This is a genomic window from Halarchaeum rubridurum (assembly GCF_014647115.1).
Lineage (GTDB): Archaea > Halobacteriota > Halobacteria > Halobacteriales > Halobacteriaceae > Halarchaeum > Halarchaeum rubridurum.
On record NZ_BMOO01000001.1, the window covers coordinates 219,333 to 272,500 of the forward strand.

The 53,168-nt window shown below is 69.1% G+C and carries 63 protein-coding genes and 4 tRNA genes (2 of these 67 cut by a window edge); 19 read left to right on the forward strand and 48 right to left on the reverse strand.

From position 1 onward, the window contains the following. A protein-coding gene (locus IEX84_RS01145; RefSeq protein ID WP_188869144.1) for a glycosyltransferase crosses the window boundary here: on the reverse strand, positions 1-308 show its beginning. 631 nt of this gene lie to the left of the window's left edge; the window shows 308 of its 939 coding nt (coding positions 1-308); it begins with the start codon at positions 306-308; its stop codon lies beyond the left edge, outside the window. 105 nt (positions 309-413) lie between these two features. Here IEX84_RS01145 and ilvD point away from each other — a divergent pair, with 105 nt between their 5' ends. Continuing rightward, on the forward strand, positions 414-2,201 hold the full coding sequence (ilvD, locus tag IEX84_RS01150; RefSeq protein ID WP_229732281.1) for a dihydroxy-acid dehydratase: 1,788 nt from the start codon (positions 414-416) through the stop codon (positions 2,199-2,201). Between the two features lie 511 nt (positions 2,202-2,712). On the opposite strand, the gene IEX84_RS01155 is transcribed toward ilvD, so the two are convergent. From IEX84_RS01155 to IEX84_RS01305, 31 genes are all read right to left on the reverse strand, one after another. Then, on the reverse strand, positions 2,713-4,035 hold the full coding sequence (locus tag IEX84_RS01155) for an ABC transporter substrate-binding protein (protein ID WP_188869145.1): 1,323 nt from the start codon (positions 4,033-4,035) through the stop codon (positions 2,713-2,715). Between the two features lie 395 nt (positions 4,036-4,430). Continuing rightward, positions 4,431-4,503 (reverse strand) — tRNA-Pro (locus IEX84_RS01160). 95 nt (positions 4,504-4,598) lie between these two features. Further along, positions 4,599-5,474 (reverse strand): RNA-guided pseudouridylation complex pseudouridine synthase subunit Cbf5, encoded by an 876-nt coding sequence (locus IEX84_RS01165; RefSeq protein WP_188869146.1) that lies wholly within the window; start codon positions 5,472-5,474, stop codon positions 4,599-4,601. Continuing rightward, positions 5,475-6,053 (reverse strand): (d)CMP kinase, encoded by a 579-nt coding sequence (gene cmk, locus IEX84_RS01170; protein ID WP_188869147.1) that lies wholly within the window; start codon positions 6,051-6,053, stop codon positions 5,475-5,477. A 72-nt stretch (positions 6,054-6,125) separates the two neighbouring features. Next, positions 6,126-7,016, reverse strand: coding sequence for a DUF106 domain-containing protein (locus IEX84_RS01175; RefSeq protein ID WP_188869148.1), 891 nt, complete (start codon positions 7,014-7,016; stop codon positions 6,126-6,128). Between the two features lie 35 nt (positions 7,017-7,051). Further along, a complete protein-coding gene (locus IEX84_RS01180) occupies positions 7,052-7,687 on the reverse strand; it encodes an adenylate kinase (protein WP_188869149.1) in 636 nt (211 codons plus the stop codon). 134 nt (positions 7,688-7,821) lie between these two features. Continuing rightward, a complete protein-coding gene (gene secY, locus IEX84_RS01185) occupies positions 7,822-9,300 on the reverse strand; it encodes a preprotein translocase subunit SecY (protein WP_188869150.1) in 1,479 nt (492 codons plus the stop codon). Positions 9,301-9,303: 3 nt separating this feature from the next. After that, on the reverse strand, positions 9,304-9,789 hold the full coding sequence (locus tag IEX84_RS01190) for an uL15m family ribosomal protein (protein WP_188869151.1): 486 nt from the start codon (positions 9,787-9,789) through the stop codon (positions 9,304-9,306). A gap of 2 nt (positions 9,790-9,791) precedes the next feature. Continuing rightward, complete coding sequence (gene rpmD / locus IEX84_RS01195; RefSeq protein WP_188869152.1) at positions 9,792-10,256, reverse strand: 50S ribosomal protein L30; 465 nt, start codon at positions 10,254-10,256, stop codon at positions 9,792-9,794. After that, on the reverse strand, positions 10,256-10,894 hold the full coding sequence (locus IEX84_RS01200) for a 30S ribosomal protein S5 (protein ID WP_188869153.1): 639 nt from the start codon (positions 10,892-10,894) through the stop codon (positions 10,256-10,258). Before IEX84_RS01200 ends, rpmD begins: the two co-directional genes overlap by 1 nt. A 3-nt stretch (positions 10,895-10,897) precedes the next feature. After that, on the reverse strand, positions 10,898-11,449 hold the full coding sequence (locus IEX84_RS01205) for a 50S ribosomal protein L18 (RefSeq protein ID WP_188869154.1): 552 nt from the start codon (positions 11,447-11,449) through the stop codon (positions 10,898-10,900). After that, the gene (locus IEX84_RS01210; RefSeq protein ID WP_188869155.1) at positions 11,449-11,898 is read right to left on the reverse strand and encodes a 50S ribosomal protein L19e; all 450 of its coding nucleotides are present in this window, start codon (positions 11,896-11,898) and stop codon (positions 11,449-11,451) included. Before IEX84_RS01210 ends, IEX84_RS01205 begins: the two co-directional genes overlap by 1 nt. Further along, positions 11,891-12,601, reverse strand: coding sequence for a 50S ribosomal protein L32e (locus IEX84_RS01215; protein ID WP_188869156.1), 711 nt, complete (start codon positions 12,599-12,601; stop codon positions 11,891-11,893). The genes IEX84_RS01210 and IEX84_RS01215 overlap by 8 nt, the downstream gene beginning before the upstream one ends. Positions 12,602-12,604: 3 nt before the next feature. Next, positions 12,605-13,141 carry a 50S ribosomal protein L6 gene (locus IEX84_RS01220; RefSeq protein ID WP_188869157.1) on the reverse strand — a complete coding sequence of 179 codons (537 nt, stop codon included), beginning with the start codon at positions 13,139-13,141 and terminating at the stop codon, positions 12,605-12,607. 2 nt (positions 13,142-13,143) lie between these two features. Beyond that, entirely contained in the window at positions 13,144-13,536 is a 393-nt protein-coding gene (locus tag IEX84_RS01225) for a 30S ribosomal protein S8 (RefSeq protein ID WP_188869158.1), read from the reverse strand. Between the two features lie 2 nt (positions 13,537-13,538). Further along, positions 13,539-13,697, reverse strand: a complete 159-nt coding sequence (locus tag IEX84_RS01230; protein WP_020220819.1) for a 30S ribosomal protein S14 — start codon at positions 13,695-13,697, stop codon at positions 13,539-13,541. Further along, positions 13,694-14,212: a 50S ribosomal protein L5 gene (locus IEX84_RS01235; protein WP_188869159.1), complete on the reverse strand. Its 519-nt coding sequence runs from the start codon at positions 14,210-14,212 to the stop codon at positions 13,694-13,696. Before IEX84_RS01235 ends, IEX84_RS01230 begins: the two co-directional genes overlap by 4 nt. Further along, entirely contained in the window at positions 14,209-14,937 is a 729-nt protein-coding gene (locus tag IEX84_RS01240; protein ID WP_188869160.1) for a 30S ribosomal protein S4e, read from the reverse strand. The genes IEX84_RS01235 and IEX84_RS01240 overlap by 4 nt, the downstream gene beginning before the upstream one ends. After that, entirely contained in the window at positions 14,934-15,290 is a 357-nt protein-coding gene (rplX, locus tag IEX84_RS01245; protein WP_188869161.1) for a 50S ribosomal protein L24, read from the reverse strand. The genes IEX84_RS01240 and rplX overlap by 4 nt, the downstream gene beginning before the upstream one ends. Position 15,291: 1 nt before the next feature. Continuing rightward, on the reverse strand, positions 15,292-15,690 hold the full coding sequence (locus tag IEX84_RS01250; protein WP_188869162.1) for a 50S ribosomal protein L14: 399 nt from the start codon (positions 15,688-15,690) through the stop codon (positions 15,292-15,294). Further along, complete coding sequence (locus IEX84_RS01255; RefSeq protein ID WP_188869163.1) at positions 15,690-16,016, reverse strand: 30S ribosomal protein S17; 327 nt, start codon at positions 16,014-16,016, stop codon at positions 15,690-15,692. The genes IEX84_RS01250 and IEX84_RS01255 overlap by 1 nt, the downstream gene beginning before the upstream one ends. Then, a complete protein-coding gene (locus tag IEX84_RS01260) occupies positions 16,007-16,414 on the reverse strand; it encodes a ribonuclease P protein component 1 (protein WP_245188517.1) in 408 nt (135 codons plus the stop codon). The genes IEX84_RS01255 and IEX84_RS01260 overlap by 10 nt, the downstream gene beginning before the upstream one ends. After that, positions 16,414-16,623 carry a 50S ribosomal protein L29 gene (gene rpmC, locus IEX84_RS01265; protein WP_188869164.1) on the reverse strand — a complete coding sequence of 70 codons (210 nt, stop codon included), beginning with the start codon at positions 16,621-16,623 and terminating at the stop codon, positions 16,414-16,416. The genes IEX84_RS01260 and rpmC overlap by 1 nt, the downstream gene beginning before the upstream one ends. Continuing rightward, entirely contained in the window at positions 16,623-17,600 is a 978-nt protein-coding gene (locus IEX84_RS01270; RefSeq protein WP_188869165.1) for a 30S ribosomal protein S3, read from the reverse strand. The genes rpmC and IEX84_RS01270 overlap by 1 nt, the downstream gene beginning before the upstream one ends. 1 nt (position 17,601) lies before the next feature. After that, positions 17,602-18,060: a 50S ribosomal protein L22 gene (locus IEX84_RS01275; RefSeq protein ID WP_188869166.1), complete on the reverse strand. Its 459-nt coding sequence runs from the start codon at positions 18,058-18,060 to the stop codon at positions 17,602-17,604. Positions 18,061-18,063: 3 nt separating this feature from the next. Continuing rightward, positions 18,064-18,486: a 30S ribosomal protein S19 gene (locus IEX84_RS01280; protein ID WP_188869167.1), complete on the reverse strand. Its 423-nt coding sequence runs from the start codon at positions 18,484-18,486 to the stop codon at positions 18,064-18,066. Positions 18,487-18,489: 3 nt separating this feature from the next. Continuing rightward, a complete protein-coding gene (locus IEX84_RS01285; protein ID WP_188869168.1) occupies positions 18,490-19,206 on the reverse strand; it encodes a 50S ribosomal protein L2 in 717 nt (238 codons plus the stop codon). A gap of 2 nt (positions 19,207-19,208) precedes the next feature. After that, positions 19,209-19,463 (reverse strand): 50S ribosomal protein L23, encoded by a 255-nt coding sequence (locus IEX84_RS01290; protein WP_188869169.1) that lies wholly within the window; start codon positions 19,461-19,463, stop codon positions 19,209-19,211. Next, positions 19,460-20,212 carry a 50S ribosomal protein L4 gene (gene rpl4p, locus IEX84_RS01295; protein ID WP_188869170.1) on the reverse strand — a complete coding sequence of 251 codons (753 nt, stop codon included), beginning with the start codon at positions 20,210-20,212 and terminating at the stop codon, positions 19,460-19,462. The genes IEX84_RS01290 and rpl4p overlap by 4 nt, the downstream gene beginning before the upstream one ends. Positions 20,213-20,215: 3 nt before the next feature. Beyond that, positions 20,216-21,235 (reverse strand): 50S ribosomal protein L3, encoded by a 1,020-nt coding sequence (locus IEX84_RS01300; protein WP_188869171.1) that lies wholly within the window; start codon positions 21,233-21,235, stop codon positions 20,216-20,218. Between the two features lie 4 nt (positions 21,236-21,239). Further along, complete coding sequence (locus IEX84_RS01305) at positions 21,240-22,091, reverse strand: putative RNA uridine N3 methyltransferase (protein WP_188869172.1); 852 nt, start codon at positions 22,089-22,091, stop codon at positions 21,240-21,242. Between the two features lie 211 nt (positions 22,092-22,302). On the opposite strand from IEX84_RS01305, the gene IEX84_RS01310 reads away from it, so the two are divergent. The 3 genes from IEX84_RS01310 (at position 22,303) to mch (ending at position 24,020) form a co-directional block, all read left to right on the forward strand. Beyond that, positions 22,303-22,373: transfer RNA gene (locus IEX84_RS01310), tRNA-Gly, on the forward strand. Between the two features lie 181 nt (positions 22,374-22,554). Then, on the forward strand, positions 22,555-22,890 hold the full coding sequence (locus IEX84_RS01315; RefSeq protein ID WP_188869173.1) for a thiamine-binding protein: 336 nt from the start codon (positions 22,555-22,557) through the stop codon (positions 22,888-22,890). A 194-nt stretch (positions 22,891-23,084) separates the two neighbouring features. After that, positions 23,085-24,020, forward strand: coding sequence for a methenyltetrahydromethanopterin cyclohydrolase (mch, locus tag IEX84_RS01320; RefSeq protein ID WP_188869174.1), 936 nt, complete (start codon positions 23,085-23,087; stop codon positions 24,018-24,020). A gap of 12 nt (positions 24,021-24,032) precedes the next feature. Here mch and IEX84_RS01325 read toward each other — a convergent pair whose 3' ends face one another. Beyond that, positions 24,033-25,631 (reverse strand): GTPBP1 family GTP-binding protein, encoded by a 1,599-nt coding sequence (locus IEX84_RS01325; protein ID WP_188869175.1) that lies wholly within the window; start codon positions 25,629-25,631, stop codon positions 24,033-24,035. 165 nt (positions 25,632-25,796) lie between these two features. Here IEX84_RS01325 and IEX84_RS01330 point away from each other — a divergent pair, with 165 nt between their 5' ends. Then, complete coding sequence (locus tag IEX84_RS01330) at positions 25,797-25,979, forward strand: hypothetical protein (RefSeq protein WP_188869176.1); 183 nt, start codon at positions 25,797-25,799, stop codon at positions 25,977-25,979. Between the two features lie 80 nt (positions 25,980-26,059). On the opposite strand, the gene pyrF is transcribed toward IEX84_RS01330, so the two are convergent. The 3 genes from pyrF to IEX84_RS01345 are packed head-to-tail and all read right to left on the reverse strand — an operon-like array spanning position 26,060 to position 27,725. Continuing rightward, positions 26,060-26,860, reverse strand: a complete 801-nt coding sequence (gene pyrF / locus IEX84_RS01335; RefSeq protein WP_188869177.1) for an orotidine-5'-phosphate decarboxylase — start codon at positions 26,858-26,860, stop codon at positions 26,060-26,062. 37 nt (positions 26,861-26,897) lie between these two features. Further along, positions 26,898-27,284, reverse strand: coding sequence for a hypothetical protein (locus IEX84_RS01340; protein WP_188869178.1), 387 nt, complete (start codon positions 27,282-27,284; stop codon positions 26,898-26,900). Continuing rightward, positions 27,285-27,725 carry a DUF2240 family protein gene (locus IEX84_RS01345; protein ID WP_188869179.1) on the reverse strand — a complete coding sequence of 147 codons (441 nt, stop codon included), beginning with the start codon at positions 27,723-27,725 and terminating at the stop codon, positions 27,285-27,287. Positions 27,726-27,813: 88 nt separating this feature from the next. Between IEX84_RS01345 and IEX84_RS01350 the strand changes: the two genes are divergently transcribed. After that, entirely contained in the window at positions 27,814-28,188 is a 375-nt protein-coding gene (locus IEX84_RS01350; RefSeq protein WP_188869180.1) for a 30S ribosomal protein S8e, read from the forward strand. Positions 28,189-28,451: 263 nt separating this feature from the next. On the opposite strand, the gene IEX84_RS01355 is transcribed toward IEX84_RS01350, so the two are convergent. Further along, positions 28,452-30,677: a CDC48 family AAA ATPase gene (locus IEX84_RS01355; protein ID WP_188869181.1), complete on the reverse strand. Its 2,226-nt coding sequence runs from the start codon at positions 30,675-30,677 to the stop codon at positions 28,452-28,454. A 175-nt stretch (positions 30,678-30,852) separates the two neighbouring features. Between IEX84_RS01355 and larC the strand changes: the two genes are divergently transcribed. Beyond that, the gene (larC, locus tag IEX84_RS01360; RefSeq protein WP_188869182.1) at positions 30,853-32,208 is read left to right on the forward strand and encodes a nickel pincer cofactor biosynthesis protein LarC; all 1,356 of its coding nucleotides are present in this window, start codon (positions 30,853-30,855) and stop codon (positions 32,206-32,208) included. 17 nt (positions 32,209-32,225) lie between these two features. On the opposite strand, the gene IEX84_RS01365 is transcribed toward larC, so the two are convergent. Then, a complete protein-coding gene (locus IEX84_RS01365) occupies positions 32,226-32,948 on the reverse strand; it encodes a hypothetical protein (protein ID WP_188869183.1) in 723 nt (240 codons plus the stop codon). A 115-nt stretch (positions 32,949-33,063) separates the two neighbouring features. Here IEX84_RS01365 and radB point away from each other — a divergent pair, with 115 nt between their 5' ends. Next, a complete protein-coding gene (gene radB / locus IEX84_RS01370) occupies positions 33,064-33,762 on the forward strand; it encodes a DNA repair and recombination protein RadB (RefSeq protein WP_188869184.1) in 699 nt (232 codons plus the stop codon). On the opposite strand, the gene IEX84_RS01375 is transcribed toward radB, so the two are convergent. The 3 genes from IEX84_RS01375 to IEX84_RS01380 form a co-directional block, all read right to left on the reverse strand. Further along, positions 33,759-34,916, reverse strand: coding sequence for a CBS domain-containing protein (locus IEX84_RS01375; protein WP_188869185.1), 1,158 nt, complete (start codon positions 34,914-34,916; stop codon positions 33,759-33,761). The genes radB and IEX84_RS01375 overlap by 4 nt on opposite strands. 257 nt (positions 34,917-35,173) lie before the next feature. Further along, a complete protein-coding gene (locus tag IEX84_RS14670; RefSeq protein ID WP_268237615.1) occupies positions 35,174-35,299 on the reverse strand; it encodes a hypothetical protein in 126 nt (41 codons plus the stop codon). A 373-nt stretch (positions 35,300-35,672) separates the two neighbouring features. Further along, a tRNA-Val gene (locus tag IEX84_RS01380) sits at positions 35,673-35,747 on the reverse strand. A gap of 170 nt (positions 35,748-35,917) precedes the next feature. On the opposite strand from IEX84_RS01380, the gene trpD reads away from it, so the two are divergent. Genes trpD through trpG form a run of 4 tightly spaced genes read left to right on the forward strand, consistent with a single transcriptional unit; the run spans position 35,918 to position 39,787 of the window. Next, a complete protein-coding gene (gene trpD, locus IEX84_RS01385) occupies positions 35,918-36,949 on the forward strand; it encodes an anthranilate phosphoribosyltransferase (protein WP_188869186.1) in 1,032 nt (343 codons plus the stop codon). 2 nt (positions 36,950-36,951) lie between these two features. Continuing rightward, entirely contained in the window at positions 36,952-37,626 is a 675-nt protein-coding gene (locus tag IEX84_RS01390; RefSeq protein WP_188869187.1) for a phosphoribosylanthranilate isomerase, read from the forward strand. Then, a complete protein-coding gene (trpE, locus tag IEX84_RS01395; RefSeq protein ID WP_188869188.1) occupies positions 37,626-39,206 on the forward strand; it encodes an anthranilate synthase component I in 1,581 nt (526 codons plus the stop codon). Before IEX84_RS01390 ends, trpE begins: the two co-directional genes overlap by 1 nt. Continuing rightward, positions 39,203-39,787 (forward strand): anthranilate synthase component II, encoded by a 585-nt coding sequence (trpG, locus tag IEX84_RS01400; RefSeq protein ID WP_188869189.1) that lies wholly within the window; start codon positions 39,203-39,205, stop codon positions 39,785-39,787. The genes trpE and trpG overlap by 4 nt, the downstream gene beginning before the upstream one ends. Here trpG and IEX84_RS01405 read toward each other — a convergent pair. After that, positions 39,784-39,984 (reverse strand): hypothetical protein, encoded by a 201-nt coding sequence (locus IEX84_RS01405; protein ID WP_188869190.1) that lies wholly within the window; start codon positions 39,982-39,984, stop codon positions 39,784-39,786. The genes trpG and IEX84_RS01405 overlap by 4 nt on opposite strands. A gap of 395 nt (positions 39,985-40,379) precedes the next feature. On the opposite strand from IEX84_RS01405, the gene IEX84_RS01410 reads away from it, so the two are divergent. Together IEX84_RS01410 and IEX84_RS01415 are read left to right on the forward strand one after the other, a co-directional pair. After that, positions 40,380-43,562, forward strand: a complete 3,183-nt coding sequence (locus IEX84_RS01410; protein ID WP_188869191.1) for an adenosylcobalamin-dependent ribonucleoside-diphosphate reductase — start codon at positions 40,380-40,382, stop codon at positions 43,560-43,562. Between the two features lie 156 nt (positions 43,563-43,718). Then, positions 43,719-43,865, forward strand: coding sequence for an HVO_2523 family zinc finger protein (locus IEX84_RS01415; protein WP_188869192.1), 147 nt, complete (start codon positions 43,719-43,721; stop codon positions 43,863-43,865). On the opposite strand, the gene IEX84_RS01420 is transcribed toward IEX84_RS01415, so the two are convergent. Then, positions 43,866-44,507 carry a TVP38/TMEM64 family protein gene (locus IEX84_RS01420; RefSeq protein WP_188869193.1) on the reverse strand — a complete coding sequence of 214 codons (642 nt, stop codon included), beginning with the start codon at positions 44,505-44,507 and terminating at the stop codon, positions 43,866-43,868. 85 nt (positions 44,508-44,592) lie between these two features. On the opposite strand from IEX84_RS01420, the gene IEX84_RS14875 reads away from it, so the two are divergent. Further along, positions 44,593-45,195, forward strand: a complete 603-nt coding sequence (locus IEX84_RS14875; RefSeq protein ID WP_407647579.1) for a DUF5830 family protein — start codon at positions 44,593-44,595, stop codon at positions 45,193-45,195. Here the strand turns inward: IEX84_RS14875 and IEX84_RS01430 are convergent. Next, positions 45,179-46,480 carry a DUF7115 domain-containing protein gene (locus tag IEX84_RS01430; protein ID WP_188869194.1) on the reverse strand — a complete coding sequence of 434 codons (1,302 nt, stop codon included), beginning with the start codon at positions 46,478-46,480 and terminating at the stop codon, positions 45,179-45,181. The genes IEX84_RS14875 and IEX84_RS01430 overlap by 17 nt on opposite strands. A 123-nt stretch (positions 46,481-46,603) precedes the next feature. Between IEX84_RS01430 and IEX84_RS01435 the strand changes: the two genes are divergently transcribed. After that, positions 46,604-46,756, forward strand: a tRNA-Met gene (locus tag IEX84_RS01435). Between the two features lie 103 nt (positions 46,757-46,859). Here the strand turns inward: IEX84_RS01435 and IEX84_RS01440 are convergent. Next, the gene (locus IEX84_RS01440; RefSeq protein WP_188869195.1) at positions 46,860-47,285 is read right to left on the reverse strand and encodes a hypothetical protein; all 426 of its coding nucleotides are present in this window, start codon (positions 47,283-47,285) and stop codon (positions 46,860-46,862) included. Positions 47,286-47,527: 242 nt separating this feature from the next. Between IEX84_RS01440 and IEX84_RS01445 the strand changes: the two genes are divergently transcribed. Then, the gene (locus IEX84_RS01445) at positions 47,528-47,770 is read left to right on the forward strand and encodes a hypothetical protein (protein WP_188869196.1); all 243 of its coding nucleotides are present in this window, start codon (positions 47,528-47,530) and stop codon (positions 47,768-47,770) included. 118 nt (positions 47,771-47,888) lie between these two features. On the opposite strand, the gene IEX84_RS01450 is transcribed toward IEX84_RS01445, so the two are convergent. Continuing rightward, entirely contained in the window at positions 47,889-48,833 is a 945-nt protein-coding gene (locus IEX84_RS01450; RefSeq protein ID WP_188869197.1) for a DMT family transporter, read from the reverse strand. Between the two features lie 117 nt (positions 48,834-48,950). After that, positions 48,951-49,472, reverse strand: a complete 522-nt coding sequence (locus IEX84_RS01455; RefSeq protein ID WP_188869198.1) for a CBS domain-containing protein — start codon at positions 49,470-49,472, stop codon at positions 48,951-48,953. Between the two features lie 82 nt (positions 49,473-49,554). Between IEX84_RS01455 and IEX84_RS01460 the strand changes: the two genes are divergently transcribed. Further along, entirely contained in the window at positions 49,555-50,175 is a 621-nt protein-coding gene (locus IEX84_RS01460; RefSeq protein WP_188869199.1) for a ribonuclease H, read from the forward strand. A 353-nt stretch (positions 50,176-50,528) separates the two neighbouring features. On the opposite strand, the gene IEX84_RS01465 is transcribed toward IEX84_RS01460, so the two are convergent. Then, entirely contained in the window at positions 50,529-52,790 is a 2,262-nt protein-coding gene (locus IEX84_RS01465) for an NADP-dependent malic enzyme (protein ID WP_188869200.1), read from the reverse strand. 207 nt (positions 52,791-52,997) lie between these two features. Between IEX84_RS01465 and IEX84_RS01470 the strand changes: the two genes are divergently transcribed. Beyond that, on the forward strand, positions 52,998-53,168 hold the 5' end (the start) of the coding sequence (locus tag IEX84_RS01470) for a basic amino acid ABC transporter substrate-binding protein (RefSeq protein WP_188869201.1). Its footprint extends 669 nt past the window's final position; 171 of the gene's 840 nt are visible here — the first part of the coding sequence; the start codon lies at positions 52,998-53,000; its stop codon lies off the right edge, out of view.

Genomic DNA, 53,168 nt, shown 5'->3' on the forward strand with positions numbered 1-53,168 from the left:
TCGTCCGTGACGAGCCGGTCGGGGTCCTCGCGCCGGAGCCAGCGGGAGAGGTCCCGAACGCGCTTCGCGCTCGCGGGCACGCTTCCGGTGAGTGTCGCGGCGAGCCCGCCCGCCCCCTGATACTCCCCGACGTAGTCGACGGGCGTCGGGACGTACTCGTCGTAGCCGAGGAGGTCGACGAAGCGCTTGCCGGGGCCGCCGCCGGCGAGCGACACCGTCGCGCCGCGGGCTTCGAGTTCGCGCGCGACGGCGAGCATCCGCGTGGCGTGGCCCGCGCCCTCCGGGTAGTGTGCGACCGCGACGTGCATACGTGCGCTCGCGGCCGGGCGCCCGAGTAGCTTCCGGTCGCGCGAGCGTCCCGCTGTCGTAGAAATCGCGCTGGGTTTATGGCCGCCGGCGGGCAAGGTTCGACAATGAGCGGCAAACCGGAGTCGAACCCGGACGAGACGGAGCCGTCTGTGCCCGACGGCGCGAGCGACGGGGTGGGCGAGAAACCCGCGAAGGACCCCGAGCTGCGCAGCACCGAAGTCACGGAGGGACCGGACCGCGCGCCCCACCGCGCGATGTTTCGCGCGATGGGGTACGACGACAAGGACCTCGCGTCGCCGATGATCGGCGTCGCCAACCCCGCGGCGGACATCACGCCGTGCAACGTCCACCTCGACGACGTCGCGGACGCCGCGACCGTCGGCATCGACGAGGAGGGCGGGATGCCAATCGAGTTCGGCACCGTCACCGTCAGCGACGCCATCTCCATGGGGACCGAGGGGATGAAGGCCTCCCTCATCAGCCGCGAGGTCATCGCGGACTCCGTCGAGCTCGTCTCCTTCGCCGAGCGCATGGACGCGCTCGTCACCATCGGCGGCTGCGACAAGAACCTCCCCGGGATGATGATGGCCGCCATCCGCACCGACCTCCCGAGCGTCTTCCTCTATGGGGGCTCCATCATGCCCGGCCACCACGAGGGGCGCGAAATCACGGTCCAGAACGTCTTCGAGGGCGTCGGCAGCGTCGCCTCCGGCGACATGACCGAGGAGGAACTCGTCGAGATGGAGCACGAGGCCTGCCCGGGCGCGGGCTCCTGCGGCGGGATGTTCACCGCGAACACGATGGCCTCCATCAGCGAGACGCTCGGGCTCGCACCCCTCGGGTCGGCCTCCCCGCTCGCGGAGAGCGAGGAGCGCCTCGAAGTCGCCCGCGAGGCCGGAAAGGTCGCCCTCGACGCCGTCGAGAACGACCGCCGGCCGAGCGACATCCTCACGAAGGAGTCCTTCGAGAACGCCATCGCCGTGCAGGTCGCGCTCGGTGGCTCCACGAACGGCGTCCTCCACGTCCTCGCGCTCGCCGCCGAGGCCGGCGTCGAGCTCTCCATCGAGGAGTTCGACGAGATCAGCAAGCGCACGCCGAAGATCGCCAACCTCCAGCCCGGTGGCTCGCGCGTCATGAAGGACCTCCACGACGTCGGTGGCGTCCCGGTCGTCATCCGCCGCCTCCTCGAAGGTGGGTATCTCCACGGCGACGCGATGACCGTCACCGGGAACACCATCGCGGAGGAATTGGAGACGCTCGACCTCCCCGCCGACGAGGACATCGACGCGGACTTCCTCGCCACCACCGAGGACCCCTACCACGAGGAGGGCGCCATCAAGATTCTCACCGGAAACCTCGCGCCGGACGGCGGCGTCCTCAAGGTCACCGGCGAGGAGGGCTTCCACCACGAGGGGCCGGCGCGCGTCTTCGACAACGAGGAGGACGCGATGGCGTACGTGCAGGGCGGCGAAATCGAGTCCGGCGACGTCATCGTCATCCGCAACGAGGGCCCCCGCGGCGGCCCCGGGATGCGCGAGATGCTCGGCGTCACCGCCGCCGTCGTCGGCCAGGGCCACGAGGACGACGTCGCGCTCCTCACCGACGGGCGCTTCAGCGGCGCGACCCGCGGCCCGATGATCGGCCACATCGCTCCCGAATCCGTCGTCGGCGGCCCCATCGCCGCCCTCGAGGACGGCGACACGGTGACCGTGGACGTCCGCGAGCGCGACCTCTCCGTCGACCTCACTGAGGAAGAACTCGACGCCCGCCTCGCCGACTACGAACGCCCCGAAATCCAGTACGAGGGGGGCTTCCTCCGCAAGTACGGCGACATGTTCGACTCCGCCGCGAACGGCGCGGTCACGAACCCCGCGGTCAAGCGCGACGACTGACGACGCAGTCCCAGCGCGGCCCTCACCGGTCGAGCAGAGCGAGACCGGGCGGTTTTCTCCCGTGTTTTGCGAGGAGTGGTGCGCTACGCGCACCCGACGACGTAAAAGACGGAACTGGCGCGGTCACGAACCCGGCCGTGAAGCGCGACGACTGACTCGCTACCCCTCCACCGAGCGACGGAGTCGCTCGGGAGTTTTTCCCCCGTGTTTTTGGACCGAGTGGTCGGCGGAGCCGACCCGAGAGAGAAGAAGACGGGCGGTTCGACGAACCCGGCCGTGAAGCGCGACGAGTAGACCACGAATATGCCCCACCGAGCGGCGCAGTCGCTCGGGCGCTTTTCTCCGCCACGAGACCGTCGGCCCTATTGCCACGCTCACATTCGCTCGCGTCGACCGTGTGTTGTGAGGGGCACGAACGCGACGCTCGTGGGTCGTGGGCTTCGAAGTCGGAGACGAAGCGGCGGCGTCCGACGACCCGTGGACGGTGGAACGTCCACCGTGCGCCGTCGCGTTACGTGTCGAAGGCGCCGACGAAGGCCTGTGCGGTCGCCTCCGCGGCCGAGTCGGTGAACTCGGAGTAGTGTTGGCTGACGGCGGTCTTGAGGTTGCTCAGGACCTCGGGGGTCGTCGCCAGGCCGTGCCCGGTGCTCGGCGGTTGGGCGGTGGAGTCCTGGAAGTCGCTGTACTGGTTGGTCTGGAACTCGCTGAACTCGTCCATCGGGACATCGCTACGCGGCGGAATCGAACCCTTGTGGGTGTTGAAGCGGACCTGGGCGTCCGTGGTGCCGACGTAGGTGAGCCACTTCTCGGTGGCCGCCGGCGAGGGGTTGTTCGCCGGGTAGACCCACGAGTCCATGTTGATCGAGTAGAGCCCCTCCGTCCCGGGGAAGGTTATCTGGTCCCAGTCGGTGCCGTATTCGAAGTCGTCGGTGCCGGCGTACATGCCGGCGGCCCAGTCGCCCTGGTGGAAGAAGGCGGCCCCGCCGTCGATGATGAGGTTGTTGGCCTCCTGCCAGCCGACGGTGCCGGCGTCGGAGTTGAAGTACTCGCTGTAGGCGTTGATGGTCTTGAAGGCGTCCGCGATGGGACCGGTTTCGGCCTCGCCCGCCATGAACTCCTGGTAGGTGTCCCAGCCCGACTGACCCAGGTAGACGGCCGCCCAGAGGTCGATGGTCGTCCACGGCGCCTGCGTCGATTGAGCCATGCCGACGGCGTCGGTGTTCTCCTCGACCTGGGCGAGGGCGTCGGTGAGGTCGGCGGGGGTCTCGATGGCGGAGACGTCGACGCCGGCCGCCTCGACGACGGAGGGGTTGTAGAAGAGGTTGTTCATGCGGTGGATGTTCGTCGGCACCGCGACGTACGTGCCGTCCGGACGGGCCGCCTGTTGCGGGCCGGAGACGTACGCCTCCTTCATGTCGTTCTGACTCCAGACGGACTCCTCGATGTCCCCGAGCAGGCCGGCCTCGGTGAACTGGAGGAGGTTCTTCCCCGGCCAGTCAGCCCACGAACTCGATGGGTTGTCGTTGCCGAGCCGGACGTTGATACGCGTGTTCAGGCTCGTGTTCCCGCCGCCACCGATGGCCTTGTCGTTGACCGTGACGTCCGGGTACGCCTCCTCGAACCCCTCCAGCATGCTCTGGAAGGCGGCCTGCCCGTCGCCGCCCGTCCAACCGTGCAGGATTTCCAGCTCGTTCGACCCGCCGCTTCCGCCTTCGCCGTCCCCGCTCCCGCTCCCGCCGTTCGCACAGCCTGCCAGCGCCGCCACGCCCGTCGCGCCCGCCGCCGTCAGGTAGTGCCGCCGCGAAAGCGTCTTGTCGGTGTTGTCCTCTGTCACGTCTACGTCACCGTCACCGACCCATCCGTAAAACTATTATTATACATAATTGTTAAAGCTCGCACGATGTTGCTGACTAATCAGGCAGTAAGTATAAGCCGGCGGGGGGAGAACACCGAGACAGAGCCGACACGGACCAATACGGTGAGACTCCGGGAGTGGCCGTGGGATCGCCCGCTCCGGACCGTGTACTGCGTGTTCGCTGGTGGCGGAGCCGCCCGGATCGGTCCCCCGGACCCGTCATCGGCGTGTTTTGAAGCGGCGTCGAGTGCGAGCGACGGCGCACGTCGCCACTATATTACGACATCGAGAGTATCGAAATTGCGTTGTAGAGCGTGCAAAATGAGAAGCTAATGCTCCTACCGGTACTTGTGTAGAAGCAACGAAAGTGGGAGTGGGACCGTTGAGATTCGAACTCAAGTCCGACGGACCCCATCCGCCGAGGATACCAAGCTACCCCACGGCCCCGCACTCGGGAGGAAGCGGGTGCCAGCATTAAGGCCTTCGTTTCGATGACGACGCGTGTCGGCGAGACCGCCGTCGCGTCCGATGACCCTCCGCCGTCAGACGAGGACGCGTTCGAGCGAGACGACCTCCCCGGAGTCGGCGTCGGGGTCACCGACGAGACGGCCGAGACAGACGACCGCACCGTTGGGCGTGTAGCAGGCGACGAGCGCACCGTCGGTCGCGTCCTCGGCGTCGATGACGCCCGGTGCGAACACGGGCGCGCCGTCGGCGACGCTGTCGGCGGCCGAGGGGGCGATGGTGACGGACGGGAGGTGAGTGAGTGCCGTCTCGGCGGGCGCGAGGACGTCGCGGAGCCACGTCTCGTCGTCACGTTCGCGCCACTCGGCGAGCGCGTCCGCGAGGTCGTGGAGGGTGGCGAGGTCGGCGTCGTCGAACGGCCCGGTCGCGGTCCGGCGGAGGTCGCCCATGTGCGCGCCGGTGCCGAGCGCGAGCCCGAGGTCGTGACAGAGTTTGCGGACGTAGGTCCCGCTCTCACAGCGGATACGGACGAGGACCTGCCGGCGGTCCTCGGAGAGTTCGAGGCGGTCGAGGGCGTACACCTCGCGGACGCGCAGGCGGCGCGCGACGGCGCTCTTGCGCGGGGGTTTCTGGTACAGCGGGCCCTCGAACTCGGCGAGGACCGTGTCGAGGTCCGTCGGCGCGCGGGCGTGGAGTTCGAGGACGGCGACGTACTCCTTCGGCCCTTCGAGGAGCGCGGGCGCGAGGCGTGTCGCCGTCCCGGTCAGGACGGGGAGACAGCCCGTGACCTTCGGGTCGAGCGTTCCGGCGTGGGCGGCCTTCTCCACGTCGACCATGTCGCGAATCCACGCCGAGACCTGGTGGGCGGAGGGGCCCGGCGGTTTGTCGAGGTTCACCACGCCGAACTCGCGGAGGGCGTCGACGTCGCGCTCCTCGGGGGCCACGCGGCGCATTTAGAACTCGTAGCGGACGTCGTCGATTGGCGTCGGCCCCTCGTCCTGCGACGGGACGTACGCGTCGACGGCGTAGAGGACGATGTCCGTCACCTCCTCCGGACCCCAGCGTGCCGTGTTCACGGAGAGGTCGTAGATAGTGAGGTCGTCGAAGTCGACGTCGTAGTACTCCGCGTAGCGCGCGTTCTCCGAGGCCTCGCGCTTCTCCGTCTCCTTGCGCGCCGCGGCGGGCGTCTTCCCCTCACGTTCGGCGATTCGGCGACAGCGCGTGCCGAGCGGGGCGTCGAGCCAAATCTTGATGTCGGCGTACTCGCCGGCCATCCAGCCCGCGAGGCGGGATTCGAGGACGACGTCGTCGCGTTCGCGCGCCGTCTCGCGCAGCTGTTCGTCGAGTTCCTTGTCGATCTGCGGGTCCTCTTCGGCGAGCTCGTTGAACTCCTCAAGGGTCAGCCCGCGCTCGTCGGCGAGCCCGCGGAAGATGTCCCCACCGGAGATGTGCTCGTAGCCGAGGTGGTCCGCGAGCGTGGACGCCACCGTGGACTTCCCGCTGCCCGGCGGCCCGGAGATCGTGACCAGCATACGTCGAAATAGTGGGGGCCGGAAAAGACGTTTTTGGGACGCGACGCCGTGTGCGACGGCGTTACACCCCGATCAGGTCGGCGTCGTCTGGATGCCCAGTCCCTTGCGGACGATCTGGCTGAACCCCATCGAGCAGAGGAAGTACCAGACGATCCACGCCGGCATGAACCCCGCGATGGTGTCCTTGAGGTGGGTGTGGCCGACGAGCGGGAGGATGAGCTCCACGCCCCGGTCTATCTGCCCGAGCTTCCAGTACATCCAGAGGAAGACCGGAATGGTGAGGAGCATGATCCAGACCATCGGGCGGAACTGCATCTTGAACATCCCGAGCTGGTCGCCCATCGCCTCCATCTGCTCCTTCTGGATGCGATCGAGCGCCTCCTCGTCGCCACGCTCGCGCGCCGCCTTCTGGCGCTCCTGGATGTCCTGCATCCGCTCTTGGTAGACGGACATCTTGTCGAAGTCCATCAGGTTCGCCTGGATGATCGACGTCCAGAATCCCGTACAGACGGCGAGCACCATCACGACGACGAAGAACGGCAACAGCCCGTTCAGCGGGCCGAGCACGACGTCGATTGCGGGCCCGACCGTCCGCCGGATCGGGTGGTAGTAGTAGCCGGTCATCATGACGAGCGAGAGGACGCCGGCAGCCTTGTCGTACGTCGTCCACGAGCTCTCCTCGTCGTCCGGGAGCTCGACGTCACTCCCGCCCTCGTAGGCGGGTTCGTCGTCGCCCGTGAGTCCCTCGCGGACGGCGTCGGGGTCGGCGAGGCGGAAGCCGTCGCCGGCCTCCTCCAAGACCCCCTTCTCGATGAGGCGACCCCACTGACCGCTCGTCAGCGACTCGTTGACGTCGCGCCACTCCACGGTCTCGTCCTCGTGTTCGAGGAGGGCCGTGATGGCGTCGCGCATCTCGGGGTCCTCGGCGACGAGGTCCCGCACTTTCTCCGCGGTCCGTGCCATGCTACGTACCTCCGACGGGGGCGTTCATCAACCTTTTACTCCGCGCGTTCGTCGACGGCGGCCTTCACGTCCGCCCAGACGTCGTCGGGCGTCTGCTCGCCGTCGATTTCGACGAACGCGTCGGTACCCCGGTAGTGTTCGATGACGTCCTCGGTGTTCTCCCGATAGGTCTCCAGGCGGTCGCGCACCGTCTCCTCGGTGTCGTCGTCGCGCTGGACGAGGTCCGCGCCACACTCGTCGCAGACGCCCTCCTCCGCGGGCGGGTTGAACTCGACGTGATAGCTCGCACCGCACTCCGGGCAGACACGACGGCCGGTGAGCCGGTCGACGAGCTCCTCCTCGGAGACGTCGAGGTAGAGGACGACGTCGAGGTCGGTCGCGTCCGCGAGGAACTCGACCTGGCTCTCGTTGCGCGGGTAGCCATCGAGGACGAAGCCGTCCGCCTCCTCCAGGGCCGCCGCGACGATCTCGTTGACGAGCGGGTCCGGGACGAGGTCGCCCGCGTCCATGTACTCGGCGGGCGTCCCGTACTCGGTCTCCATGTGTTTGTTCGCGCGCAGCGCGTCGCCCGTCGTGACGTGCTCGATGTCGTAGGCCTCACAGAGGCGCTTCGACTGCGTGCCCTTGCCGGCTCCGGGCGCGCCCAAGATCAGGATGCGCGGGTCACTCATGACACGCCGTTCACCCTCCCGGGATAAATGTCTGCGGAAACGCGCTCGACGGTACCGACGAGCGAAGCGCGACACCGTCGGCTACGCGGGGTGGGGGACGGCGGAGGGAAAACGGCGGGGGGAGCAGCGGGTCGCTATTCGTTGCCGAACATCTGGCGCATCATCGGGTGCATCTCCATGAGCTGCTCCTCTGCGATCTCCTCGTACAGCTTGTACGTGATGGAGATCGTAAGCAGCAGCCCCGTCCCGGAGACGCCACCGATGGTACCCATCATGTTGGCGACGACGGCGAGGAGGCCGACGAGCGCGCCGCCGATCACGGTGACCTGCGGGATGTAGCGCTCCATGACCTTCTCGATGACCCCGACGTTCTGCCGGAAGCCCGGAATCTGCATCCCGGAGTTCTGAATCTGCTTCGCCGTCGCCTCCGGGCCCATGTCCGCCGTCTCGACCCAGAAGATGGCGAAGATGCCACCCCCGATGACCATGAAGGTCAGGTCGATGGCGACCCGGAGGAGCACCTGCCACGGTTCGGCGCCGCCCACCCCGGCGACCCACCACATCCAGTCGGAGGGACTGTGGATGGGCGCGAGGTAGTAGAACAGGCCACCGGCGACCTGCAGGCCGGCCTGTTCCGACACGGTGTAGACGCCGAGCCAGTTGGGCATCCCGGCCTCACCGAGCCATCCGCGGAGTATCCGGCCGAGGAACTGGATGTTCGCCTGCAGGGCGCGCACCAAGATCATCGGCAGGACGCTCGCGTAGATGAGCTTCACGGGGAAGCGACCGCGGGCGCCCTTCACGCGGGCGTGGCTGAGCGGAATCTCGACGCGGACCGACTCCGCGTACACGACGACCGCGTAGATGAGCAGCGTCGTGATGATGGGGAGGAGCCCGACCGTCGAGTTGAACAGCAGCGAGCTCGCGGTGACGTTCTCGATGTTCCCGAGCACGACGTTGATCCAGAAGGGGAGGACACCCATGCTGCCCGTCCCGGCACCGGTCCAGTAGAGCAGACCGATGATGAGCTGCTGGGAGACCCCGGCCACGATGAAGAGGCCGATACCGGACCCGACGCCCCACTTCGAGACGACCTCGTCCATGTAGAGGATGAGGACGCCGCCGACGAATATCTGCGCGAAGATTATCCACTTCACGCCGAAGACGCCGATCCCGAGCGCGGACGCGAGCGCGGTGTCCGCCGGGAGGAAGCCACCGAGGAACACCATCGGGAGGCCCGTCAGGCAGATCATCACGAGCACCAGCAGCTTCTGGAGGCCCTGATAGATCGCCTGGTCGCGCGGGTCGTCGGTGTCCAAGCCGAGCAGGTTCGCCCCACCGAGCAACTGGAGGACGATACTCGCCGTGACGATGGGCCCGATCCCCAACTGGAGGACGGAGCCCTGACCGCCGGCGAGCAGACTGCGGAACTGCCCGAACAGGTCGGTCGCGTTCTGCCCGAGCCCCCAGAGGGCGACGTTCGTCAGGAAGAAGTACACCACCAGGATGAACGCCGTCCACGCCATCTTGCGCTTGAAGGGCACGTGGCCCTCCGGGCGCGAGACGGTCGGCATCCGGGTGAGGTACGGCTCGGCGGCTTCCTTCCAGCCCATCTATTAGTCCTCGCTCTCGTCGGTCTCGTCGTCGCTGGCGAGCTCCTCACCGCGTTCGGTGAGAACGACCTCGCCACCCTCGGCCTCGATGAGGTCGACGGCGGCGTCGCTGAACGCGTCGGCGACGACTTCGAGCTGGTTGTAGACCTGCCCGGACCCGAGGACCTTCACCGCGTCGACCTCGTGGCCGTCCTCGACGACGTCACGGACGTCGACGCGGTAGCCGTCCCCGGTCTCCTCGGCGACGCCCGACTCGACGTGGAGCGCGATGTCCTCGTCGAGCTCGCGGACCGTGATTTCGGCCACGTCGAGCTTCGCCTTCTCGGGGCGCTTGAAGCCGCTCTTCCCGATGGGGTCGTAGTTGTGGAACTCGTGCTTGTCGCGGCCGGCACGGCCACGCCCACCGCGGTGGCCGGCACCGCGTCGGTTTTTGTGCGAGCCGCCACCGTGCGTGCGCGTGCCGCGCTGGCGTCGTTTCTTGCTCGTCATTGTTATCGCATCCTCTCGAGGAGTTCGTCGACTTCCTCAGTCGACTGCTTACCGAGCTGTCCGCCCTCCGACTGGGGCTGCTTGATTCCCTGGTGACCGCCGCGCGGCGGGTGAAGCCGGACGACCGGGGAGAGCCCCGCCTCGCGCAGCGTCGTCTCCTCGTTGTAGAGCGCGCGCGCGAGGTCGTCGACGTCGTCGTAGTCGGTGTTCTCGGCGACCCACTCGTCGTCGACGTCCGCGTCGCCCTCGAGGGGCTCGGCGCGCTTCGCGACGAGCGCCTTCACCGTCTCCAGGGAGGGTTCGCCGTACGCGACGTAGTCGTTGACCTTCGCTATCATCCCGGAGTACGCGTCGGTCTCCGGGACGAGGGTCGCGTGGTTGACGCGGTGGAGGTTGAGCATCGAGAGCGTGTCCTCGACGCTCGAACGCATGTCGACCTCACCGCGGAGTTGGACGACCGCCTGCATTATTCGATCACCTCGCGCTTCTCGCGGGTGCGCTCGGGGACGCGGGCCTCCGCCGTGTTCTGGAGGGCGTTGAACGTCGCCTTCGCGAAGTTCACCGTCGTCCGCGTCTTCCCGGCGGACTTCGTCCAGACGTCCTCGATACCGGCGAGTTCGAGGACGTGCCGGACCGTCTCACCGCCCGCGAGACCGAGGCCGCGCGGGGCGGGAATCAGGTCGACTTCGACGCTCCCGGCCTTGCCGGTCGTCTTGAGCGCGACCGTGTGCGGACGCCCACAGCCACACTCCCACGACCCACAGCCGCGGGAGACGTCGATGATGTTCAGCTTCGCCACCTCGATGGCCTTCTGGATGGCGCCGCCGACCTGGTCGTCGCGACCCTCGGCGTAGCCGACGAAGCCGTCGCGGTTACCGACCGCGACGACGCACCGGAACTTCACCCGGCGGCCGGAGTCCGTCATCCGCTGGACCATGTTGATGTCCAGTACCTCGTCGTCGAGCCCCGGAAGGAGGTTGTCGACGACTTCCGGCTCCTTCAGCGGGAGCCCAGTGTTCAGCGCCGCCGACATCGACTCGATCTCGCCCTCCTGCACGCGGCGGCCGAGTCGGGTCTGGGGCTGCCAGCTGTCGTTGTAGCTCATTGGTTAGTCCTCCTGAATGGATTCGAGCACGTCATCGAAGTGCTCGGGGAGTTCTGTGGCGTCGAACTCGCCGCTGTAGAGCGGCTCGTCGAGCGATTCTGCGTAGTCCGCGATGTGCTCGCCGCGCGTGCGCTGCCAGTCGGCGAAGACGTCCTCGTTGTGCGGGATGTCGAGGCCTGCGTCGATTGCACCCTCCTGGACGGCGAACACCTTCGACCCGTGGGTCGCGGTGTTCAGACCGATGTCGAGGACGGCCTCGTCCAGACCCGCTTCGCGGGCGCGAACGCCCGCGAGGTAGCCGGTCAGGTAGGCCGAGGGGAGGTTCCCCGTCGGCGCTTCCCAGCCGTACTCCTCGAGGTCTGTCGCCTGTGCGCTCGCGAGCGTCTCGTCGCCGTCGGGGCCGGTCGCGATCAGCTGCGCCGTGACGTTGTTGTTGCTCTTTCGAGCGACAAGCCGGGGCTTGCCCGACTTGAGGAGGCGCAACCTCTGATGGTAATCCGTTCGGACCTCGCGCCGGCGGCGCATCGGGACCTTGTATCGTGGGCCGCTAGCCATTATTGCTCACCGTAGTGTTCCGCGATGTAGTTGTGCAGCCGGCTCACGCTGTCGAACTCGCCGCCCTTCGCCATGTTGTAGAGTTCACGGTACTGGGCGGGCGTGAGTTCGCCGCTGTCGCGGAGCTCACGGAGCTCGCGGCGCTGTGCGCGGATGCTGCTCTTCCACTCGTCCTTCTCGTTCTGGCGGGCGCCCGCCTTACCGCGGCGCGTGCCCGGGCCCTTCCGGTGACCGTAGGCGCGCTTCGCGTCGCGTTCGCGCGCACGGCCACGAGAGTTGCCCTGCTTGGTCTCGGCCCGGATGGTGCCCTCGTCGACGAGTTCACGGATGTCCTCGCGCGTGATGGCGTCCGCGATCTCGCCCTGGGCGTCCGGGTCGAACCAGACGCGGTTCTTCCCGACGTCGAGGACGTCGGCGGCCAGTCGTTTCTGTGCGCTCAGATCACTCATTGTCGACCTCCACTTCGACGTAGGTCGGGTTGAGGACGCGGATGCCCGCCTCCTCGGCCTGCTCCTCGATGGTCTCGCGCTTGCGCGCACCGACCTTCGAGGCGATGCGGACGGCCTCCGTGTCCGGGTCGACGCCGTCGAGGTCGTCCGCGTTGTGGACGCGGACCTCCTCGAAGCCGCTCGGGTGCTTGCCGCGCACCGCCTTCGGCGTGCGGAAGCCGGCCTCGACCTTCGGGCCCTTCCCCTTGATGCCGCGGCGCTGCTTCGAGAGCGTTCCGCGGGGCTTGCGCCACGAGGTCGGGGTCCGCTTCTTCTTGTGGTAGTCCTGTCGGTTGAACTGCGGCTTGCCGACGCGCCGGCGCTGTTCGAGGAGGCGCTCCTCCTCGTCGTCGAGCTCCGGCGTCTTGTCGGCGTGACCGCGCGGGCGGAGTTCCGTCTCCGCCTCCGACTCCTCCGCGGCCGCCTCGGCCGCGGGCGATTCCTCCTCGACTTCGGTCTCGGTCTCCTCGGAGACTTCGAGACCGCCGACGTCGGCCTTGATGCGGGCCGCGAGCGCGTTGCCCACGCCGTCGACTTCGGCGAGGTCGTCCTGGCTCGCTGCCTTCACGTCCTCGACCGTCTCGTAGCCGGCGTCGCGCAGCGCTTCGGCCTTGCTCGCGCCGACGCCGCTGATGTCTTCCAGTTCCTGGGGTTCGTCTGCCATCTATCAGGCACCTCCTTTCGTCGGTTTCTCGACGATGTAGACGCCGTCCTGGAACACGCGGGTGTCCTTATCGGTGACACGGGTGAGCTGTTCGATGTCGGCGGCGGTCTGCCCGACGGACTCCTTGTCGGAGCCCGAGAGGGTCAGCTCTTCGCCGTCGACCTGCACGTCCGTGTCGCCGCGGATCTGCGCGCGCCGGGGCGCCTTCTCGCCGAGGAAGTTCTCGATGACCACTTCGTCATCCTCCACGGTGACCTGCATCGGGAAGTGAGAGTAGTGGACCTGCATCCGGTACTCCCAGCCCTCGGTCACGCCGTGGAACATGTTCGTCACGTGGCTCTCGAACGTCCCGACCGTGGCGTTCGTCTTCGCGTCCTCCGATTCCGCCTCGATGACGACCGCGCCGTCGTCGACGGAGACGCGCACGTCCGGGTACCAGAGCCGCCGCGTGACGGAGCCGTTTGGCCCCTCGACGGTCAGCTCCAGGTGGTCGACTTCCGCGTCGACGTCGTCGGGGATCTCGAGTTCTGTTCGCGTCATTGTTAGTAGACGTAAGCGATGACCTGGCCACCGATGCCCTCTTCGCGGGCCTCGTAGTGGCTCATGATGCCGTGGCTGGTCGTCACGATGAGCGTCCCGTAGTCACGAGCCGGGAGGTAGCGCTTCTCCCACTGCTCGAACTCGTCGGCACCCACGGAGTATCGCGGGTTGACCGGGCCGCACTCGTTGATGGCACCCTTCAGTTCGACCTCGAACTGGCCACCCTTGCCGTCGTCGACGAACTCGAAGCCGTCGATGTACCCGCGGTCGTAGAAGACCTCGAGGACGGACCCGATGGTGTTGGAGGCGGTCGATATCGTGTGACTGAGGTGTCCGACGCTCTCGGCGTTGTCGATGCCGGAGAGGGCGTCGGAGAGTGGGTCTTTCCCTGTCATTGTTAGCTGTACTTCTTGAAGCCCATCGAACGGGCGATCTCTCGGAAGCACTGTCGACACAGCCAGACGTCGTACTTACCGACGAGGCCCTGATTGCGGCCGCATCGTCGGCACTCGTGGGTCTGGCCCGTCTCCTCGTGCTCGTGTGCTGCTTCGCTCATTGCGTGACCTCCACGTCGAAGTTCGCCTCGAGGAAGGAGATGGCGTCCTCGGTGTCGAGGCGGTGGTTCTCGGGGATCGGCTGGCTCCGCTTGTCCCGCTTGGAGACGCGGTAGCCGGGGCGGACGAGGTTGACCGTCACGTCCAGCCCGAAGATTCCGATGTTCGGGTCGTACTCCTGGCTCGGGAAGTCCGTGTGCTCCTCGATGCCGAAGGAGACGTTCCCCGTGTCGTCGAACTGCGCGCGCTTGAGGGAGACGGCGTCGAAGGCACGCGTCAGGAAGTCCACGGCGTCGTCACCGCGGAGCGTGACCTTCGCGCCAATCGGGTCGCCCTCGCGGATGCCGAACTCGGGCTCCGTGCGCTTCGCCGTCGTGCGCACGGACTCCTGGCCGGTGATCTCCTCGAGGATTTCCTCCGCGTTCTGGAGTTCGCGGCCACCCTGCCCGACACCCATGTGGACGACGGCCTTCTCGATGGTGGGCTCGCGCATCTCGTGGAACGTGGCGTCACTCATTCGTCGTCACCCTCCGGTTCGGACGCCGCGGTCTCGTCGTCGACGAACTGCTCGTCGATGACGAAGACGTAGTTCTCGACGGTCTCGAAGGAGCCCTCGTCGGTCTCGACTTCGACCGTGTTGTCGGAGCTCCCGGGCGAGACGGTGATCTCGGTGATCTCACCGACTTCGCCGGCGTGCTGGCCGGAGACGGCGGTGACGAGCGCTCCCTCCTCGTACGGGAAGTGCGCGAGCACGTCGTCGTTGTCGAGGTCGACGACGATGCTGTCGTTGCCGCTGTACTCGTCCTCCTCGACGACCAGATTGTGGCCGTTGTGGAGGTTGAGCTGAACGCGCCCGCCGTCGACGAGCGTCTTGTTCGTGACCTTCGCGAGTTTCCCGTCCGCGTCTGCGGCCGGAATCTCGGTCAGGGCGAGACGTCCACCCTCGTCGGGGAAGACGCGGTAGTACTCGTCGCGCTCCGGGAAGCCCAGGATGTCGAACATCCCGACGGGCTGCGTCACGTCACCGACGGTGTCGCCGTTGACGAGAACGCCGTCGTGGTGCGCGGCGTACTTCGCTTCCTTCGTCGTGTCGACGTAGCCGAGGACGTCCCGAAGAACGACGACGAGCGGAACGCCGGCCTCGCCGTGCGGGCCAGCGCCTGCCTTCGCCGTGAACGTGGCCGTCTTCCGCTCGACGGGCCACGACTTCGGTACGGAGAGTCGTTTCTGGTGGTTGCTCATTCGTTGTCACCCTCCAGTCGGGTTTGGCGCACGTCGTCGGAGAGATCGAGGCCCGTGACGCGGAGGTTCGAGGCGTCGAGCGCCCGGGGAACCTCCTCGCCGTCCGCGGCCTCGACGGTCACGCCGTCCACGTAGACGGCGGCGTCCTTCAGGTCGACGTCGGTGACCTCGCCCTCTTCGCCGGCGAAGTCGCCGCGCATGACCTCGGCCGTGTCGCCCGCGTTGACGCGGACGTACCGCTGACCGTACTCCTCGCGGAGGTCCTCCGCGAGGTGGGCACGAACCTGCTTCTGGCGCTCGTGGAGCGCCGCGTTCTCCGTGCGGGTGCGCTGTTTGTGTGGTTGTTCAGTCATGTTATACGATCATCGTCGCGGTGCTCGCGATGCTGCCGTACCGCTCCGCGACCTCCCGCGTGATGGGACCCTTGATTTCGGTCCCGCGAGGCTCGCCGAGGTCGTCGATGATGACCGCGGCGTTGTCCTCGAACTTCACGCGCGTGCCGTCGGGGCGCCGGATCGGTTTGCGCTGGCGGACCACGACGGCCTCCAGCACCTGTCGGCGCATCTCGGGCGTCCCTTTCGTCACCGAGACGGTGATCTTGTCACCGATCCCCGCCTTGGGGTGTCGGTTGACCGTCCCCTGATAGCCGGAGACGGACGTGACCTTGAGCTCGCGCGCGCCGGTGTTGTCGGCGCAGGTGATGAGGGAACCCTTCTCCAGTCCGGGCGTGACGTCGGCTTTGATTGCTTCCATCAGTTCTCACCCTCCGTGAGCTCGACGACCACGTGGGATTTGGTCTTCGAGAGCGGTCGTGTCTCTGCGATGCGTACCGTGTCGCCTTCTGCGATATCGAAGCACTCCGGCGCGTGTGCCGGAACCCGAGAACGACGCTTCATGTAGCGGTCGTACTTCGGGACGAATACGTCGTATTCGCGTTCGACGACGACGGTCTTGTCCATTGCCGTAGAAGCGACTTCGCCTTCGATGACCTGTCCGCGAACGGACAGACTGCCGTGGAACGGGCAGTCATCGTCGGCACAGTCGCCTTCGGGCGCGTCTACGTTCAGTCCTATCGCCATTGTGATTCGACTCCGTTTTCGGAGCGTAGTGCGGGCCGTGAGAGCAGTATATCGCCATCCACCGTAACGTAGGCCGCGTCCTCGCCCGTCGCGCCGCCGCGCGAGTCGGGTTGGGACGCGGTCCCGGCCCCCTTGCGGTCACGTCGACGCGTCGTCGACGCGGCGTCGGATGTCCTCCGAACGCGGGCCGCGGCTTCATCTATGAGTCGGAACTCGAACCTTCTTCCACCTTTCGGAACGCGCTTGGTGCCCGAGACAACCTCTATCACGAGGGTGTTGGTCGTCTCCGAGACGACCGTTCCCGCGATCCCGACCTGTGAGGTGTCGGGCGAGTCGACGACCCGCACCGGCAGGCCGACGAGTTCGTGTCGCGGGAGCGTCTCGGGCGTCAGCGTCATTATGCTTCGAGGTCGCCTTCTTCGCGCTGGATCGTCTTGATCCGCGCGACCGTCCGGCGGAGTTCGCCGATGCGGCCCGGGTTCTCCGGCGCGCCACCCGCGGCCTTCACGGCCTTCTCGTTGAGCAGTTCGGTCTCGAGCTCTTCGAGCTCGGCCTCACGCTCGGCGGGCGTCATGTCGCGGATTTCCTGGGTGTGGAGGATCGCCATTATTCCTCACCCTCCTCGTCCTCGGACGCTTCGGCTTCGTCCATCTCCTCGAGGAGCGCGTCGGCCTCCTCCTCGACGTCGGCCTCGACCTCGTCGAAGTCGTCGGGCTCGACTTCCTCTTCGAGTTCGTCGAGGGCCTCCTCGACGGCTTCCTCGGAGTCCGGCGGCGAGGTCGGGCTCGCACCCTCCTCGGACTCGACGGCCTCTTCGAGGATTTCCTCCTCGGCGACGTCGTCGTCGGCCTCGGTGAGGGCGTCCTCACCCGGGGCCTCGCCCTCGGGACCGCCGGCTTCGACGTCTTCGGGCTCCTCGCCTTCGAGGAGCTCCTCGACGCCTTCGCCTTCGAGTTCCTCCTCGTCGACGATGAGGTCCTCGATGTCGGCGTCCTCGTCGATCTCGAAGTCGTCGGGCAGCTCGGCTCCCGGCGGGATTATCTTGACGTCCACGCCGATGGTACCGAGCTTCATCACGGCGACGCCCTGGCCGTGGTCCACGATGGACTCGGCGGGTTCGCCGTTGTGCTTGATGTAGCCGCGGTTGAACTTCTCGACGCGGCCGCGGTTGCCGGTGACCTTCCCGCTCAGGACGATCTCGGCGCCGAGCGCGCCCGCGTCCATGATGCGGTCGATGGTCGTGTGACCGGCCTTGCGGAAGTACCACCCTCGTTCGAGGGCGTTCGCCAGGCGGTCCGCGACGATCTGTGCGTTCAGGTCGGGCTCGTCGACTTCCTGGACGTCGATCTGCGGGTCGTCCAGGTCGAAGCGCTCTTCGAGCTGCGTCGTGATCTTCCGGATGTTCTTCCCGCCCTTCCCGATGACCATCCCGGGCTTCTCGGCCTTGAGGACGATCTGGGTTCCCATCGGCGTGTGGGCGACGTCCATGCCGCCGTAGCCGGCGCGGGCGAGTTCCTCTTTGAAGAACTCGTCGATCTGGGAGCGCTGGAGCCCCTCCTCGATGAATTCGAGTTCGTCTGCCATGTTATTCTGCCTCCTCGATGATGAGTTCGACGTCCACCTGCGGGCTGTTCCACGCCGTCGCGCGGCCCATCGCACGGGGCTTGCGGCCCTGCGTCTCGCCGACCTTGTGGGCGGCGACGTGCGTGATGACCATCTCAGCGGGCTCGAAGCCCTGCTGTTCGGCGTTGTTCGAGACGTTCGTCAGGAGCTTCTGGAAGTCCTTCGTCGCCTTCTCCGGGTAGCGGCCGGCGTCCCAGCCCTCGATGTCGGAACGGTGTCCGACGCCGGAGTTGTGCTGTTTGAACGGCACCGACTGCTCCTCGTTCAGCACCGCTTCGAGGTACGATTCGGCGTCCGCGACCGTTTCGCCCTTGATCTCGCGGGCGATGGCCTTGCTGTGCTTCAGGCTGATCGGCCGCTCGCGGAGCATCCCCTTCGCGGTGGTCTCCGGGTCGGCGTCGACGCTGTAGCTGATTCCCATGGGTTATTTGAGCGGCACGAACTTCGAGGAGCGGGTCGCGCCGATACCCGCCTGCCCGTGTTCGACCGAGCTACGCGTCAGTTCGAACTCGCCGAGGTAGTGACCGATCATCTCGGGCTGCACCTCGACGCGCCCGAACTCCTGTCCGTCGTAGACCGCGAAGGTCAGCCCGACGAACTCGGGGAGGACGGGCATGTCGCGGAGATGCGTGCGGATCGGGTTGTTCGCCGTCTCCTCGGCGTCGCGCGCTCGCGCCTTCTCGAGGACCTTCTGGTGCTCCTCGGAGAGGCCACGGGTGATGGTTCGCCGCTGTCGCGCGGGGAGCAGTTCCGCGACGTCCTCCAGGTCCATGTCCTGGAGTTCGTCAAGGTCGTAGCCACGATAGGTGAACTCACCCTCGCGGCCGGTGCGGTATTCCGTACTCATGCGTTAGTTCCCTCCACGGCCGGTGCGTCGGGAGCCGATGTCCCCGACCTTCCGTCCGGGCGGCGCGTTCTTCGAGACGCTCTTCGGGCGACCGGGGTGCTGACGGCCACCGCCACCGAACGGGTGGTCGACGGCGTTCATCGCCACACCACGGACGCGCGGCCACTTCGTCCCGCGGGCCTTCATCTTGTGGTGCTTGTTTCCGGCCTTCACGAACGGCTTCTCCGTCCGACCGCCGCCGGCGACGACGCCGACGGTGGCGCGACAGTCCGGCGAGAGGCGCTTGACCTCACCGCTCGGCAGCTGCACGACCGCGGCGTCGCGCTCGTGCGTGACGAGGTCGGCGTTCACGCCGGAGGCGCGCGCGAACTTCCCGCCGTCGCCGGGCTGGTGCTCGACGTTGCTGACGGGGACCCCTTCGGGAATCTCCGCGAGCGGGAGCGTGTTGCCGGGCTCGACGGACGCCGAGATGCCGACTTCGAGCGTGTCGCCGACGCCGACGCCCTCGGCGGCGAGGACGAGGCGCTGGTCGCCGTCGTCGAACTCGACGCGCGCGACGGGAGCGCTCCGTGCGGGGTCGTGCTCGATGTCGACGACCTCGCCGGAGAGCACGTCGCCCTCGGGCTTCTTGTGTGACAGTTCCGCCTTGTATCGGTGCGACGGCGCGCGGAACGTGCTCGTCCCGCGGCCACGTCGCTGACCCTGAATCCTGCGTCCCATTGTTAGAACACCCCTATCCGGGAGGCGACGTCCTGCGCGTCGTCCTCCTCGGAGAGCTTGACGGTGGCCTTCTTCGTGCCGTCCATCGTCACCTGCGTGTTGACGGACTCGACGGTGACGTCGTACTGCGTGGAGATCGCCTCGCTGACGTCGCCCTTGGTCGCGTCGACGTCGACGATGAACTGGAGCTTGTTGCCGAAGTCCATGTCGTCCATCGCCTTCTCCGTGACGAGCGGGTACTCGATGATGCCGCTCATCGCTCGGCCACCTCCGAGAGCGCGCTCTCGGTCCAGACGGTGAGCCGACCGGCGTGCGCGCCGGGCGCGAGGTCCTCGGCGTTCACTTCGGCGGCGGTCGCGACGTCGACGCCCGCGAGGTTGCGGGCGGCCGTCGACGGACCGGTCTCGCTCGACGTGACGAAGAGGACGGAGCTGGGCTCGCGGTACTTGCGGCCGCGGAGCTTGCCCTGCCCGGCGCGGACGGTCTTGCCGTCGTCCGCGCGCTCGACGTCGGCGTGCGCGCCGACGGCTTCGAGGAAGGAGACGACCTCCTTCGTCTTCACAAGGTCCTCGAACGCATCATCGACGACGAGCGGCAGTTCGAGATCGTCGTCGAACGCGTGGCCGCGCTCTTCGACGAGTTCCGCGTCGGTCGTCGCCGCGATGGCGGACCGGACGGCGAGCTTGCGCTCCTTCTTGTTGACCGTCTTGCCCTGGTCTTTCTCTGCTTTCGGCGGGTGCGCCTTCCGGCCGCCCACGGTCTGCGGAACGCGTGCGCCACGCCCGTTCGTCTGGGGGACGTGGGCCATACCGCGTCCGCTGCCCATGGATTCGGCGGGGGTGCGCAGACCCGCGTACTCGTCAGCGCCGTACTGCTGTTTTCGATTGGCCTGTGCGGCGAGGACCGCCCGACGGATGAGGTCGGGGCGGTACGCCGTCTCGAAGACCTCCGGGAGGTCGACGGAGCCGGCGTCGTCGCCATCGAGGCCACGGACTGTTGCCTGCATGATTTAGCCCTGGTTCGACGCGGTGCTCACGTAGCGCACCTCGGGGTCGAGGCGCGGCGATTCGTTGGGTCGGATGGCCGGACGGAAGCGCAGGAGGCGCTTCTCGGGGCCGGGCAGCGAGCCCTTGATGAGGGCGTACGAGCCGGAGACGTCCCCGTAGTTCGGGAAGCCGCCCGCGGCCTCGACCGCCTCGTCGTCGCCGTCGCCGAAGTCGACGAGGCGCTTGTTGAGCTCGGTGCGCTGGTGGTAGCCGGTCTGGCCCTGCTGGGGAACCGTCGAGCGAACCCGGGAGGGGTTCCACGGACCGAGGTTCCCGATGCGGCGGCGCCAGCCCTGGCGCTTGTGTTTGCCCTTGCGTTTCTGGACGCCCCAGCGCTTGACGGGGCCCTGGGTGCCCTTGCCCTTCGTGACGCCGGAGGCGTCGAGGAACTCGCCAGCACGGAAGACGTCACCGAACTCGTGCTCGCCGCCCTCGCTGAGGAGCTCAAGCGCGAAGTCGGCGCGCTCGTCGAGCGAGCCGCCGCCGACGCGCGTCTCCATGACGTCGGGCTTCTTCTTCGGGACGCCGGAGAGGCCCGCGGGAACGGTGTGGGTGACGACGCGGAGGTCGTCGACCTCACCGTTCTCCACGAGCTCCTCGATGGCGCCGTAATCGCCGCGCGCTGCCTCGGAGGGGACGTCGAGGGTCCGGTCGAGGTCCGCGTCGAGGTCCTCGGACCAGACTTCCGTGACCGGCTTCTTGCCGTACGGCGTGTCCTCGTACGCCCGCACCGCGGCGGCGCGCATCGCGGGTGTTTCGACGACGGTGACGGGGACGGTCGTCTCCATTCCCTCGGTGGGGGAGTTGGACTTGTCGTCCACCATCACGACGTGACTCATGCCTGCCTTGTACCCGGCGAACCCCTGAAGTCCGGGCTGGCCGTCATCGTCGGGCCAGCTGTTGAAGCGCGGGACTTCGCTCGCCGCGCGCTTACGGGGACCGAACCCCAGAGAGCCTTTGCGTGGTCGGTTTGGTTGTGGCATCGTATCACTCCGTGAGCGTCAGGCATGCGAGTGAGGCGAACATCGCTTCTTCCGTTCGCACGACCTCGCTACCTTGGTCGGGGATGGTGTTGAGCCAGGTGTCGAACCCCCCGGGTGCGCGGGTGGACTGGGCGGGGTCGAACTCCCTGACCGCGTCGGCGTCGATGCCGAGCATGGGCGGTAGCCCGCGTTCGGGCGAGCCGAACGCCACGGTCAGTCCGTCCTCGTGGACGCGCTGGGTGAGGTCGCCCACGGTCGCGGTGCCGACTGGCACCCCGAAGCGTGACGTGGCGACCCGGAACCCGGCGTCCGGACGGTCGAGTTCGTCCCCGATGGCCCGAGTGAAGACCTGGAAGCCCGGTGGGGCCTCCTCCACGATCCTCGCTCGGACCGGTCGTCGCGAAGATACCCTGATGGTCACGCGCTCCCCCTCCGAGACCTCCATATCGCCGGGGAGGTGGAGGGAGATCGGGTGTTGCATACCGCAATTGACCCGAACGCGCCCTTCAGATCCGACCTGGGTCACGATCCCTTCTCGATGCGACCCCGAACCGCTCGATTCGGAGCCGGTCCATGACGAGAGGCGGAGCGGCGGCAGGATGCCGGCGTACTCCAGTTCGTCGCGGGTGTCGAAGGCCTCCTTTCGGAGGTAAGGTGGCGTCGCGGCGTACCGCAACACCGTTTCGACGAACCCGACGCCCCAGCGGCGTTCCCCCTCGGGGTCCGGAAAGACCACGAGGCGATCCGCCCGGAAGACCGCGGCCGCGCGGGCCACGTAGCCGAGCTTGCGAGTCGCCTCGCGTTTGTCCTCGGCTTCCCGGCAGATGGACGACGGCACGAGTACGCTGCGTGTCATGCCTGTTCGCGTCCACGTCTCGTCACGAGACTGTAGCCACACTACCGACGGGGCGCTAAAAAGGGTGTCGTTACGCGTTCGGCCCCGTGAAGCCGTCTCACGGCCGTAGACGTGTGCTAGGAGGGAACACGAACCGGCCGAACACGTCGAGGGCGCGGCGTCGCTTCGAAAGTCTTTTTTATACCCGGCACCTCGGATGAATTGCAGACGCGCACTGGTAGTGTAGTGGTATCACGTGACCTTGCCATGGTCACAACCGGGGTTCAAATCCCCGCCAGTGCATTTCTCCACAGACCTCCGCCACGGAGCGACGGCGTTCGTCGTTTCCCGTTCGGTGTTTAGCGACGTCGTCGAGTGACGTGCGTCGAGAGTCGTACGACGGTCGTACCTCGGCTGTCCTTTCGTTCTTCTCGCGTGCGCGCGTGACGGTACGTCTATGTGGGGACGGCACGTGTCTCCGCACATGACCGTAATCGGGTTTCTCAGCGTCGCACCGGTCCGAGAGGGGAGTATGGCGGCGGACGTGGCGAAGGCCGTCGACGCGCTCGACGACTTCGACGTCTCCTACGAGACGACGCCGATGGGGACGACCATCGAGGCCGCGGACGTCGGGACGCTCCTCGACGCGGTCGAGGCGGCCCACGAGGCCGTGCCGGGTGAGCGAGTGAGCACGTTCCTGAAGATCGACGACAAGCGGACGTCCGAGGAGTCGGCCGTCGAGAAGGTCGCGGGCGTCGAGCGGGAGTTGGGGCGGGAAGCGCGACGGCGACGCGAGGAGAAATCGGACGGCGAGCGGTGAAGCTGCCGATCTAGTCCCGCACTCCTTCGCTCGCGCGGACGGCGTTCGTGTGGGGAGCACGGGAGACGCGCTCGTGCGCACAGCACAGCGGGAACGCGGCGCGGTTCCGGGTGAGAACGGGTTCGCGTCGCGCACTCGATCCGGAGAGAACGGGACTGCAAACGTTTTACCGCGGGACGGCCGAACCCGCGGGTATGGAGAGCATCAACCGGATGGCTGTCGAGTTGGCCGACGAGGCGGTGGAGTTCGCGGGCGAACTCGACGTCGGCGCGTTCGACCTGGAGAACGGCGCGACGGTACTGGACTTCGGCGTCGAACACACGGGCGGTATCGAGGCCGGCCTCCTCCTCGCGGAGATTCAGACGGCGGGGTTGGCGACGGTGCAGACCGGGATGGACACGGTCGCGGGCGCGCCCGTCACGCACGTCGAACTGGCGTGCGACCGACCCGACCTCGCACTGCTCTGCTCGCAGAAGGCGGGCTGGGAGCTCTCGGTCGACGGCTACGAGGCGCTGGGGTCGGGGCCGGCGCGCGCGCTCGTCGCCGAGGAGGCGGAGTTCCGCGAGCTCGGCTACACGGACGCGTTCGACCTCTCGGTGTTGACGCTCGAGTCGGACGCCCTCCCGACCGAGGGCGTCGCGGACCTGATCGCGGAGCGCGCGGAGGTGAACACGGACGGTCTCTACCTGCCGGCGTACGCGGCGGCCTCGACAGCGGGGAGCGTCTCCGCGGCAGCGCGCGCAGCGGAGATGGCGACGTTCCGCCTCTTCGAGGCGGGGTACGACCCCCAGGACGTTCGCTCGGTGAACGGTCGCGCGCCGGTCGCGCCGGTCGCGGGCGACGAGTCGACGGCGATTGCGCGCGGGATGGACGCGCTGGCGTACGGCGGGGAAGTGTACGCGACGGTCGAGACGGACGACTCCGAGGCGTTCGAGGCGGTGCCGTCGACGGCGGGCGAGGAGTACGGCCGGCCGCTCGGCGAGGTCTTCGACGACGTCGAGTGGGACTTCGCGGAGGTCGCGGCGGGGGTCTTCGGGCCGGCGCAGGTGACGGTGAACGTCGTCGGCGGGCCGACGTACGCGCTCGGTGGGACGGACGAGGAGGTCCTCGCGGAGAGCTTCGGGCTCTGAGCGCGGACGCGCTCAGTCGAGGAGCCCCGTGACGGTGCCGACGCCCTTGCTCGAACCCTCGCGGAAGACGAAGCGCTGGCCCTCCTCGACGAGGTAGGGCCGGAACTTGAACTCGACCGTCGCGCGCCCGGTGTCGCCGGGGAGGAGTTGGCCGCCCTCGGGGTGGAAGCGCGCGGCCTCGCTCGCGGTTTCGAGGTGGACGACGGGTTCGTAGCCGTCGTCGATGCGCGTGGGGTGGTTGAGCACCATCACGTCGGCCTCGAAGGCGCGCGTCGGCGTCGGGTCGGCGTCGCGCGGGACGAGCACCATGCCGCGTTCGAGTTCGGACTCGCGGACGCCGGCGAGCGCGATGCCGACGATTCGGCCGGCTTCGGCCTTGTCGACGCGGTGGTAGTGCATCTCGATGCTGCGGGCCTCGACCTCGCGGAAGGAGCCGTCGCTGAAGGGGCCGAGGAGGAGTTCGTCGCCGGCCTCGACGGTCCCGGACTTGATGGTGCCGGAGGCGACGGCACCGACGCCGGTGACGCTGTACGAGCGGTCCACGTACATGCGGAAGTCGCCGCCCGCGGCGGCGGTTTTCGGGAGGCGCTCGAACAGTTCGTCGAGGACGTCGAGGCCCTCGTCGCCGACGGCGCTCGTGCGGACGATGGGGACGACGGCGTCGTCCGTCTCCTCGACGGCGGCGTCGACGCCGTGGCGCTCGACGGGGAGCGGGGTCCGGCCGGTGTCGCGGAGGAGGCGCTCGACATCGCGTTCGACGGCCTCGACGCGGGCGTCGTCGGCGAGGTCGGTCTTGGTGATGGCGACGATGGTGGGGAGTTCGGTGGCGAGGAGGACGCCGAGGTGTTCGCGCGTCGTGTCGGTCGGGCCGTCGTCGGCGGCGACGACGAGCAGGCCGTAGTCGATCTTCTGGCCGACGAGGCCGCGAATCGTGGTGCGGAGCCACGGCTCGTGGCCCACGGTGTCGACGAAGGAGACGACGCGGTCGGCCTGCTCGACGACGGCGGCCCGCTCGTGTTTCCGGTGGGGGTTCTCGACGCGGACGGGGCCGTCGCCGTCGAAGCCGTAGACGCCGTAGGAGAGGTCGGCTGAGAGGCCGCGTTCGACCTCGTGGGGTTGGACGTCGAGGAAGCTCCGGGTGTCGCCGTCGCCGTCGTCGGCGCGGCCGGTGACGAGCGAGCCGACGAGCGTGGACTTCCCGTGGTCGACGTGGCCGGCGGTGCCGACGATGACGTGGTCGTCGTCCGCGGTGAGTTGGCCGCCGTCGCGGACCGTGGCGACGCCGACGAGCCCGGGCCCCTCCGTCCCCCACGTCTGGACGTCGTCGATGTGCGCGCTGGCCTCCTCGGCGAGGAGGCTGAGGACGTCGAGGGTCTCCGAGAAGGCCTCGGGGTCGATGCCGGCGATACCGCCGTCGTCGGTGACGCCGACGACGTACTGCGCCTCGCCGTCGCCGGAGAGGACGCGGTGGCGGAGTTGGGCGGCCAGACTCTCCAGTCGCCCCTCGGCGAGGTGGACCTCGCGCGTGAGGCGCTCTTTGAACTCCACGTGCCCACCCTCCTGCTCGCCGCGTTCGAGCGCGCGATGCAGGACGGATCGGTCGACGCTCATGGACGCGTGTTAGTGACCACCTACCAAAAGCCTTCCCCGGGTGAGACTCCGGAGACGACCCGAGACGTCCGTATTCGCGGGGGAGCACGCTCGCTGGCCCGGCGTGGAAACACCGTCCCCCGTTCGGCCCCCGAGTTGATGTACCGTCGTCGCCTGCGAGGGCGTATGAGCGTCACCGGGCTCTGTCAGATATGCGAGGCCGCCGAGGCGCGGTTCGCGTGCGACCGTTGCGGGGCCGTCGTCTGTCAGGCGCACTACGATCCGGGACTCGGCCTCTGCGAGGAGTGTGCGGCCGAGGAGCGCCGCTCGCGGGGCGAAGACATCGGCGACTTCCGCGGGCCGCGATAGCGGGCGGTGCGTGCGACGGTATCGGGAGCGGGAGAGTCGCACGAGTCGGGAGCGCGACAGCGCGCGCCGTCGCCGGCGCGTCAGCGGTACTCGTTGAGTCGGTCGCGGAGTCGCTTCGCGGCCGCACCGGCGGCGCGGTCCCAGTCCTCGCGCTCCTCGCCGGCGAAGATGATGCCGCGCGTGGAGTTGACGACGCCGACGCCCGCCGCGGTGCGACCGTGTTCGACCGCGGCCTCGACGTCGCCGCCCTGCGCGCCGACGCCCGGCACGAGGAAGGGCAGGTCGGGCGCGATCTCCCGCACCCGTTCGAGCTCTTCGGGACGGGTCGCGCCGACGACGAGGCCGACGTTGCCGTGTTCGTCCCACTCCGCCATGCGCCGGGCGACGTGCTCGTAGAGGTACTCGTCGTACGAGGCGAGTTCGAGGTTCTGAAAGTCCTTCCCGCCGGGGTTCGAGGTGCGACAGAGGGCGAAGATTCCCTTCTCCTCCCGGGAGAGGAACGGCTGGAGGCTGTCGCGGCCCATGTAGGGGTTGACCGTGATGGCGTCGGCTCGGTCGAGCGCGCTCGCGTACTGCCGGGCGGTGTTGCCGATGTCGCCGCGCTTCGCGTCGAGGATGACGGGCACGTCCTTCCCGTGCGCGTAGGCGATGGTCTCCGCGAGCGCGCGCCACCCGTCCGCGCCCTCGTAGAAGGCCGCGTTCGGTTTGTAGCACGCGGCGCACTCGTGCGTCGCGTCGATGATTCGGCGGTTGAACTGCCAGCGCGGCAACTCGGCGTCGCGCACGTCCTCCGGGAGGCGGTCAGGGTCGGGGTCGAGTCCGACGCAGACCATCGTGTCCCGCGAGTCGATGCGCGCCGCGAGGTCCTCGAAGAAGCCCATAGCGTCGGTGCGCGTCGGGCGGGCCTAAACGTACTGCTTACCCCTCGCGCGCCGCGTCGAACGCGGCCCGGAACACCGGGAGGACGCGCTTTGCGTCCGCGCCGTCAGCGACGAAGACGAGGAGCGCGGGCGGGTCGGTGGCGCGCGGGCGCGCTCTGAGGTCGGCGTCGTCGGCGGCGCGCTTCGCGGCGTCGAGGCCGGCGGCGAACTCCACGCGGACGCGTTCGGGGAGGACGAAGACGGACGCGACGCGCGCCTCTCCGAGCGTGACGTCGTACGCGCGCGCGCCGTCGGGCGTCGCCTCGACGTCCGGGTCGGCGTCCGTCACGGCCGCGTCCGCGAACGGACCGGTCTCGCGGCCCGTGAGTTCGGAGGCGAGCAGTTGGGCGATTCGCGTCCCGTCGTCGAGGGCGCGCTCGACCATTCAGAGGTCCTCCCCGGCCTTCCGGGCGGCCGCGGCGACGTCGACACCCTCGCGGCGCGCGTGCAGGACGGCGGCGACGTCCGCGGTCACGCCGAGCTCCCGCTGGAGGGCGTTGACGGCCGCGACCGACTCCTGTCGGTCCGCGCCCGCGGAGACGACGGCGTCGAGCGCCGTCTCGAACGCCGAGCGCTCCTGGAACAGCGACTCGTCGGGCGAGAACTCCTCGGGAATCGACACCGCGTCGAGGTCGAACGTCGCCACGAGGTCGCCCTCGTCGCGTTCGAGGAGGCCCTCGCCCGTGGCGACGTCGACGAGGCGTTTGGCCTGGTCCGGGCTCATCCAGTCCCGGTCCAGCGAGAGGGCGACGACGAACTCGTGCTCGCCGAGCCGGTCGCGGCCCTCGGAGACGAAGGGCGCGCCGACGGCGATGCGGAGGCTCATGGCTCGGGAGAGCGCCCGCGCCGGCCTAAAGACGACGGGTCCCCACCGGACCGAACGGCTTTAGTACGTAACGACGCCATCTCGGGGTATGCAGTACCAGGGCCGCTCCAAGCGCACGAAGACGGGTGCGCGAACCCGCCCGCACTCGAAGAAGAAGAAGCACGAACTCGGTCGCTCCCCCACGGAGACGACGGTCGGCGAGGGCCGCTTCCGCGTCGTCGACTCCCGCGGCACCGGGACGAAGGTCCGCGCGCTCTCCACGGACGTCGCCAACGTCACCGACGACGGCGAGACCGAGCACGCGACCATCGAGGACGTCGTCGAAAACGACGCGAACCCGAACTACGCCCGCCGGAACATCATCACGAAGGGCGCAGTCATCGAGACGTCCGCCGGGAAGGCGCGCGTCACCTCCCGCCCCGGGCAGGACGGGCAGGTCAACGCCGTCGCCGTCGACGAATAACGACTTCTCTCCCGCTGTTCTCTCACCCGCCGAGCGACGGCCATCCCGACCGACGCGCTCGCGCTCCGCTCGCCGATGCGACGCTCGGCATCGGCAAAGAGGCGGGAGAGCGACGACGCCGACGGGGCCAACTGAATCACGTGGGCTAGCGTCCGCGCACCGAGCGTTACCGAGATGACGGTGTCGTCTCGTTCGCCGATCAGAAATCTTTGATCTCCGATGACGCCGGGCGCGCTTCGCGCGCCCAAGCGCGGCAAAAGGGACTACTGGAAGCCGATGTGGCCGCCCTCGCGGCGGTCCTGCCCGGGCGTGTTGCCGCCCTTGAACTGCTCTTCGACCTGGTCGTAGTAGTCGAGGATGTCCTCGGTGATGGTGGGGCGGACGTTCTCCAGGGCGGCCCGGAAGTGACGCATCTCGACTTCCTCGGCCGTCTCGTCGTCGCGGAGGGCCTCGATGGCGGCCTCGCGGGCGATGGAGGCGAGGTCGCTGCCGACGTAGCCGTCCGTGATCTCGGCGAGTTCGCGCAGGCTCACGTCGGGGGCGAGCGGCGTGTCCTGCGTGTGGATTTCGAGGATGCGCTCGCGACCCTCGACGCCGGGCTGGCCGACCATGACCATGCGGTCGAAGCGCCCGGAGCGGATGAGCGCGGGGTCGATGATGTCGGGGCGGTTCGTCGCACCGATAACCATCACCTCGCCCATCTCCTCCAGCCCGTCGAGTTCGGTGAGGAGCTGGTTGACGACGCGTTCGGAGACGTTGTTCCCGACCTCCTGCCCGCGGCCGGGCGCGAGGCTGTCGAGCTCGTCGAAGAATATCACCGTCGGGGAGACCTGCCGGGCCTTCCGGAAGGTCTGGCGGATGGCCTTCTCGGACTCGCCGACCCACTTCGAGAGGAGCTGGGGGCCCCTGACGGAGATGAAGTTCGCGTTCGTCTCGTTGGCGACGGCCTTCGCCATCAGGGTCTTCCCCGTGCCGGGCGGGCCGTAGAGGAGGACGCCCGCGGGCGGGTCGATGCCCATGCGGTCGAACTTCTCCGGGCTGTTGAGCGGCCACTCGACGGCCTCCTGGACGTCCTGTTTGGCCTCGCGGAGCCCGCCGACGTCGTCCCACGATATCTTCGGGAGTTCGACGAGGACTTCGCGCATCGCCGAGGGCTCGACCTCGCCGAGCGCGCCGCGGAAGTCCTCGCGCTTGACTATCATCCGGTCGATGAGGCTCGGCGGGATGTCCTCCTCGTCGAGGTCTATCTCGGGGAGGTACCTGCGAAGCGCGCGCATCGCGGCCTCCTTCGTGAGGCTCTCGATGTCCGCGCCGACGAAGCCGTGCGTCTCGCCGGCGAGGTGCCCGAGGTTGACGTCGTCGGAGAGGGGCATCCCGCGCGTGTGTATCTTGAGTATCTCCTCGCGGCCGACCTCGTCGGGGACGCCGATCTCGATTTCGCGGTCGAAGCGCCCGGGACGGCGGAGCGCGGGGTCGACGGCGTCGACCCTGTTGGTCGCCGCGATGACGATGACCTGCCCGCGGCCTTCGAGGCCGTCCATCATCGTGAGGAGTTGGGCGACGACGCGGCGCTCGACCTCGCCCGTGACGTCCTCGCGTTTGGGCGCGATGGAGTCGAGTTCGTCGATGAAGATGATGGAGGGCGAGTCCTCCTTCGCGTCCTCGAATATCTCCCGGAGTTGCTGTTCGGATTCGCCGTAGTACTTCGAGATTATCTCCGGGCCGGCGATGGAGAAGAAACTCGCGGAGGTCTCGTTGGCGACGGCCTTGGCGAGCAGCGTCTTCCCCGTGCCGGGTGGCCCGTGGAGCAACACCCCCTGTGGCGGCTCGATGCCGAGTTTCTGGAATATCTGGGGGTGTTTCATCGGGAGTTCGACCATCTCCCGGACGCGCTGAATCTCGTTCTGGAGGCCGCCGATGTCCTCGTAGGTGATGCCGCCGCCGGTGCGCTCGAAGCCGCTGATGGGCTCCTCGCGGAGTTCGACGTCGGTGTCCTCGGTGACGAGGACGACGCCCTCGGGGTCGGTCTCGACGGCGATCAGCGGAATCGCCTGCCCCGGGGAGCGCATGAACGGGTGGTTCGTGGAGGACATGACGGGGACGATGTCGCGCTCGACGACCGGGCGCTTGAGAATCTGGCGTTTGACCATGCCGGCCGCGTCGGAGCCGAACTGGACGCTCGCCTCCTCGGGGGGTGCGAGGACGAGCGAGTCGGCCTTCTCGGCTTCCGCCTTCCGAATCTCGACGCGCTCGCCGATGCCGACCTCGGCGTTCTGACGGGTGAAGCCGTCGATGCGGACCGTATCGGTGTTCCAGTCCTGCCGGTCGGCCCGCCAGACCTTCGCGGCGGTGGTCTCCGCGCCCTCGATTTCGATGATGTCGCCCGGGCTGAGCTTGAGGTGGAGCAGCGTGTCGGGGTCGAGGCGCGCGATGCCGCGCCCCGAGTCGTTCGGGTACGCCTTCGCAACCTCGAGTTGGACTTCGTTCATTATCTGGGGTGTCCGGTGTGGGTAGTTTCTCGCCGCGCGGGGGAAACGTCTTCCCCCGGACGAGCCCTATGTGCCACGGTATCACACCCGGGTACATAGCGCTGACGCTCGCACGAACATCGGCCGGTGTCGGCAGATGGGCACGCTTTTCGCCGCCGCGCGTCCCCCTTTCCCTATGACCACGCTCGCCTTCGACGGCCGGACGGGCGCGAGCGGCGACATGCTCCTCGGCGCGCTCGTCGCCGCCGGCGCGGACTCGACCGTCCTCGAACGCGTCGAGGACGCCCTCGACGTCGCGTACGACGTGACGACCGTGACGAAACGCGGCGTTCGCGCCACCGCGGTGTCGGTCACGCACGGGGACGCGCCGGACGACGACCGCGGTGCGGACGAACGCGACGACCACGAGCACGAACACGACGGGGGTCGCGGCCACACGCACGCGCACGACGACGCGGAGGGGCACGGTCCCACCCGGACGTACGTGGAGGTCCGCGCGCTCGTGGAGTCGATGGGGCTCCCGGAGGCCGTCGAGGCGGACGCGCTCGCGGTCTTCGAGGTGTTGGGGCGCGCGGAGGCCGCCGTCCACGGCACCGACCTCGACGACACGCACTTCCACGAGGTTGGGGCGGACGACGCCGTCGCGGACGTCGTCGGGGCGGCGCTCCTCCTCCACGACCTCGACCCCGACCGAATCGTGACGACGCCCGTGTCCGCCGGGAGCGGCGAGGTGTCGATGCACCACGGCACCTACCCCGTCCCCGCACCCGCGGTCGTCGAAATCGCCGAGCGCGCGTCGTGGCACCTCCGGGGCGGCCCCGTCGAGACCGAGCTGCTCACGCCGACGGGCGCGGCGCTCCTCGCGCACTACGCCGAGGGCGTCGACGAGACCCCGGCGATGCGCGTGTCGGAGTCGGGGTACGGCGCGGGCTCGACGAACCTCGACGAGCGGCCGAACGTCCTGCGCGCCGTCGTCGGCGAGGAGCGCGAGGACAGTGCAGAAAGCGAGGACGGGACTCACGGCGCGGCTCACGACGAACGCGTGGCGCGCGACGGCCTCGTCCGCGACGACGTCGTCGTCCTCGAAACGAACCTCGACGACGCGCCGCCGGAGGTGCTCGGCGGCCTCCAGGACACGCTCGCTGACGCGGGCGCGCGTGACGTCTCCATCGTCCCGCTGACGATGAAGAAGTCCCGGCCCGGCCACCTCGTGAAGGTGATCGCGAAGCCCGCGGACGCGGGCGCGGTCGCGCGCCGCCTCGCGGAGGAGACGGGGACGCTCGGAATCCGCGAGACGGGCGCGCGCCACCGCTGGATCGCCGAGCGCGACTTCGAGACGGCGGAGATAGCGGTCGAGGGGGAGACGCACGCGGTGTCGGTGAAGGTCGCGCGCGACGCCGCGGGCGAGGTCTACGACCACAGCGCCGAGTACGACGACGCGGCGGCGGTCGCTGCCGAGACCGGGCTCCCGGTTCGGGAAGTGATGCGGCGGGCGGTCGAGGCCGTGCGCGCGGAGCGCGCGGGGACCTGACGGCGGGGGACGCGACGCTACTGCCCCTCGTGGCGTTCGAGCGCCTCGTCGAGCGTCAGCTCCCCCGACGCGACCCGCCGCGCGAGGGCTTCGGTGATGGTGCGGTTCTCCGCGGAGCGCTCGCGCGAGCGCTGCTTGATGACGTCGAGTTCGCCCGCGGTCGGCTCGAAACTGCGCTCGCCGACGACCTCGCCAGACAGGCGCGCGATGTTGACGGCGGCGAGCACGTCGTCCATCCCGCGCGCACCCCGGCCGAGGTAGGGCGTCGTCCCGGTCTCGTCGACGAGTTCGACCGTCGCGTCGTCGAGGCCGTCGATGATGCGTGCGCCGTGGCGGCGCGCGCCGTCGCCGACGCGGACGAGCGGGTCGGGGGCGTCCGCGATCTCCGCCAGCACGACGTCGGCGGCGTCCTCCACGGGGACGTGGAAGACGGCGACGACGAGGTCACCGGAGAGGACGGCGATGCCGGGGCGCGGGCCGGGGTCGACGCCGACGACGGTCCGGCCGCCGCCCCGAAGGAGCGTCAGGGCCTCCTCGACGGCCGCGCGGGGGGCGTCCGGGTCCGCGACGACGACGTCGCAGGGGACGTCGAGGTCGTCCCCGGGGCCGGTGACGACGACGTCGGCGTCGGCGGGGAGGGGGGCGCCGGGTTCGACGGTCGTGAACGCGGCACCGCGCTCGCGGAGTTCGCCGACGACCTCGTGGTAGACCTCGAAGTCGGCGGTGGCGACGACGATCACGGCCGGACGCAGGGCGAGCGCGGGCAAAAACCTTCCCGGGTGCGACCGGACCACGGGGGTGTCGGGGTCGCGGGCATCGGCGCGTTTTTCCCGGGCGGCGCGCTACTGACGGCCGATGAGTGCACTGACGACGGGGTGCGGGCCGCTCGACGACCTCCTCGGCGGCGGGCTGGAGCGCGGGGCGGTCACGCAGGTGTACGGCCCGCCGGGTGCGGGGAAGACGACCGTCGCGCTCGCCGCGGCCGCGCACGTCGCCGCGAACGGCGGGACGGCCGTCTACGTCGACACCGAGGGGCTCTCCCCGGACCGCTTCGAGCAGGTGCTCTCGGCGGTCGCGGACGACCCCGACGACGCCGCCGAGCGCATCGTCGTCAGCGAGGCGCGCGACTTCGACGAGCAGGCCGAGGCCGTGAAGGACGCGGAGGGATTCGCGGAGCGCGCGGACCTCGTCGTCCTCGACTCCGCGACGGGGTTCTACCGGCTCCGCCGGACCGAGGACGCCGGCGAGAACGGCGAGGCGCTCCGCGAGGTCGCCCGGCAGGTGACACATCTACTGTCGCTCGCGCGCAAACACGATCTGGCGGCGCTCGTGACGAACCAGGTGTACACCGACCCGGACGCCGACCGGACGCGCCCGCTCGGCGGGCACACCCTCGAACATTGGACGGCGACGGTCGTCAGATTGGAGCGCTTCCGCGGCGACGCCCGCCGGGCGGTCCTGGAGAAACACCGGGCGAAGCCGACGGGTGAACGCGCGCGCTTCGAGATCACGGACCGCGGCCTCGAAGCGCCCGCGGACGGAACCGACTTCTAGAGTTCGCCGAGCTTGCGGAGGAGCTGGCCCTGGTACTCCTCGTCAGCCTGCACGCCCTTCACTTCGAGGACGTTGCGTTCGAGCGTGTCGAGCGCCATGTAGTAGGCGTTGTCCGCGCCGTACCCCTCGCCCGTGCCGGCGATCTGGCCCTGGTTCGTCCGCAGGCGAATCTGACACTGGATGAGCGGCGTGCCCCGAAGGCGCTCTTTGTGCTCGTGGAAGCGCACGTGCGCGTGGCGGACGTGGAGCTTCGAGTACTTCTCGGTGACCTCCTCGATGCCCTCGCGGACGTCCTCGCGGACGAGCGTGTCGAGCAGGTCGATGTTCGTTATCTGAACGTCCATGTGCTCCTCCTCGGTGTAGGAGAGCGCGCGCAGCACGTCCGTCTTCGTGAGGACACCGGCGACGGTGTCGGGTTCGTTCTCCGTCGTGACGACGAGGCCGGCGTAGTCGTTCTCCAGCATCGTGCGGACGGCGGACTCGACGCTGTCGTCGGGCCGGATCGTCTCGACGGGCTCGGACATGACGTCGGAGACCGGGAGGTCGAGCATCCGCTCGACTTCGCCGCGCCGGTCGCCGCGCGTCGTCTTCTCGATGTCGCGCGTGACGAAGCGCACGAGGTCGTAGGTCGTCACGACGCCCGTGAGGTCGCCGTCCTCGTCGAGGACGGGGAGACGGGAGATACCGTGCTCGCGCAGGCGGTTGATGACCGTCCCGACCGTGTCGTCCTCGTTCACGGTGACGACGTCGGCCGTGTAAATCTGCTCGACGGTCAGCGCGTCGAGGCTGTCGAGGACGGCCTCGAGGATGTGGTCCTCCGTGACGATTCCCCAGAGCTGGTCGGCCTCGAAGACGGGCGCGATCTTCGTGCCGCCCTCGACGAGCTTACGGGCGACGTCGCGGACGTCCTCGGTGCGTTCGAGCTTCGGCGCGTTCCCGCTCGGGTTGGCGATGGTGATCGCGCGCGTGTCGTCCTCGATGTGGGAGCTGAGGAGCTGTTTCTGGGTGATGACGCCCTCGTACTCCGCGCCGCCCGCGCGGGTGACGATGACGCCCTTCGGGTTCTCGTCCTCGAAGAGGGCCCGCACCTTCCCGAGTCGCTCCTCGGCGTCGACCTCGGTGTAGTCCTGCGTTGCGATATCGGAGATGTCCATGTACCCGCGGAGTTGGCCCGGGAGGGTCTAAAGGGTTGTTGCAGGCACACGCGAAACCGCGTTTCGAGGGAGCGGCGCGACGACCCCCCAGACGGCGGGGAAAGCGGTTTCAGGCAGAGCGCGGTAGTAAGACCCATGGGAGAACGTGTCTGTTATCGTGAATTCTGTCCGGACTGCGACGCCGCGCTCACGCACCGGGACGAGACCTGCCCGGACTGCGGCGCGGCCCTCGACGGGTAGGTACGCGTCGGGAGCGGTCAGGACGACGCCGCGACGTCGAAGCGCAGGCCGCCGTCGTCGGTGACGACGAGCGTCGCCGACGTCCCCCGTTCCGCGGCCGCTTCCGTGACCGTGACGGTCCGCACGAGGAGCTCGTCGTTCACGGAGAGGTGCCGTTCAACGACGATTAGACCGAAACGAACCACGGAGCTAGCGTTCGCGGCACGAGGGGCTCGAAGAGCCCGGTAGTGCCGCGAGTCACAGCGCGCGAAGCGCGCTGGCCGACGGACGACTAACGCGAACGAAGTGAGCGGCAGGAGTGAGGACGGCTTTTGGCCGAGCTTTCACGAGCGAAACCGTCGCTCTGCGACGGGTGAGCGCGGTAAAAGTCGAGGGAGTGGGTTGGGGCGGATTGTGAACCACGGTCGGACGTGCTCGCTGGCGCTGCGCGCGACCTCCCTGATTCAAATCCACCCGGCCACGTTCGACGAACGACGGACTCCTCGCGTTGCTCGTCGTCGTTGTGTCGTCGAAAAGTGGGTTGGGGCGGATTTGAACCGCCGGCCTCCTCCATGTCAAGGAGGTGTCATAGCCTGACTAGACCACCAACCCGCACGGCGTCGCGTGCTTCCGAACGCATCTCTTCGTTGTCCCGGGGTATAGTTGAAGGTTTCGAACCGGAGCCGCCGAGAGGGTGGTTCCCACCCGGGCGTCGCGCGACAGGCTTATACTGGTGTACAGACTTGTACATCGTAAGCCGAATTCGTACACCGGTGTCCACTATGCAGGATTACATCGAACGCGTCACGGACGGGGAGGACCTCACGCTGGCAGAGGCACGCGACGCCGCGACGGCCGTCTTCGACGGCGCGAGCGACGCGCAGATCGGCGCACTGCTCGCCGGGTTGCGCGCGAAGGGCGAGACGGAGACGGAGATCGCGGGCTTCGCGCAGGGGATGCGCGACGCCGCCATCACCATCGACCCCGAACGCAGCCCGCTCGTCGACACGTGCGGGACGGGCGGGGACGACTACGACACCATCAACGTCTCCACGACGTCCGCCATCGTCGTCGCCGCGGCGGGCGTCCCCGTCGCCAAGCACGGCAACTACTCCGTCTCCTCCTCCTCGGGGAGTTCGGACGTCTTAGAGGAGGTGGGCGTCGACCTCGACGCCGACCCGGCGGCCGTCGAGGACCACATCGAGAGCTACGGTATCGGGTACATGCACGCGCCCGCGTTCCACCCCGCGATGAAGGCCGTCATCGGCCCGCGGCGCGAGCTCGGGATGCGCACCATCTTCAACGTCCTCGGGCCGCTGACGAACCCCGCGGGCGCGGACGCGCAGGTCCTCGGCGTCTACGACCCCGACCTCGTGTCCGTCATCGCGAGCGCGCTCACGGAGATGCCCGCGGAGGACGCCCTCGTCGTCCACGGCAGCGGCCTCGACGAGATAACGATCCACGACGAGACGGTCGTCGCGGAGGTCCACGGCGACGAAATCGAGGAGTACACGCTCACGCCCGCGGACCTCGGGCTGGAGCGGAGCCCCATCGACGCCATCGCCGGGGGGACACCGGCGGAGAACGCGGCGGACCTGCGCGGAATCGTCGAGGGCGACGTGACGGGCGCGAAGCGCGACGTCATCCTCGCCAACGCGGGCGCGGCGGTCTACGTCTCGGGGGAGGCCGACACGCTCGAAGCCGGCGTGGACGCCGCCCGCGAGGCCATCGACTCGGGCGCGGCCGCCGAGAAACTCGACGCGCTCCGCGGTGCGGACGCGGACGCGGAGCGAAGCACGAGCGTGGAGCAGTGACGATGGCCGGACGCACCCGTGCGAAGGTCTGCGGGCTGACGAACGCCGACGACGTCGCGGCGGCGGTCGACGCGGGCGCGGACGCCCTCGGGTTCATCGTGGACGTGCCGGTGGACACGCCCCGCGAAATCGACCCCGAGACGGCCGCAACCCTCGTCGCGGACGTCCCGCCGTTCGTCTCGACGGTGCTCGTCACGATGGCGGCCCCCGAGGACGTCCCGGCGCTCCACGAGCGCGTGGGGACCGACGCCGTGCAGGTCCACGGGGACGTCGACGCGGACGCGCTCGCCGCGCTCGCGGCCGACTGCGACGCGACGCTCGTGAAGACGGTGGACGCGGCGGCGCCGGAGTCGGCGCGCGCGTACGCCGACGTCGCGGACGCGCTGCTCGTCGACTCGACGGACGCGTCGGGCGCGGGCGGCACCGGGCGGACGCACGACTGGACGGCGACGCGCGACCTCGCGGCCGACCTCGACGTCCCCGTGGTCCTCGCGGGCGGGCTCACGCCCGCGAACGTCGCGGAGGCGGTGCGGACGGTCGAACCGTACGCGGTCGACGTCGCCTCGGGCGTGGAGCGCGAGGGCGGCGCGAAGGACCGCGACGCCGTGCGGTCGTTCGTGGCGAACGCGACGGGCGCGCTCGACGGCGTGGACGAGGAAGCGGAGGTGTCGGCCTGATGGCGTTCGACGTGTCGCGCGAGGCGTTCGTCGAGCGCGCGGCCGGCGACGGCCCGGGCGTCGTCTACGCCGAAGCCGAACTCGACGTCGACGTCACGCCGCTGGGCGCGTACGCGGCGCTCGCTGACGGCGACTACGGCTTCCTGCTCGAATCCGCGGAGAAGACCGCGGCCTCGGACCCCGGCGGGGCGTTTCGGCCGCGCGACGCGGCGGGGGACCGGCACGCGCGCTACTCGTTCGTCGGCTACGACCCGGACGCGGTCGTGAGCGCGACGCCCGAGGGGGCGACGGTCGAGCGGCTCGCGGACACGCGCGCGGCGGCGAGCGTGACGCCGGGCGACGGCGACGTCCTCGACCAGCTCCGCGGGGCGCTCCCGGACGCGGACCGCCGTGGCTTCCCGGAGAGCGAGCGCCAACTGCTCGATGGCGGCCTCGTGGGGTTCGTCGCCTACGACGCCGTCTACGACCTGTGGCTCGACGAGGTCGGCGTGGAGCGCCCGGAGACGCGCGTCCCGGACGCGGAGTTCGTCCTCACGACGCGCGCGCTGCGCTTCGACCGGGCGACGGGGACGCTGTCGCTCGTCTGCACGCCGGTCGTCGACCCGGCCGCGGACGACGTCGGGGCGCTCTACGACGACCTCGTCGCGGAGGCGGCGCGCGTCGAGCGCGCGCTCGCGGACGCGGACGAGCCGGAGACCGGCGGCTTCGAGCCGGTCGCGGAGCACGCGGGGCCGCAGGCGGAGTACGAGGAGGCGGTCGAGCGCGCCAAGACGGCGGTGCTCGACGGCGAGATATACCAGGGCGTGATCTCGCGGACGCGCGAGCACGAGGGCGAACTCGACCCGCTCGGGCTCTACGCGGCGCTGCGCGAGATCAATCCCTCGCCGTACATGTACGTCCTGAAACACGGCGAGCGGACGGTCGTGGGTGCGAGCCCGGAGACGCTCACGAGCGTCCACGGCGACGAGGTGCTGAACAACCCCATCGCGGGCACCTGCCCGCGCGGGACGAGCCCCGTGGAGGACCGCCGGCTCGCGGGCGAGATGCTCGCGGACGAGAAGGAGCGCGCCGAGCACACGATGCTCGTCGACCTCGCGCGCAACGACGTCCGGCGCGTCAGCGAGGCGGGGAGCGTTCGCGTCCCGGAGTTCATGCGCGTCCTCAAGTACAGCCACGTCCAGCACATCGAGTCGACGGTGACCGGCCGCCTGCGCGACGACCTCGACGCCTTCGACGCGATTCGCGCGGCCTTCCCCGCGGGGACGCTCTCGGGCGCGCCGAAGGTGCGCGCGATGGAGCTCATCGACGAGCTCGAACGAACACCCAGAGGCATCTACGGCGGCGGCGTGGGGTACGTCTCGTGGACGGGCGACGCGGACGTCGCCATCTGCATCCGGACGGCGACGGTCGAGCACGGCGCGGGCACGGACGGCGCGGACGTCGTTCGGGTGCGCGCGGGTGCCGGCGTCGTCGCGGACTCCGACCCGACGAGCGAGTACGAGGAGACGGAGAAGAAGATGGGGGGGGTACTCGACGCCCTCGACGCGGTCACGCGGACCCCCGAGGAGGTCCGGCGATGAAGGTCGTCTTCGTCGACAACTTCGACTCGTTCACGTACAACCTCGTGGAGTACGTGAGCGAACACCCCGGCGTCGAGACGGCGGTTCTGAAGAACACGGCGTCGCTCGCCGACGTCGAGGCCGAGGAGCCGGACGCGCTCGTCATCTCGCCGGGCCCGGGCCACCCGAAGAACGCACGGGACGTCGGCGTCACCGCGGACGTCCTCACGGACCTGAGCCACGACGTGCCGACGCTCGGCGTCTGCCTCGGGATGGAGGCCGCGGCGTACGAGTACGGCGGGGCGGTCGGACACGCGCCCGCGCCCGTCCACGGGAAGGCCTACCCCGTCGAGCACGACGGCGCGGGCGTCTACCGGGACCTCGAACAGGGGTTCCAGGCGGGGCGCTATCACTCGCTCGTCTGCACGGCCATCCCGGACTGCTTCGACGTCACGGCGACGACGGAACACGACGGCGAGACGCTCCCGATGGGGATTCGTCACCGCGAGTACCCCATCAAGTGCGTGCAGTTCCACCCGGAGAGCGTGCTCACGGGCGTCGGCCACGACGTCGTCTCGAACTTCCTCGAATCGGTGCGCTAGAGGAACGTCGAGACGATCCAGAGCGCGCCGACGACGACGACGGCGAGCACGATGAGCTTCGAGGCGACGTTGAGCACGAATTTCCCGACGACGACGGCGAGGAGCGCGAGGACCAGCGCGACGACGAGCGAGCCGAGGTCGCCCCCGGGGAGCCCGAGGACGAGCGGGAGCGCCGCGGTCGGTGTGAGTGGTGCCATACGGTGTCCGTCGGCGGGTGAGACGAAAAGTCTGGGGGCGGCCACGCGCCGCGACCGCCGGTGAGCACCGTCGTCCCCTCGGGTCGCCGGCGCGCGGCGGCGCGGGTCGTCGACGCGACGCGTGAAACTGAAAAGCCACGGAGGGCGGCCGAATCGACGCGCGTAGTCGGCCACTTTCACACCGCTTTACGAGGGGTTATGCCCCTCCCGCGAATACGGACGTAGCACGCGCGAGGCCGGTCCGGGTGTGAGTCGCTCACCACCGATGGCCGTGAACGGAAACACTATGACCGGTCCGCCAGTAACGATTGGTCGTCTCGAACGACCCCTTACCACCCACTACCTATGAGCCCGAAACCCACCTGTACGTCACGAGCAGCACGGAGGCGCGACGCATGAGTTCGAACGACATCGGCGCGGACGAAGTCACCCTGCCCATCAAGCGCGTCGACGGCGACACGCTCGCCGAGCGGATGACCGAGAACGCGTACAACAACATCCTGCCGGCGCGCTACCTCCGACAGAACGCCGACGGCGACCTCGTCGAGGACCAGGAGGACCTCTTCGTGCGCGTCGCGAAGAACATCGCGCTCGCCGAGGCCGTCTTCGAGGCCGAGAAGCAGGGCGTCGACGTGACCGTCACGCCCGACCAGGTGAAGCCGGACCACCCGCGCCGCGACGAACTCGTCGCGGAGGTCTTCGGCGACGACGTCTCCCTCGACGGCGACGTCGAAATCGACCTCACGGAGGAGAACGTCAACAAGTTCGCCTACGAGACGGTCGTCCCCGAGCTCCCCGACGAGGTCCGCGCGCACGTCGAGGACACCGCGGAGCGCTTCGAGGGGCTGATGAGTCGGCTCGCCTTCATGCCGAACTCCCCGACGCTGATGAACGCGGGCGACGAGCTCCAGCAGCTCTCGGCGTGTTTCGTCGACTCGCCCGCCGACGATTTAACTGACATCCACCAGACCGCGAAGGAAGCGGCGGAAGTCTTCCAGAGCGGCGGCGGCATGGGGTACGCCTTCTGGCAGCTGCGCCCCTACGGCGACCCCGTCGGCTCCACGGGCGGCATCGCCTCCGGCCCGATGACGTTCATGGAGACGTTCGACCAGATGTGCGAGACCATCGCGCAGGGCGGCGCGCGCCGCGGTGCGCAGATGGGCGTCATGCGCATCGGCCACCCGGACGTCATCGAGTTCATCCACTCGAAGAACAAGGACGTCTCGCTGGCCCACTGCCTGAAGCTCAACGACCCCGACGACTACACGTACACGACGTTCGGCGAGGCCTTAGAGGAGGCCCGCGACCTCATCGACGAGGACGGCAAGGTGCCCAAACACCTGCGCAACGCCGTCGAGGGCCACCTCTCGAACTTCAACATCTCCGTCGGCGTCTCCGACGACTTCATGGAGGCGCTCCAGAACGGCGAGGAGTTCACCTTCACGAACCCGCGGACGGGCGAACCCCACATCGCCACCGCGGAGACGAAGGAGATGTACTCGCGCTACGACCTCGGCGAGCACGTCGACGTCGGCGAGGAGTTCTCCATCCCGGCGGAGCTCGTCTGGGAGCGCATCGTCGAGGGCGCCCACGAGAACGGCGAACCCGGCGTCGTCTACCTCGACCGCGCGAACACGGAGCACTCCTTCGACGTCGAGGAACACCCCGAACACGAGATGCTCGCCACGAACCCCTGCGGCGAGCAGCCCCTGGAGGAGTACGAGGCCTGCAACCTCGGGCACATCAACCTCTCCACCATCGTCGCCGAGGACGCCCCCGACTGGCGCGTCTGGAGCGAGAACAACGACTACGACAGTCTGGAGGAGGGCATCTCGCGCTTCCTCGAGGAGGCCCTCGACCAGGAGGAGTTCGACTACCGCATCGAGACCGGCACGCGCTTCCTCGAAAACGTCGTCACGATGTCGGACTTCCCGGTCCCGGAGATCGAGGAGAAGGTCTCCGAGATGCGCAAGATCGGCCTCGGCATCATGGGCCTCGCGCAGCTCTACGTCCAGCTCGGGATGCGCTACGGCGACGAGCCCGCGAACGAGGTGGCGAGCCAGGTGATGCAGCACATCAACCACGGCTCGAAGACCGCCTCCCACGAGCTCGCGGAGGAGCGCGGCTCCTTCGACGAGTGGGACAACTCGAAGTACGCGAACCCGACGGAGTACGCGGAGTGGTTCGAGCACCACACCGGCGAGGACCCCGAAGCGTACGCGGAGGGGTACGCGATTCGCAACCACAACACGACGACCATCGCGCCGACCGGTACGACGTCGATGGTCGGCAACACCACGGGCGGCTGTGAGCCCATCTACAACGTCGCCTACTACAAGAACGTCTCCGACGACGTGCAGGGCGACGAGATGCTCGTCGAGTTCGACGACTACTTCCTCCGGACGCTGGAGGCCAACGACGTCGACGTCGAGGCGGTCAAGGAGGAAGCCCAGGAGCAGATGGCGAACAACGAGTTCGACGGCGTCTCCGGGCTCTCCACCGTCCCAGACGCCATCGGCGAGCTCTTCGTCGTCACCGCCGACCTCTCCGGCAAGCAGCACGCCGCGGTCCAGTGTGCGTGTCAGGACGGCGTCGACTCCGCCATCTCGAAGACCTGTAACTTCCCGAACTCCGCGTCCGTCGAGGACATGCGCGAGGTGTACGAGTACATCTACGAGCACGGCGGGAAGGGCGTCACCGTCTATCGGGACGGGACGCGCTCGAAGCAGGTCCTCACGACGCGCGCCGACAACACCGAGTTCAGCGACATGGAGGAGGACGAGGCCGCCGAGGCGATGCTGGAGAGCATCCGCGACACATTCGGCGACCTTGAGGGCTTCCTCGACAACGAGGAGGTCCGCGCGGCGGTCGGCGACGACGTCGACGAACTCGTCGAGATCGACGTCGCCCCGGAGGGCGCACAGAAGCGTCCGCGCCCGGACGTCCTCTACGGCGTCACCCAGCGCATCGACACGGGCTACGGGAAGCTCTACGTGAACATCAACGAGGACGAGGCCGGCCGGCCGTTCGAGCTCTTCGCCAACATCGGCAACTCGGGCGGCTTCACGGCCTCGTTCACGGAATCGCTCGCCAAGACGGTCTCGACGGCGCTGCGCGCCGGCGTCGACCCCGAAGAGATCGCGAGCGAACTCCAGGGCATCCGTTCGCCGAAGGTCGCCTGGGACAAGGGCGAGCAGATAAACTCCATCCCGGACGCCATCGGCACCGCGATGCGCCGCTACCTCGACGGCGAGATCGACAAACAGGTGCCCAAACAGCAGAACCTCACGGAGCTCGCGGAGGAGGACACCGAGGGCGTCGAGACGGACGGCTCGGGCGCGACGAGCGCGAACGCGAACGCGAGCGCCGACGTGGACATCGACGTCGGCGACGCCGCCTCCCCGAACGTCGACGTCGCCGAACCCGCGGAGAGTCAGTCCGCCGATGCCGACGACGCGACCGCGGACCTGCTCGCGGCCGGCGAGAGCCCCGAGTGTCCGGATTGCGGCGCGATGGACCTCTACTACTCCGAGGGCTGCAAGACCTGCCAGTCGTGTGGCTGGTCCGAGTGCTCGTAACCTGACGCGACGCTGACGCGCGGTGCGTCGTCGTCTCTCCACTCTTCGCGTTCTCCACTTCTCTCCCGCTCTGCGCCCCGTCTCTCTCCCGTTCTTTCCTTCCCCGTCACGCGACGCACGCGTAACGCTCTTGGCCGCGACCCGCGAGAATCGGGTATGAGCGACGCCGACGGGGCGAACGGCGGTCGCGGGGGTGGCGGACGGCCATGCCCGATGTGCGAGCGGCCGCTGTACAAGCGCCACTGCAAGTACGTCTGCCCGAGCCACGGCGTCGTCTATGACTGCGCGGACACCTTCTGGTAGTTAGCGCTCGCGCCACCACGCGTACGCCGGCCCGACGACGACGAGCACGCCGACGGCCGCGATGACGACGACGAGGCGGGGGTCGACGTCGACGGCCGAGACGACGAACCGGTCGAGACCGGCACCGAGGGCGACGGCGGCGACGGTCCACGGGAGTTCGCCGAGGAGCGTACCGAGCGCGAACGCGCGAACGGGGACGCCACCCGCACCCGCCGCACCGGAGACGGCTTCGGCGGGCGTGGGGACGAGGCGGGCGGCCGCGACGCCCCGGACGCCGCCCGTGCGCTCGAAGTACGCCGTGCTCCCGGCGGTGAGTCGCCCGAGGAGGCCGTCGGCGTCGGCCGGGAGTCGGCGGCCAGCGTAGTAGGGGAGGAGGCTCGTGGCGACCGCGCCACAGAGCGCGAGCGGGAGGCCGACGGCGAGACCGTAGCGGTAGCCACAGAGCGCGGAGAGGACGGTTATCGGCCACGCGAAGAGGGGCCGAATCGCGTAGAGGGCGACGAGGACGAGCGGGAACCACGGGCTCGTGAGGAGCGCGTGGACGCGGGCGAGCGCCGCCGCCGGCGAGACGAGGAGGGCCGCGGCGGCGACGAGCGCGACGGCGACGGCGGCGAGGACGCGCGCGCGCTGGCTCGGAGACACGCTCCGCGGCTACGCGAGCGGTGGGAATAGGTCTTCTTCTCCCGTCCGCAGGCGCTATGTGGCCGGCCGACCACAGGAACGCGTAGTGACGCGAGAGGACCCGGAGCGCGAGGGGCACGCGAACGGGGAGAGCGGCGGCGACGGGCGTGAACCGCCGGGCCGCGACGCCACGCTGAGCGACCCGCGGTTCCGCGCGGACGACGCGGATGGCGGGAGCGATGGGAACACGCGGGACGAATCGCGCGGGGGTGACACCCGGCACGGCGCGTCGGACGAGCGGGACGAGCGAGCGCCGACCGAGGGCGAGCCGCGTGCGAGGGACGAAGTGCCCGCGGACCCCGACCCGGTCGAGCTCGGCGTCGCGCTGGTCGAGCGCCTGGAGGACGACGAACTCTCGATGGCGGCGTTGATGGACCGCGTGGAGACGGTGTCGACGCACCCGCGTATCGTCCGCGAGATAATCGAGGCGGCGGAGGAGCGTGGGCTGATCGAGCGCGACGGCGCGACCGTCCGCCCGCAGGGCGGGGGCTACGTCCGCTTCGGGGCGGACGTCGTGACGAAGGAGGGGGAGTTCTCGTGTCGACGCTGCGGCACGGGGCTCTCCGAGGGGTACTTCATCAGACTCGACACGGGCGAAATCGGGCCCTTCGGTTCGTCCTGTATCCGGAAGGTCACCGGTCGGGAATAGCGTCGAGGGCGTCCGCGATGCGCTCGCGTTGCTCGTCGAGCGCGTCGAGTTGGGCGTCGAGCGCGCGGCGCTGGCGTTCGAGGGTGTCGCGTTGGGCCTCGACGCGGTCGCGTTGGTCCGCGAGGGCGTCCCGGGCGGCTTCGAGTTCGGCGACGAGCGCGTCGACGTCGGATGCGTCGACCTCGGGTGTCTCGTCGCGGTCGGGAGCCGCGGGCGCGCCCGCCTCGGGGGTCGGCTCCCCGCTCCCGGCCGCGTTCGCGCCGTCGCGGGATCGGGGGGTGGTCGGATTCGGGTCGTTCAGGTGGTTCGTCGTCCCCGTATCGTCCACCGCGTGCGTGTCGGCGGTGCTCGCCTCCGTGACCGCGTGCGCGTCGTCAACTGCTCCCGCGTCATCAGCCGTCCCCGTGTCGTCCGCCGCGGCAGCACCGACTGACTCGGTCGCATCCGCGCTCGCGTTCGCGTTCGCGTCCCCGGTCGCACGCGCGCTCCGGTCGGGCGCGTGGCGGTTCCCGCCCGCGGCCGCGTCGGGGCGCGTGCTGCGCCCCTCGCCGATGACGTCGATTCCCGAATCCGCGAACGCGACCGCGGCGTCCCCGTCGTCGTCGGCCTCGGTGTCGTCGGCCTCGGAGTCGCCCGCGTCTTCCTCCTCACGCATCGCCTCGTGGAACGCGGCGCGTGAGGAGACGCCGTGCACCTCGTAGAGCGCGTCCTCGACGGTTTCGCGGACGTCGCGGAACTGCTCGTTCGGTACCTTGATGCGCTGGGTGCGCCCCGTCGTTTCGAGGACGAGCTGGCTCGCCACGCTCCCCTCCTCGGTGTCGAACCCCGTGACGTCCGCGTAGGCGATCTCGTCGTAGTCGGCGTCCCAGACGGCCGCGCCGACGTGGCGGACGAGGCGGCGGTCGGTGACGACGAGCGTGAGCTCGTTGAAGTGGTAGGTGCGGGAGACGGACTCGCCGGGGTCGGTGACGCCCGCGGCGTTCAGCACGCCCGCGAGGACGGGGTGGAGGACGTCGTCGACGCGGCCCGCGGGGACGACGACGGAGCGCTCGCCGTCGAGGCCGTAGTCGAGGGTGAGCGTCGCCTTCCGTCGGCCGTCCTCGACGGCGACGCGCTCGGCGTCGTGGCCGAATTCCTCGACGGACTCGCTGCTGAGCAGGCCGTCGGCGTGGTAGATAATCGTCCGGGTCGGCGTGACGAACAGGGCGTCGTCACCGCGGAGGGGTACGCGCGCGGCGACCGACTCGTCACCGAGCGCCGACGCGACGGCGGCGGGTACGTCCATACGCCGTCGTGCGCACGACCGAGCATAAAATCGACGCCGTCGATTCGCCGCCGTGGGGCGTGCGTGCAGGTGGCACTACCGAAAGAGAACTTTAATACGCGACCTCCGACTATGGTCGGGTGAGCCCGGGTGGCTTAGTCTGGTCATAGCGCCGCACTCATAGGGTTCCGAGATTCGGTGCGGCAGCCATTCGGTGGCTGTGCGTGTCCCCCGAGGCCCGCCGAGCCTCGAACCTGGGACATGCGGAGGCCGAGGGTTCGAACCCCTCCCCGGGCATTCTACGAGGGAACCACAGACCCCCGAGCGTCGGCTCCGTCCGTCGAGCGAGACACCGACTCGGACGGGAACGAGGGTGGTCGTCGTTCGACCTGACCGAGCGTCAGGGTAGGACGGTCTCTCGGACGTCGCCGACGAGCGCGTCGTGCTCGGCCTCCCACGCGTCCGCCTTCGTCCGCGCGATGTCCTCGACGACGCGCCCGACGCGGTCGCCGCCCGCGCCGAACTCCGTGTAGAGGCGCATGAAGTCCGCGGCGACGCCGTGTGCCTCGGAGAGGGACGGGACGGCGGCGAGCTCGAACGTCTCGATGGACGTCTCGACTTTTCCGTACCGAACGTCGACCCGGTAGCCGCGCTCGTCGTCGGCGACGTCGACCGGGACGCGTGAGGGTGAGAGGACGACGCGCATCGGGTGGTCGAGGTGTTCGTACTCGACGACGGTGCGCGGGTCGTACTTCCGCCCGACGTCCTCCTCCCAGTCGGGGTCGTCGCGCGTCCAGTTCGGCGGGACGGTCAGACCGTCACTCATGGTCCGTGGTTCTCGCGGCCCCGTGAAACCAGTACCGGCCCCGCCGACGCCGCGGTGACGGACGACATCGTGTCGCCGAGCGTCGGGCTCAGAGAAGGCGATAAACGGTTTAAGCGCCGCTCGACGGCTCGTGAAACGACTGGGGAGGCGAGTTCACGGCCCGCGGCGGCGTGAAACGAGCGGAACCATCGCGCCCCTATATGGAGCCGGGGGCCCACACGTCGAGTGAGGTCAGCCCGACCATGTCGAACCAACCATTCCACGACACCCCGCTGCGTCGACTCGGCGAGCACGCGGAGGGGGTCGCCCTCCTCCGCAGACCGGTCGAGGCGCTCGGTTTCTGGAGCGCCATCGCCCTCCCGTTCCTCTACGTCCCGCTCGTCGTCAGCGGCCTGCAGACGACCGGAACGCGCTACGCGTTCGCGCTGCTGGTCGCCCTCCACGTCGTCGCGCTCGTCGTCGGCCGCGAGTACCACGCGGAGTGACCGGCCCGCCACGTCGGTCCGTCCAGTTTCGCTCGACGCCGGTCGTCCGCTCCGTTCCGTTCCACTCCGTTCCGTTCCACTCCGTTCCGTTCCGTTCTCCACGCCGTCAGTCCGCTCGTCAGCCGTCGCCGACGCTACCGATGCGCGTGAGTTCCGCGCGTAGCGCGTGGCGCTTCAGGAGGCAGAAGCCCGCGAAGACGACGAGGAACCCGAGCGCGGTCGTGACGTCGAGGGCTTCGCCGAGGAGCCACCAGCCGACGAGCGCCGCGGTAATCGGCGCGACGTACGAGACGAGGTTCACTTCGACGGAGCCGAGGCGCTCGTGGAGGTCGAAGTAGAGGAGGAAGCCGAAAGCGCTCGCCACGACGGAGAGGTAGGCGAGCGAGCCGAGCGCCTCGGCGGTGAGCGGAATCGTCTGTGGTTCGCCGAGCGCGAGGCTCGCGGCGTTGAGCGAGAGCGCGCCGAGGAGCATCGCCCACGCCTCCATCGTCGCCGGCGGGAGGCCGGTGTCGAGGCGCTCCGTGAGGACGCTCCCGAGCGCGAACGCCGCGGTCGCACAGAGGACGAGGAGCGTGCCGACGGCGTTCGAGTCGAGGACGGCGGAGAGGTCGCCGCCGAGCACGGCCGCCGATGGGACGACGAGTATCGTGACGCCGACGAACCCACAGCAGAGCCCGAGGACGCCGAGCGGCGAGAGGCGGTCCTCCGTGAGGACGAGGCGGCTGAAGCCGGTCGTGAGGACGGGGCTGAGGCTGACGACGACGGCGGCCGCGGCGGCGGTCACGCCCGGGCGGGCCTCGCCGACGAAGAGGAACGCGTGGTAGGCGGCGATGAGGAGGACGCCGCCGACGGCGACGGCCAGCCACTCGCGGCGCGTCCGCGGCCGCCACCGGTCGGTCGTGACGACGGCGTACGCGAACATCAGGACGGCGGCGACGTCGAAGCGGAGCGCCGCGAAGAAGACCGGTGCGACGTGGGCGAGACCAGCCTTGATGGCGACGAAGGCCGACCCCCACGCGACGGCGAGGACGCAGAACAGGAGGGCGTCGCGGTATCGGGACACGGCGACGCGAGACGCCGCGCTCCACTCAACGTTTCGATGCGAGCCGAGCGGCGCGGGCCGGCGCCGGATACGAGTCGGTGTCCGGCGTCGGGTTTGGGCCCGGATTCGGCGTCGGGTTCAGACTTCGGCGTCGGCGTCGGCCGCACCCGCCGTTCGCTCGCGATAGATGGCCCCGAGGACGTCCTGGCGGGCGATGATGCCGACGAGTGCGCCGTTCTCGACCACGGGGATGCGGTTCACGTCCTCGTCCTCGTCGACGAGGACGGCGAGGACGTCGTCGAGGGACGCATCCGGGCTCACGGTGCGCACGTCGGTCGACATCACCTCGCGGATCGGCCGGCCGGCGTTCTTCACGAGGTCGAGTTCGACGTCGAGTTCGTCCCACGAGAGGTCGAGGGCGTACGTCAGGCTCTCCAAAAAGGGCGGGAGGCCGAAGGGCACGTAGAGGGTGCGCTCGCTCGGCTGGAAGATGTCGACGAGGTCGTGCTCGGTGACGACGCCGACGAGGTCGGTGCCCTCGACCACGGGGAAGCCCGTGAAGTCGCGCCGTGAGAGCTTCGTCAGTACCTCGCTGATCTCGTCGTCGGGGGCGACGGTCTCGACGTCCGTCGTCATCAGGTCGCGGGCGGTGAGCGCCATACGGGACACGTCGGCGGCCAGGGGTGGTAGTAGTTGCGGGGGCGGCGCACCGCTTAAGGCCCCGCGGGAGGTAGCCACCAATATGGCCACCGTGGGCCGGCGACGGCTACGTGAGCTGTTCGACGACGCACCGACCCCGCACATCGCTCACCACCCCCGGACGCACCACCGGGAGTATTACGTGGCGACGGACGGGTCGTTCGCCCCCGACGGCGGGGGTCTCGGCGTCATCATCGAGACGGGGAGCGGGGAGCGCGTCGCGCGCCTCGCCGTCCCCGACCCGGCCCCGGACAACAACGTCGCGGAGTACCGCGCGCTCCACCTCGGGCTGGACGTGCTCGCGCACCGCGCGCCCGCGGACGCGAACGTCGGCGTCCTCGTCGACCACAGCGCCCTCGCGGGCGACGTGAACCTCGCGGTCCTCGCGGGCCGCGGTGCCGACTACCGCCCCGTGCGCGACGCCGCGGTGCCGGCGGGCGCGGCGAACCACTGGCGCGGCATCCGCGCGCGCGTCGCCGGCTTCGGCGAACTGCGCGCCGCCGACCTGCGAAGCGGCGAGAACCCCGCGCACGTCCTCGCCAACGCGCCCGAGGAGTACGCGCACGTCAACGACGAACCGCCGCGCTGTCTCCTGCCCGGCGTCGGGTCCGAGGAGCCACAGATTCCGCCGCCGAGTCGGGCGAACCGCCACGCGGGGGATTAGGCGGCCCCCGAGCGACGCGAGGGGCCGCCGGACACGCGACCGGGGAGCGATAGCGACCCGTAAGCAACACGTTCGAGCGTCGCTCGGCGGCAAACCCGGTGGGAAAACCGCGACCGCTTACTCGCCCTCCTCCTGCGCGTCCACCACCGCCACGCCCGCGAGGTTGACGATGTCGCACCCACCTTTCCCGCCTCGCGCCGCTCGGCGGCAAACCTGGTGGGAAAACCGCCCTCGCTTACTCGTCCTCCTCCTGCGCGTCCACCACCGCCACGCCCGCGAGGTTGACGATGTCGCACCCACCTTTCCCGCCTCGCGCCGCTCGGCGGCAAACCTGGTGGGAAAACCGCCCTCGCTTACTCGTCTTCCTCCTGCGCGTCCACCACCGCCACGCCCGCGAGGTTGACGATGTCCTTGACCTCGTCACCGCGCTGGATGACGTGGACGGGTTCGTCCATCCCGGTGAGCATCGGGCCGATGGCGTCGGCGCCACCGAGGCGCTGGAGGAGCTTGTAGCCGATGTTGCCGGCCTCAAGGTTCGGGAAGACGAGGCAGTTCGCCGGGCCGTCGAGTTCCGCGAAGTCGTAGGTGTCCTCGAGGATGTCCGCGACGACGGCGGTGTCGGCCTGCATCTCGCCGTCCACCTGGAAGTCCACGCTCGGGTCGTCGCGGAGCGCCGCGGCGGCCTCAGCGACCTTCTCCGTGCCCGCAGTCTCGACGCTGCCGAAGTCCGAGTAGGAGAGCATCGCCACGCGGGGGTCGACGTTGAAGCGCCGGGCGAGCGCGGCGACGTGCTCCGCGATTTCCGCGAGGACGTCCGCGTCGGGCGCGGTGTTGACCGTGGTGTCCGCGCAGAAGATGACGCGGTTCTTGAACGTCAGCATGTAGACGCCGGCGACGTGCTCGGCGTCGGGCGCGGTGCCGATGACCTGGAGTGGGGGACGGAGCGCCGAGGGATAGTGGTGGGTGAGGCCGGTGAGGAGGGCGTCGGCGTCGCCCTGCTCGACCATCACGCTCCCGAGGTAGTTCGGGTCGCGCTCGACGAGCTCGGTCGCCTCGCTGCGCGTGAGGCCGTCGCGCTTGCGGAGTTCGTGGAGACGCTCGGCGTACGCCTCGTAATCGGCGGCTTCGGGGTCGACGACCTCGGGGTCGAAGTCGAGACCGAGGTCGGTAATCGTCGCGTCGATGGTGTCGCGGTCGCCGATGAGGACGGGGTGGGCGACGCCCTCCTCGACCATCTGGGAGGCAGCGCGGATCATCTTCTCGTCGTCGCCCTCGCCGAGGGCGACGCGTTTCGGGTCGCTCTTTGCCTTGTTGAGGACGACGCGCATCATCTCGCGGCTCTTCCCGAGGCGGGCTTCTAAGCGTTCGCGGTACGCCGCGAGGTCGAGGTCCGTCCGGGCGACGCCGGACGCCATGGCGGCGTCGGCGACGGCGGGCGCGACCTCGAAGAGCACCCGCGGGTCGACGGGTTTCGGGATGATGTACTCGGGGCCGAACTGCAGGGGCTGGTCGCCGTAGGCCTTCACCACCTGGTCGGGCACGTCCTCGCGGGCGAGTTCCGCCAGCGCCTCGGCGCAGGCCACCTTCATGTCCTCGTTGATCTCGGTGGCGCGAACGTCGAGCGCGCCGCGGAAGATGAACGGGAACCCGAGCACGTTGTTCACCTGGTTCGGGTGGTCGGAGCGCCCCGTCCCCATGATGACGGTGTCGTCGCGGGCGTTCTTCGCGTCCTCGTACTCGATTTCGGGGTCCGGGTTCGCCATCGCGAAGATGACCGGGTTGTCGGCCATCGAGCGGACCATCTCGGGCGAGACGATGTCGGGGGCGGAGAGGCCGATGAAGACGTCCGCGCCCTCCATCGCGTCCGCGAGGTCGCCGTCGGGGACGTCGCGGGCGAACTCGGCCTTGTGTTCGTTGACGTCGCCGGCGTCGGCGCGCGACTCGGTGATGATGCCCGTCGAGTCGCACATCGTGATGTTCTCGCGCGTCGCGCCGAGCGAGACGTAGAACTTCGCGCACGCGATGGCGGAGGCACCCGCCCCCGAAATCGTGATGTCGACGTCGGCGACGTCCTTCTGGACGATGTCGAGGGCGTTGAGGAGGCCGGCACCGCTGATGATGGCGGTCCCGTGCTGGTCGTCGTGGAAGACCGGAACGTCCATGCGCTCGCGGAGGCGCGTCTCGATCTCGAAGCACTCGGGGGCCTTGATGTCCTCCAGATTGACGCCGCCGAAGGTCGGCTCCATCGCGGCGACCGACTCGACGAACGCGTCGACGTCGTGCTGGTCGAGCTCGACGTCGAAGACGTCGATGTCCGCGAAGCGCTTGAAGAGCACGCCCTTCCCCTCCATCACGGGCTTCGAAGCCTGCGCGCCGATGTCGCCGAGGCCCAGCACCGCCGACCCGTTCGACACCACACCCACCAGGTTCCCCTTCGCCGTGTAGCGGTAGGCGTCGGTCTCGTCGGCGTCTATCTTCCGGCAGGGTGCGGCGACCCCCGGCGAGTACGCGAGCGAGAGGTCCCGCTGCGTGTTCGTCGGCTTCGTCGTCGCGATCTCCAGTTTCCCCGGGGGTTCGCGCTCGTGGTACTCCAGCGCGTCTTCGTCCAGTCCCATACGCCACCCAGTGCTTTCAACGATTATAAAAGGCCGAGGACGACACACGTCGAAGACCGGGGGCGGGACGGGCCGCGACGTCGGGCGGCGAGTGCGGTGTTCGTGTCGCTTGGCCGGCCGTTTCCGACCGATTTGGCGGTGGACCGTGCGGACGGCGTCGGTCCATGGGGAAAGCGTGTTAACCGCCGCGCCGAAAGTGGGGGTGTCATGGACACCAGCGACCGACGGACGTACCTGAAAGCGACGGGGAGCGCCGCGGCGGCGCTCGCGCTCGCGGGCTGTACCGGCGGCGGTTCGGGCGACAACGGCGACGGCGACGGCGACTCCGGGAGTGGCGGCGAGTCGGGCGGGGACGTGACGACCATCACGCCCGGGACG

Excerpts from the sequence above, each read along its gene's own strand:
- ilvD (WP_229732281.1), top strand. The coding sequence starts at position 414 with ATGAGCGGCAAACCGGAGTCGAACCCGGACGAGACGGAGCCGTCTGTG.
- IEX84_RS01165 (WP_188869146.1), bottom strand. The coding sequence starts at position 5,474 with ATGCGCCGCGTGGCCCCCGAGGAGCGCGACGTCGACGCCCTCCGCGAG.
- cmk (WP_188869147.1), bottom strand. The coding sequence starts at position 6,053 with ATGCTGGTCACGATCTCCGGGCCGCCGGGCAGCGGGAAGTCCACGGTG.
- IEX84_RS01175 (WP_188869148.1), bottom strand. The coding sequence starts at position 7,016 with ATGGCACGGACCGCGGAGAAAGTGCGGGACCTCGTCGCCGAGGACCCC.
- IEX84_RS01180 (WP_188869149.1), bottom strand. The coding sequence starts at position 7,687 with ATGAGTGACCCGCGCATCCTGATCTTGGGCGCGCCCGGAGCCGGCAAG.
- secY (WP_188869150.1), bottom strand. The coding sequence starts at position 9,300 with ATGGGCTGGAAGGAAGCCGCCGAGCCGTACCTCACCCGGATGCCGACC.
- IEX84_RS01190 (WP_188869151.1), bottom strand. The coding sequence starts at position 9,789 with ATGACGAGCAAGAAACGACGCCAGCGCGGCACGCGCACGCACGGTGGC.
- rpmD (WP_188869152.1), bottom strand. The coding sequence starts at position 10,256 with ATGCAGGCGGTCGTCCAACTCCGCGGTGAGGTCGACATGCGTTCGAGC.
- IEX84_RS01200 (WP_188869153.1), bottom strand. The coding sequence starts at position 10,894 with ATGAGCTACAACGACAGCTGGCAGCCCCAGACCCGACTCGGCCGCCGC.
- IEX84_RS01205 (WP_188869154.1), bottom strand. The coding sequence starts at position 11,449 with ATGGCTAGCGGCCCACGATACAAGGTCCCGATGCGCCGCCGGCGCGAG.
- IEX84_RS01210 (WP_188869155.1), bottom strand. The coding sequence starts at position 11,898 with ATGAGTGATCTGAGCGCACAGAAACGACTGGCCGCCGACGTCCTCGAC.
- IEX84_RS01215 (WP_188869156.1), bottom strand. The coding sequence starts at position 12,601 with ATGGCAGACGAACCCCAGGAACTGGAAGACATCAGCGGCGTCGGCGCG.
- IEX84_RS01220 (WP_188869157.1), bottom strand. The coding sequence starts at position 13,141 with ATGACGCGAACAGAACTCGAGATCCCCGACGACGTCGACGCGGAAGTC.
- IEX84_RS01225 (WP_188869158.1), bottom strand. The coding sequence starts at position 13,536 with ATGACAGGGAAAGACCCACTCTCCGACGCCCTCTCCGGCATCGACAAC.
- IEX84_RS01230 (WP_020220819.1), bottom strand. The coding sequence starts at position 13,697 with ATGAGCGAAGCAGCACACGAGCACGAGGAGACGGGCCAGACCCACGAG.
- IEX84_RS01235 (WP_188869159.1), bottom strand. The coding sequence starts at position 14,212 with ATGAGTGACGCCACGTTCCACGAGATGCGCGAGCCCACCATCGAGAAG.
- IEX84_RS01240 (WP_188869160.1), bottom strand. The coding sequence starts at position 14,937 with ATGAGCAACCACCAGAAACGACTCTCCGTACCGAAGTCGTGGCCCGTC.
- rplX (WP_188869161.1), bottom strand. The coding sequence starts at position 15,290 with ATGACTGAACAACCACACAAACAGCGCACCCGCACGGAGAACGCGGCG.
- IEX84_RS01250 (WP_188869162.1), bottom strand. The coding sequence starts at position 15,690 with ATGGAAGCAATCAAAGCCGACGTCACGCCCGGACTGGAGAAGGGTTCC.
- IEX84_RS01255 (WP_188869163.1), bottom strand. The coding sequence starts at position 16,016 with ATGGCGATAGGACTGAACGTAGACGCGCCCGAAGGCGACTGTGCCGAC.
- IEX84_RS01260 (WP_245188517.1), bottom strand. The coding sequence starts at position 16,414 with ATGACGCTGACGCCCGAGACGCTCCCGCGACACGAACTCGTCGGCCTG.
- rpmC (WP_188869164.1), bottom strand. The coding sequence starts at position 16,623 with ATGGCGATCCTCCACACCCAGGAAATCCGCGACATGACGCCCGCCGAG.
- IEX84_RS01270 (WP_188869165.1), bottom strand. The coding sequence starts at position 17,600 with ATGGCAGACGAACTCGAATTCATCGAGGAGGGGCTCCAGCGCTCCCAG.
- IEX84_RS01275 (WP_188869166.1), bottom strand. The coding sequence starts at position 18,060 with ATGGGAATCAGCTACAGCGTCGACGCCGACCCGGAGACCACCGCGAAG.
- IEX84_RS01280 (WP_188869167.1), bottom strand. The coding sequence starts at position 18,486 with ATGAGTACGGAATACCGCACCGGCCGCGAGGGTGAGTTCACCTATCGT.
- IEX84_RS01285 (WP_188869168.1), bottom strand. The coding sequence starts at position 19,206 with ATGGGACGCAGGATTCAGGGTCAGCGACGTGGCCGCGGGACGAGCACG.
- IEX84_RS01290 (WP_188869169.1), bottom strand. The coding sequence starts at position 19,463 with ATGAGCGGCATCATCGAGTACCCGCTCGTCACGGAGAAGGCGATGGAC.
- rpl4p (WP_188869170.1), bottom strand. The coding sequence starts at position 20,212 with ATGCAGGCAACAGTCCGTGGCCTCGATGGCGACGACGCCGGCTCCGTC.
- IEX84_RS01300 (WP_188869171.1), bottom strand. The coding sequence starts at position 21,235 with ATGCCACAACCAAACCGACCACGCAAAGGCTCTCTGGGGTTCGGTCCC.
- IEX84_RS01305 (WP_188869172.1), bottom strand. The coding sequence starts at position 22,091 with ATGACACGCAGCGTACTCGTGCCGTCGTCCATCTGCCGGGAAGCCGAG.
- IEX84_RS01315 (WP_188869173.1), top strand. The coding sequence starts at position 22,555 with ATGACCGTAATCGGGTTTCTCAGCGTCGCACCGGTCCGAGAGGGGAGT.
- mch (WP_188869174.1), top strand. The coding sequence starts at position 23,085 with ATGGAGAGCATCAACCGGATGGCTGTCGAGTTGGCCGACGAGGCGGTG.
- IEX84_RS01325 (WP_188869175.1), bottom strand. The coding sequence starts at position 25,631 with ATGAGCGTCGACCGATCCGTCCTGCATCGCGCGCTCGAACGCGGCGAG.
- IEX84_RS01330 (WP_188869176.1), top strand. The coding sequence starts at position 25,797 with ATGAGCGTCACCGGGCTCTGTCAGATATGCGAGGCCGCCGAGGCGCGG.
- pyrF (WP_188869177.1), bottom strand. The coding sequence starts at position 26,860 with ATGGGCTTCTTCGAGGACCTCGCGGCGCGCATCGACTCGCGGGACACG.
- IEX84_RS01340 (WP_188869178.1), bottom strand. The coding sequence starts at position 27,284 with ATGGTCGAGCGCGCCCTCGACGACGGGACGCGAATCGCCCAACTGCTC.
- IEX84_RS01345 (WP_188869179.1), bottom strand. The coding sequence starts at position 27,725 with ATGAGCCTCCGCATCGCCGTCGGCGCGCCCTTCGTCTCCGAGGGCCGC.
- IEX84_RS01350 (WP_188869180.1), top strand. The coding sequence starts at position 27,814 with ATGCAGTACCAGGGCCGCTCCAAGCGCACGAAGACGGGTGCGCGAACC.
- IEX84_RS01355 (WP_188869181.1), bottom strand. The coding sequence starts at position 30,677 with ATGAACGAAGTCCAACTCGAGGTTGCGAAGGCGTACCCGAACGACTCG.
- larC (WP_188869182.1), top strand. The coding sequence starts at position 30,853 with ATGACCACGCTCGCCTTCGACGGCCGGACGGGCGCGAGCGGCGACATG.
- radB (WP_188869184.1), top strand. The coding sequence starts at position 33,064 with ATGAGTGCACTGACGACGGGGTGCGGGCCGCTCGACGACCTCCTCGGC.
- IEX84_RS01375 (WP_188869185.1), bottom strand. The coding sequence starts at position 34,916 with ATGGACATCTCCGATATCGCAACGCAGGACTACACCGAGGTCGACGCC.
- trpD (WP_188869186.1), top strand. The coding sequence starts at position 35,918 with ATGCAGGATTACATCGAACGCGTCACGGACGGGGAGGACCTCACGCTG.
- IEX84_RS01390 (WP_188869187.1), top strand. The coding sequence starts at position 36,952 with ATGGCCGGACGCACCCGTGCGAAGGTCTGCGGGCTGACGAACGCCGAC.
- trpE (WP_188869188.1), top strand. The coding sequence starts at position 37,626 with ATGGCGTTCGACGTGTCGCGCGAGGCGTTCGTCGAGCGCGCGGCCGGC.
- trpG (WP_188869189.1), top strand. The coding sequence starts at position 39,203 with ATGAAGGTCGTCTTCGTCGACAACTTCGACTCGTTCACGTACAACCTC.
- IEX84_RS01405 (WP_188869190.1), bottom strand. The coding sequence starts at position 39,984 with ATGGCACCACTCACACCGACCGCGGCGCTCCCGCTCGTCCTCGGGCTC.
- IEX84_RS01410 (WP_188869191.1), top strand. The coding sequence starts at position 40,380 with ATGAGTTCGAACGACATCGGCGCGGACGAAGTCACCCTGCCCATCAAG.
- IEX84_RS01415 (WP_188869192.1), top strand. The coding sequence starts at position 43,719 with ATGAGCGACGCCGACGGGGCGAACGGCGGTCGCGGGGGTGGCGGACGG.
- IEX84_RS01430 (WP_188869194.1), bottom strand. The coding sequence starts at position 46,480 with ATGGACGTACCCGCCGCCGTCGCGTCGGCGCTCGGTGACGAGTCGGTC.
- IEX84_RS01440 (WP_188869195.1), bottom strand. The coding sequence starts at position 47,285 with ATGAGTGACGGTCTGACCGTCCCGCCGAACTGGACGCGCGACGACCCC.
- IEX84_RS01445 (WP_188869196.1), top strand. The coding sequence starts at position 47,528 with ATGTCGAACCAACCATTCCACGACACCCCGCTGCGTCGACTCGGCGAG.
- IEX84_RS01455 (WP_188869198.1), bottom strand. The coding sequence starts at position 49,472 with ATGGCGCTCACCGCCCGCGACCTGATGACGACGGACGTCGAGACCGTC.
- IEX84_RS01460 (WP_188869199.1), top strand. The coding sequence starts at position 49,555 with ATGGCCACCGTGGGCCGGCGACGGCTACGTGAGCTGTTCGACGACGCA.
- IEX84_RS01465 (WP_188869200.1), bottom strand. The coding sequence starts at position 52,790 with ATGGGACTGGACGAAGACGCGCTGGAGTACCACGAGCGCGAACCCCCG.